Below are 54,493 nucleotides of genomic sequence, written 5' to 3'. Positions count from 1 at the left end.
GCGGCTTGAACGGCGCGGCTGAAGGCGCGCGCGGAAGGGGGCAGGAGGCCTTGGGTTGGCGCCGCGCGTCAGTTCGCGGCCGGCCGCATCCACAGCCAGATCAGCGCCGCCCCCGCCAGCACCAGAAACGGCAGCATCGCCAGATTGACCAGTTGCCAGCCTTGCTCAACCGTTCCGCCCGAGCAGTTCAGCAGCCCGCCCGAGCTGAACGAGGCAAGCGTGACACCGCCAAACACGATCAGGTCGTTCATGCCCTGCACGCGTCCGCGCTCCTGCGGGCTGTGCGCGGTGGACAGCATCGCCGTGGCGCCGATGAAGCCGAAATTCCAGCCGATCCCCAGCAGGATCAGCGCGAGGAAGAAATGCTCCAGCTCGACGCCCATCAGCGCCACACCGCCGGCCGCGGCGAGGATCAGCAGCCCCAGCGCCACGATCCGCTCGACCCCGAAGCGCACGATCAGATGCCCGGTGAAGAACGAGGGCGCATACATCGCCAGCACATGGGCCGAGACAATATCGGCCGCGTGCCCGGTGGTGAATCCGCAGCCCACCACCGCGATCGGCGTTGAGGTCATCACCAGATTCATCAACGCATAGGTGACGGCGGCGCAGATCACCGCCACGGCAATGCGCGGTGTGCGCAGCAACTCGCCCCGGCTGCGCACGTTCGGCGCCTCGGGGGCAGGGGGCGGTGGCTTGGGAATGTCGAGAAACGCAAACAGGAATACTCCGCCCAGATTCAGCGCGATCACCGCCAGATAGGTGCCCAGGAAGGGCACCACCATCGCCTCGGCGGTCAGCTTGACCAGTTGCGGGCCCACCACCGCAGAAAGCAACCCGCCCGCCATGACATAGGAAATCGCCTTCGGCCGGAACGTTTCCGAGGCCGTGTCGGCGGCGGCAAAACGGTAAAACCCCTGCGCTGACATGTAGATGCCGGTCAGGAACGAGCCCACGAGAAACAGCTCGAACGAGCCCGCGTAAAGCCCCCAGGCCGCGATCACCGCGCCCGCCGTGCCGCCGGCCGTGCCCACGACAAAGCCCGCGCGGCGACCATAGCGCTGCATGAAACTGGCCAGCGGCGTGGCTGTGCACATCGAGCCCAGAACGATCAGCGAAATCGGAAGCGTCGCCCAGCAGGCGTTGCTGGCAAGCATCCCGCCGGCCAGGCCGCCGAGGGTGAAGATCATCGGCATCTGCGCGCCAAGGATCGCCTGCGCGGCGACCAGCACGATGACATTGCGCTTTGCACGGGCGTCCGAGACTGGCGCGGCAACAGGGCTTTGGGTGCTCATGGGCCCAACAGGTAACGCTGGCAGCCGGCAAGGGAAAGAGGCAAAAAGCAGCATGCGCGGCGCCGGCGCTCTGGCCGCGCCGGGCCGGTTGCGGTTAGGTTGCGGCGGGCATGGCAACACGGGGGAAGAGAACGGGATGTCTGACGATCACATAGGACGCATCATCCGCAACGAGGCCTGCCTGGCCGAGGGCGCGGCCTGGCTGGCCCGCGCCGAGCCGCGTTTCGATCATGCGCTGCGTCAGACCGGCCCGCTTCCCTTGCGCCGGCGCGAGGACGGCTTTGCCGCACTTTTTGGCGCGATCGTCAGCCAGCAGGTCAGCGTCGCCGCCGCGCGCGCCATCTGGGGCCGGCTCGAGGCCGCGGGGCTGTGCGCGCCGCATGCGCTGGCGCAGGCCGATGACGAGGCGCTGCGCACCGCCGGTCTGTCGCGCCAGAAGATCCGCTACGCCCGCGCGCTGGCCGAGGCCGGCATCGACTACCCCGCCCTGCGCGAAGCGCCCACCGAAGCGGTTGTCGAAAAACTGGTCGCTGTGCCCGGCATTGGCCGCTGGACAGCCGAGATCTACGCCATGTTCAGCCTCGGGCGCGCCGATGTCTTCGCGCCGGGCGACCTGGCATTGCAGGAATCGGCGCGGATGCTTTTCGATCTGCCCGAACGCCCGCGCGAGGCCCCGCTGCGGCGCATGGCGGAAAGCTGGTCGCCCTGGCGGGCGGTTGCGGCGCAGCTGCTCTGGGCCTATTACCGCGTCGAGAAAGACCGGGAAGGGATCACATGACACGCACTCTGGCCGCCGGGCGCCGGGCGCCCGCCTCGGGCACAACCCGCAACATCGTGATCTTCCTGCATGGCTATGGCGCCGATGGCGCCGATCTGCTGGGGCTGGCCGATCCGCTGGCGCAGCACCTGCCCGACACGCTGTTTCTCGCGCCCGACGCACCCGAGCGCTGCACCGGCAACCCGTTCGGCTATCAGTGGTTTCCCATCCCCTGGATCGACGGCTCCTCCGAGGCGCAGGCGGCCGAGGGGCTGGAACGCGCCGCCGCCGATCTCGATGCCTATATCGACACGGTGCTCGAGGCCGAGCGCGTCGCGCCGGCGCAGCTGGCGCTGGTGGGGTTTTCGCAAGGCACGATGATGGCGCTGCATGTCACGCCCCGCCGCGCCGCGCCGCTGGCCGGCGTTGTGGGGTTTTCGGGCCGGCTTCTTGCGCCCGAGCGGCTCGCAGCCGAGGCGCGCGTCAAACCGCCGGTGCTGCTTTTGCATGGCGATGCCGACGAGGTGGTGCCGCCCGCCTCATTGCCCGAAGCCGCCGATGCGCTGACCCGCGCGGGATTCGAAACCTACGCCCATGTCATGAAGGGCACCGGCCACGGCATCGCGCCTGACGGGCTTTCGGTCGCGCTGCGCTTCCTGCTCGACAAGCTGCCCGCCTCCGCCGGCTGAACCACCGGACGCCTTGCCGCCATGGCGCGGCGCTCCCTGATCTTCTTGGCAAAAATATCCGCGCCGCAGGCCCCCGCAGGCCAGGGGGCGCGCGGCCCGTCTGGATGCGCCGCCGTCGGGCGAACCGCCCTTGCTTACTGCCCCTCTGCCTCGCGACGCTGCAACCGGCCGCTGCGCCCGCCCCGGCGCTTTTGCTGGAGCGGTGCGCGCGCGGGCAGGGCGGCGATGATCTCGCGCCGCGCTTGTGCGCTCATCCCCGACCAGGCGGCGATTTCATCCATACTGCGCAGGCAGCCCGTGCAGAGCCGGCTTTCCGGGTGGATGACACAGATTTTCACGCAAGGGCTGTCCACCTCGTCGCGTTTCCAGGTCTCGTCACTCATCGGCTCGGCCTGCCGGAATATGGCGTAACGGGTCTTCAGTCATTGCCCTGCTCCGCCGCCAGGTGGCGCATCCGGTCCAACGCGCCTTGAAGTATGTAGCTTGCCGCCACATGGTCGATCACCTCGGAGCGCCGCCTGCGCGAGGTGTCCGCCTCGAGCAGCGCGCGTTCCGCGGCAACGGTGGAAAGCCGCTCATCCCAGAAGCTGATGGGAATGTCGGTGCTTGCGGCCAGATTGCGCGCGAACGCGCGGGTCGACTGGCAGCGCGGCCCCTCGGAGCCATCCATGTTGCGCGGCAGCCCCAGCACCAGCCCGGCAATCCGGCGCGCCGAGACGATCTCGAGCAGGCGCACCGCGTCGAGCGTGAACTTCTCGCGCCGGATGGTCTCGAGCGGGCTGGCAACGCTGCGCATCACGTCCGACACGGCCACACCGATGGTCTTTTCGCCCAGGTCCAGCCCGGCGATGGCCGCGCGCGGGGGCAGGGCGGCGTGGAATTCCTCGATGGTGTTGCAAACGCTCATTGTGCCACCCCGGCCACCCCGGCCTGCACCGCGCCCTGGCGCACCACGTCCAGCGCCTCGGGCGCGGCGCCGAACACCACCTGTGCCTCGGTCCAGATGTCCTGCGCCTGCTGACGCTCGCCCAGCACCCCGAGCGCCGCGATCAGTCGCGCCCAGTCTTCCGGCGCGCCGCCCTCGCTGGCCAGCCGCGAGGAAAGGCCCTGCACCATGGCGCGGATCATCTGCTCGCGTTCCTCCGGGGGCAGTTCGGCGGCGGCGGCGATATCGGCCTCGCTGGGGCCGGCGGCCATCGGGGCCACCCCGGCCGGCGGCGGGGTGTAGCGCACGCCCGCACGCATCGCCAGATGCTCGATCGCACCGCGGATCGGCGGCACCCAGGGGGCATCAGGCGGGCTTTCCTCGAGCAGTTGCCGCCACAGCCGGAAGGTGATGTCGGGCCGGCCCGTCTGTGCCATCATCAGCCCGGTGAAATAGCGCGCCGTGGGGTGGTCGGGCTGCACTTCGAGCGCGCGCATCAGGGCCCGCTCCGCCTCGGGCGAGACATAGCCGCCGGCGGCCTGGATCATCATCTCGGCCAAGGTCACCAGGTCGCTGGCGCCGGCCTCGTCGCCCAGAATCTCGACCACCCGCGCCTGCGCGGTATAGGCCGCGACATGGTTGCCCAGCCGCATCTCGCTGGCGGCCAGCAGCCGGTGGCCTTCGACATCGTCGGGGCGATGGCGCAGAAGCTCGCGCAATTGCGCCACCAGCGCCTCGCTTTCCGGATCAGCCGCGCCGGGTGCGTCAGGGTCGGCCATCGGCGGCAGGTCAAGCCCATTGGCCTCGGCAAGCCCGCCGGCGGCGGCCGTTTCGGCCTCGCGCATCGCGGCGAATTCGGCCTCTGCCTCGGCCTGGCCGGGGCGGGTCTGGTGAATCTCGCGCGCCTCGGCAATGCGGCTGGCAAGCGGCATGTCAGGATAACCCGGCGCGCCAAGAACCGAATAAACGTAGAAACTGCTCCCGATCAGCGCCACCGCCGCCACGGCGGCCGCCCAGATCGCAGCGGCAGGCGTGGCCTGCGCACGGGCGCGGCGGTTCGGGGTGCGATCGGCCTCCAGGATGCGGCGCGAGATCTCGATGCGCAGCCGCTCGGCCTCGTCAGAGCTGACCAGCCCGCGCCGGGCGTCACGCTCGACCTCGCGCAGCTGGTCGCGATAGACGGTGATATCCTCGTCGCGGTCGGTATCGCCGGCCATATCCTGCGTGGAATCAGCCATGCCGCCGCGCCAGAGCGCGAGCAGGATCAGCACCCCCACCATGACCGAAACGGCCGCTGCGGTGATCCAGAACGTCATGAAACCTCCGTCATGCCTGTCTTTCCCTCTACAGTCTTGCCGGGGCAGGCGAAAGGGCGATCGCCGCGGCAGGGGGTCACATCCCCGCCAGCGCGCGGGGAGGCGACGCCTGCTCTGGAAACAGGCCTGCCGCGTTGATATCCGGGCTGTGCGGCCCGGGCCGGATGCCGGGGCAAGCCTGGCAGGGCACGCCTGGATGCGCATGGCACAAGGCCACAGCCGTTTCGGCAGGCAGAGACCGTGGGGGCGGGCGGCCATGTCGCATTCCACCGTCATTGTGCCGCTTGGGGAGAGGGAGAGAATCGTGCCACAGTCCACATCTGACCCGACGGCGCCCATGGCGCCCGCATTGCCCGAGGCCAAGTGAATGAAGCGTTATTCCGTTTTCGCAATCGTCCGTGAAGCCCTGCGCCAGCATCGCGGCTGGGAACCCGCCTGGGCCAGCCCCGAGCCGCGCGACCGTTATGACGTGGTGATCGTGGGCGCGGGCGGGCACGGGCTGGCCACGGCCTATTACCTGGGTAAGAATTTCGGCATCACCAATGTCGCGGTGCTCGACAAGGGCTGGCTCGGCGGCGGCAATACCGGGCGCAACACCACGATCATCCGCTCGAACTATCTGCAGGACCCTTCCGCCGCGATCTACGAGAAATCCCGCGCGCTCTACGAGACGCTCAGCCAGGAGCTGAACATGAACATCATGTTCTCGCCCCGCGGCGTGATGATGCTGGCCCAGACCGAGCACGAAAAGCGCGGCTACCTGCGCACCGAGCGCGCCAATGCCCTGCAAGGGGTCGAGACCCGCTTCATCCCCCCCGAGGAGGTGAAAAAGCTGGTGCCGATCATCAATATCGACGGCCCGCGCTACCCGGTGCTGGGGGCGCTGTGGCAGGCGCGCGCGGGCACCGCGCGGCACGATGCGGTGGCCTGGGGCTATGCGCGGGCTTGCTCGGCGATGGGGATGCACGTCATCCAGAACTGCGCCGTCACCGGGGTCGAGGCTGTGGGCGGCAAGGTAACCGGCGTGCAGACCACGCGCGGTGCGATCGGCTGCAACAGGCTGGGGCTGGTGGTAGCGGGGCATTCGGGGCATCTGGCCAACATGGCGGGGTTCCGCCTGCCGATCGAGAGCGTGGCGCTGCAGGCGCTGGTCAGCGAACCCATCAAGCCCTGCATGGACGTGGTGGTGATGGCCAATACCGTACATGGCTACATGAGCCAGTCGGACAAGGGCGAGATGGTGATCGGCGGCGGCGCGGACGGCTACAACAACTACACCCAGCGCGGCAGCTGGCACCATATCGAGGAAACCGTGCGCGCGCTCTGCGAGACGTTTCCGGTGATCTCGCGGCTCAAGATGCTGCGCCACTGGGGCGGCATCGTGGACATGACCGGGGATCGCTCGCCCATCATCTCGCGCACGCCGCTTGAGGGCTGTTTCATCAACGCGGGCTGGGGCACCGGCGGGTTCAAGTCGATTCCCGGCTCGGGCTGGGCGATGGCGGAACTGATGGCCAGGGGCGAGTCGTCGCTGGCCGCGGGCTTCGGGCTGGAACGCTTCCGCGAAGGCCGCTTTGTCGATGAAAGCGTGGCGGCGGGGGTGGCGCACTGATGCATGACAGCGCCACGCACACCGAATCGTACGACAAGTGCCGCGTATGCGTATCTGAACGCAACGCGGAGAAAGACAAATGTCGGAACAAAACGCCTCAGGGCGCGGAATGCTCGCCTTCGTTCTCGGAGGGGTCGTCATCGCGATCGCCGGGCTGGTCTGGTATCTGGTGGCCACCGATGGCGCCAGATTCTGGCGCAGCGCGCCGACCGGACCTTCGGTCACCATCGAATTGCCTGCGGCACCAGCACCGGAACCAACCCCGGTACCTGCCGAACCCGCCGCACCCGCTGCCCCGGCCGACTGAAGGCGCACCCCGCGCGCGATCGAAAACCCGGATCGGCCATCGCGCCGCGCCGGGCTTTCGCATGCCGGGCCCCCCGGCCACCGCGGCAGACGACACTCCCGCGCGCGGCCTCCATATCCGGCGCGACCGTGCCGCCTCGCCCCGCATCGCTTTTTCTTCTTGGTCCAAATATCCTCGGGGGGTGCGGGGGGCGGAAAGCCCCCCGCGGCGCGCCCCTGGGCGGTTGATCGCAGGGCTTGGCAAGCCCGGAATCGCTAAAGCAGCACGGGCAGCGGCCGCCCGAGGTGGGCGCGAAAGCGCCCGCCTGGGGGGCGGGCGGGCGCTGCCCGTGCTGCGCACGGGCGGGTTCCAGATAGAACGCTTCCGCGAGGGCTGGTTCGGCGATGAGAGCGTGACGGCGAGGTTGGTGCAGTGAGGCAGTCAAATCCCTTAGATGGCATAAAGAGATCACTCGACGCATTTGTCGGGTTTTGCTTCTTTGCGTTCTTCGTGTCAGTCGTGCTGGTCTGGGTTTGGGGCTCGCCTTCCTGGATGTTGAGGCTGGGTACATTGTGGATAGCGATTGTTGTTTTCTCGTTTGGGTTCATAAGGATCGTGGTCAATCAGATATACCTTGCTTCGCAAGGCAAGGGCGCTGCTGTGCCAATGTTTGAGAAGAAGTTGGGTCCGCTTCTCTATTCTGAAGACAAGGGTTGGTTAAATTTCATGAACAAGGAAGGCATGCCTTACGAGGCTCCATTACGCTCTCGCGAGGAGTTGAGCCAACTATTCCAGGATCTTGAGCTTCATGTATCGCATCGGGTGGTGCCAGCCGATCTCCTTTTGATTGCATTTGCAACACTGCTTACTGGTTTCGGTGATCTAATGTTTTGCGTCTTCAGAGCCGTAGGTGTTCCCGCATGCTCCTCCTGACCTGTCCCCATTGCCACGTCACCGCCGAAGAAACCGAGTTCGCCCCCGGCGGGCAGGCGCATCTCAAGCGTCCGCAGCCGGAGGCCGGCGATGATGCGTTTGAGTCCTACATGTTCACCCGCCCCAACCCGATGGGCGTGCATCTTGAGCGCTGGCGCCACGCCTATGGCTGCGGCAAGTGGCTGATCGCCGCGCGCTGCACCGTTACGCTCGAGGTATTCGGCACCTACCCGGCGCAAACTGCGGCGCCTCCGGCGGAAATCGTCAAGAAGATCAAGAAGAAACGCCCCGAATGGGAGGCCCCCGCATGAGCCACCGTCTGCCCGGTGGCGGCCGCCTGATCGATCGGGGCCGCAGCTGCAACTTCACCTTCGACGGGCACGTGCTGCAAGGTTACGTGGGTGACACTCTGGCCTCGGCGCTCTTGGGTGCGGGGCGCGTGATGGTGGGACGCTCGTTCAAGTATCACCGCCCGCGCGGCATCATCGCCTCGGGTGCCGAGGAGCCCAACGCGCTGGTCAATCTGGGCGAAGGCCCCCGCCACGAGCCCGACCAGCGCGCCACCACGACCGAGCTGTTCGAGGGGCTTGCTGCGCGCAGCCAGAATGTCTGGCCCAGCCTTTCCTTTGACATCGGCGCGGTGAACGGGCTGTTCGCGCGATTCCTGACGGCGGGTTTCTACTACAAGATGTTCATCCACCCGCGCGCCTTCTGGAAACATCTCTACGAGCCCGTCATCCGCCAGAGCGCCGGGCTGGGCCGCGCCCCCCGAGAGGCCGACCCGGACCGCTACGAGCTGCTCTACGCCTTCGCCGATGTCGCGGTGATCGGCGGCGGCATTGCCGGGCTTCAGGCCGCGCGGCAGGCGGCCGAGGCGGGGCTGCGGGTGCTGCTGTTCGAACAGACGCCGCATTGGGGCGGCCGCGCGCCCGTGGATGGCGCGCAGATCGACGGCCAGCCCGCCGGTGAGTGGGTCAACTCCACCGTCGAATGGCTTGAAAAACAGGAAAATGTCACGATGCGCACGCGCTGCATGGGGGCCGGGGTTTATGACCACGGCTACCTGCTGGCGCAGGAGCGGCTGTCCGATCACCAGCCCGGCGCTGAAGGCCCGCGCCACCGGCTGTGGCGGATCCGCGCGCGGCGAATCCTCACCGCCACCGGCGCGATCGAGCGGCCGCTCTCGTTTGCCGGCAATGACGTGCCGGGGGTGATGCTGGCCTCGGCGATGCGCGATTATCTGGTCAATTGGGCAGTGGCGCCGGGACGGCGCGTGGTGATCGTCACCAACAACGACGACGCCTATCGCACCGCAATCGCCCTGCATGAGGCCGGGATCGAGGTGCCCGCCATCGTCGACGCGCGCGCCGAGGTGCGCGGCGCTCTGCCCGATCGCGCCCGCGCGCTGGGGCTGACGATCCGCGAGGGCATGGCCATCGACAAGGTGCAGGGCCGGGCGCAGGTGCGCGGCGTCACGCTGTGCCGCCATGCCGGGGCGGGCGGAGCCGTGGCGGCGCGGATCGAATGCGATGCAGTGGCGATGTCGGGCGGCTGGTCGCCGGTGGTGCATCTGTGGTCGCATTGCGGCGGCAAGCTGACATGGGACGCCGCGCAGGCGCATTTCCGGCCCGACCCGGCGCGCGGCCCCACCGACCATGACGGCGCCGTGTTCGTGCAGGCGGCAGGCGCGGCAAACGGGGCGCTGGCCGCAGATGCGGTGCTGCGCGATGCTGACACCGCCGCGCGGCGCGTGCTGGCCGATCTGGACGCGGATGCCGGCCAACTGCCCGCCGCGCCCCAGGCCGACAGCGCGCCCGAGGCGCCGCTGCTGCCCGTCTGGATGATGCCCGAGGAGGCCGGCTACGCACATCGCAGCAAGATGTGGCTCGATTTCCAAAACGATGTGAAGGTGTCGGATGTGCAACTGGCTGCGCGCGAGGGCTATCGCAGCGTCGAACACACCAAGCGCTACACCACGCTTGGCATGGCGACCGACCAGGGCAAGTTGAGCAATATCAACGGACTCGGCGTGCTTTCTCAGGAATTGGGCGAGAATATTCCTGACGTGGGCACCACCACCTTCCGCCCCCCCTATACGCCGCTCACCTTCGGCGCCATCACGGGCGAGGCCAAGGGCGCGCTGTTCCAGCCGCTGCGCCGCACCCCGATCGATGCCTGGCACGAGGCGCGCGGCGCCTCCTGGGAGCCGGTCGGGCAATGGCGGCGGCCTTATGCCTATCCGCGCGCCGGAGAAAGCCGCGCCTCTGCCGTGACCCGCGAGGTGAACAACACCCGACAACACCTTGGTTTGCTTGATGCATCCACCCTTGGAAAGCTGCTGGTCTCGGGGCCAGATGCGCCGCGTTTTCTCGACATGCTCTATACCGGCATGATGAGCAGCCTCAAGCCGGGGCGCTGCCGCTACGGGCTGATGTGCAATGAAAACGGCTTTCTGATGGATGACGGGGTGGTGGCGCGTCTGGATGCGCAAAGCTTCCTGTGCCACACCACCAGCGGCGGAGCCGAGCACATCCACGGCTGGATGGAAGACTGGCTGCAATGCGAATGGTGGGACTGGAAGGTGCATGTCATCAACCAGACCGAACAGTTCGCGCAGATCGCCGTGGTCGGGCCGAACGCGCGCAAGGTTCTGGAAAAGCTGGGCGGCATGGACCTTTCGGCCGAGGCGCTGCCGTTCATGGGCTGGGCCGAGGGCCGGCTTGGCGGGGTCGACGTGCGGGTTTACCGCATCTCGTTCTCGGGCGAGCTGTCTTACGAGATCGCGGTGCCGGCGGGGCAGGGGCTGGCGCTGTGGGAGGCGATCTTCGAGGCCGGGCAAGCGTTTGACGTTCTGCCTTACGGCACCGAGGCGCTGCATGTGATGCGGGCCGAAAAAGGGTTCATCATGATCGGCGACGAGACCGACGGGACCGTCATTCCGCAGGATCTGGGGCTGGATTGGGCAATCTCGAAGAAGAAGGCCGATTTCCTGGGCAAGCGCGGCATGATGCGCAGCCATCTGCAATCCCCCGAACGCTGGAAGCTGGTCGGGCTTGAAACGCTGGATGGCTCGGTGCTGCCCCATGCGGCGCTGGCGGTGAGACCGGGACAGAACACCAATGGCCAGCGCCTGACGGAGGGGCGCGTGACCTCAAGCTACCACTCGCCCACGCTGGGGCGGGGCATCGCGCTGGGGCTGGTGCATCGTGGCCCCGAGCGCATCGGCGAGGTGCTGAATTTCGCCGGCGACAAGGGGCAGGAGGAGATCAGGGCGCGCATCGTCTCGCCCGTGTTCTTCGACCCGGAAGGGGAGCGGCAGAATGTCTGACACGGCGACCGATCTTTCAACGCATCGCAGCCTGCTGCGGATCGAGCGCGTGGCAAGTCAGGGCATGATCGCCCTGCGCGGCGGCCTCGGGTCAGCGGCGCTCGGGAAGGGGCTGAGAAAGGCCACGGGCCTTGCCGTGCCGGGTCTGCGCGAGATTGCCCATGATGAAACCGGCGCCTTCGGCGTGGCCTGGATGTCGCCGGACGAGCTGATGATCCTCACCCCGCCCGGGGTGGTGCACGAGACCATCGCGCAACTGCACGAGGGGCTGGCCGGGAATCACGCCACGCTGGCCGACATGTCGGATGCGCGCGCGGTCTTCGCACTGGAGGGCGCGCCGGTGCGCGATGTGCTGGCCAAACTCTGCCCGGTCGATTTCGCGCCGGAGGCCTTTCCGGCCGGGGCCTTCCGCCGCACGCGCGCGGCGCAGGTGGCGGTGGCCGTCTGGTTCACCGCGCCGGAGGCCGCGCGGCTGATCTGTTTCCGCTCGGTCGCCGGATATGTGGAAGAACTGCTGTGCACCGCCTCCGCGCCCGGGGGCGAGGTGGGGCTCTATCATCGCTGAAGATGTGCTGGCCAACACACTGACTCCGGGGCATTATGGGGGCATTGGCGCGACAAGGCCCTGATGCTTTTCAGGCCTCACCCTTGACGCTGGGCCGGATAAGTCTCTTATTCGGCACAGCAGAGTCACCATTCAGGAAAGGACGACACATGGCTTTCGAGCTTCCCGATCTCCCCTATGCCCATGATGCCCTGGCAGACCTGGGCATGAGCCGCGAGACGCTGGAGTATCACCACGATATTCACCACAAGGCCTATGTCGACAACGGCAACAAGCTGATTGCCGGCACCGAGTGGGAAGGCAAATCGCTGGAAGATATCATCACCGGCACCTACAAGTCCGGCGCAGTGGCGCAGTCGGGCATCTTCAACAACGCCTCGCAGCACTGGAACCACGTCCAGTTCTGGGAAATGATGGCGCCAGGCAACAAGAAGATGCCGGGCGCGCTGGAAAGCGCGATCAAGGAAAGCTTCGGCTCGGTCGACAAGTTCAAGGAAGAGTTCGCCGCCGCGGGTGCGGGGCAGTTCGGCTCGGGCTGGTGCTGGCTGGTCAAGGACAAGGACGGCAGCCTGAAAGTCACCAAGACGGAAAACGGCGTGAACCCGCTTTGCTTCGGTCAGACCGCGCTTCTGGGCTGCGATGTGTGGGAGCACAGCTATTACATCGACTTCCGCAACAAGCGCCCGGCCTATCTGTCGAACTTCCTCGAAAAGCTGGTGAACTGGGAGAATGTCGCGGCGCGCCTGGGCGGCTGACGGCCCTCCGCGCGATACCAATGGGAAAGGCCTTGCCACAGGTTGGCGGGGCCTTTTTTTCCGCCGCGGCCCTCGCGCATGACCTGACGGCACCGGCGCGGAATTTTCGCTGCCCGCCACTGGCGGTGTGGACGCGCGATGCCCACATGTTTCTGACCGCGCGCCAGAATGCCCGCGGCGCGGCGGAAGACGAAATTTCACAGGAGGAAGGTTTCATGGCATTGCTGTCCAAGGGGATGTGGGTTGTTGTCGCCGATGGCGAGAAGGCGATGATCCTCGAAAATGCCGGTTCGACCGCGGCGCCGCGACTGGTGGTGCTGGACAAGTTCGAACAGGAGCTTGAAGCCAATCGCGACATGGGCACCGACCGCCCCGGTCGCATGCCCGACCCCGGCCAGAGCCAGCTTTCGGCGATGGAGCCGACCGATTACCAGCGCCTCGCCAAGGAGCGTTTCATCGGGCAGCTTGCCGATCGGGTGAACGCGCTGGCCGCGCGCGAAAAGGGCCGGCGCATCGTGCTGGCCGCGCCGCCGCAAAGCCTGGCGGTGCTGCGCGACGGGCTGTCGAAACCTGCGCTGGAGGCGGTGATCGCCGAGCTTCCCAAGACCCTTACCCAGCATCCGCTGGACAAGATCGGCAAGCTTGTGGCGCAGGACATCGACAAGATCTGAACGCCTGTGCCGGTATCGGCCGGAGAATGGATATTTTTGCCAAGAAGAAGGGGCAGGGCGCGCGCGCCGGGGGCTGTGACGGCCCTCAGCCCAGGGCGCGGCGCAAGCCTTCGGTCAGTGCGGGCACGCTGTCGGCCACCTGGACGAAGTCGCGCAGCCCGGGCGCGGCGAAGCCTTCGGCGATCACATGCTCGATCAGCGCGAGGAGCGGGGTCCAGTAGCCATCGGTGTTGAGCAGGAAAAGCGGCCTCGCGTGCAGGCCGAGTTGCCGCCATGTCAGCACCTCGAAGAATTCGTCAAGCGAGCCCGCGCCACCGGGCAGAACCACGATGGCGTCGGAATTGACGAACATGACCTTCTTGCGCTCGTGCATGGTTTCGGTGACGACGAGGCGCGTCAGGTCCTGCCGCCCCTGTTCGAGATCGAGCAGATGGCGGGGAATTACCCCGAAAGTGTCGGCGCCCGCCGCCTGTGCGGCGCGGGCGGTTTCGCCCATCAGCCCGATATCGCCCGCGCCGTAGACGAGCCGCCAGCCCTCAACGGCAAGTGCTGCGCCGAAGTCGCGGGCGGCGGCCCTATGGGCGGGATTGGTGCCGTTGCTTGCGCCGCAGAAGACACAGACCGATCGAAAGCTTTGTTGCATGAAGGCACGCCCTTGTGCAGGAGAGTGTTTTGGTCCCTGTTAACGGGGCTGCTAATGTGGCTCAAGTTGGTATGAGGATTTGCGTGCCGAGGATGCTTGATGGCGCTCTGGAATAATCTGGGGGCGGGGGCCAGGGGGCTGACCGCCGGTATCGGGATCGCGGTGCTGGCCGTGGTCGGCTATGTGATCTTTGAGCGCCTCGCCGCGCCTGAGGCGCCGGGCGTGCCCGACCCTGACCTGATCGTGCTGGCGCCCGATTCGGAGAGCGATGGCGCGCCCGCGCCGCAGGCCGCCCCTCGTGAGGCGGAAACCGCCGAAGTGCCGACTGGGCAAGCCGTGGCGCCGCAGCCGCCGCGTTTCGACCTGGTGCGGGTGGAGCCCGAAGGCGGCGCCGTGGTGGCCGGGCAGGGCGCCCCGCAAAGCGAAATCCGCGTGATGGTCGATGGTGGCGAGGCGGCGCGCGCCGCGGCAGATAATGGCGGCAGTTTCGTGGCGATGTTCGACCTGCCGCCCAGCGCCCAGCCCCGGATGGTAACGCTGGAGATGTATCTGGCCGATGGGTCGGTGCTGGAATCGGGCGAGAGCGTCCTTCTGGGACCGACGCCGGGATACGGGCTGGCCACGGCCGAGGCCGAGCCTTCCGAGGCGCCACCGATTGCGGCCGCCAGCGACCTGCCTGCGGAGCGCGACGAGGCCGTCGCCGCGCTGGCCGAGCCACCACAGGGGCCGCCGCTGACCGTGGGGCGGCTGCCGGTCGCGCCGCGCCCGGATGACCTTTCGCCCGGCACCGGGGAAGGGCGCGCGGCCGACGAGGCTGCCGGCACGCCGCCGCCGGCAACGGGTATTCCTGCCGACACGGCACGCGATGCGGACCCGTCAGGCGAGACCGCAGCGCCCCTGCCGCGCCTGGACCACCAGCCTGCCACCACCCCGCGCGACATGGCGGGGGCCGTGGAAGAGGCGCCGCCGGGGCCAACTGCCGGGCAAGGCACTGCTGGCGGGCTGGCCGATGCCCCTGCCGCCACCGATGCGCCCGTGGCCCCCGGGACGCAGAGCCGCGGCGAAAGCCCCGCGGTCCTGCTGGCCGATCAGGGCGGGGTGCGGGTAATCCAGGCCCCCGGCGGCGGCACAGCACCGCCCGAAGTGCTGGCCAATGTGGTGATCGACACGATTTCCTATTCGCCGGAAGGGGATGTGCAGCTGAGCGGGCGCGCCCGTGGCGACGGCGCTGTCCGGCTTTATCTGGATAACGAGGTACTCGACACGGTGGAGATTGCCGAGGATGGCGGCTGGCGCAGCGCGTTGCCGCAGATCGACACGGGCGTCTATACGCTGCGCGCCGACGAACTGGCCGCGACGGGCGAGGTGGTGTCGCGATTCGAGACCCCCTTCCAGCGCGAAGACCCGGCGCTGCTGGCCGGGCTGGCCGCTGCCGAGAGCGGCGACGACGCCCCGCGCGCCGAGATCGTGACCGTGCAGCCGGGCTTCACGCTTTGGGGGATTTCGCGGCGCACCTATGGGCGCGGCATTTTGTATGTGCAGGTGTTCGAGGCCAATCGCGACCTGATCCGCGACCCCCACCTGATCTATCCCGGCCAGGTCTTCAACCTGCCCGACATTCCCGAAGAAGACATTCGCGCCCTGCCCTGAGAAAAAAGTGCAGGGCGGTCGACACTGCCCGCAAGAAGGGCGCAGGCGGCCCCGGCGGGGCGCGTCATCTTCTCGCGCCCGCAGGGGGCTGACAGCTGCTCTGGTCAATTGGCGCGGGCAGGCTTAAGTCTCGGGCGCGCGCAAGAGGCGCGTGCAGAAGGACCGAAGCCACGATGCCAGCCCCGCCAGACAGCCCCGCCGCCGCGAAACCCCCGTTCGACCCGGAGAACGCCGCGGGACAGCCGCAAGCGGAAGGCCTGAGCGCGGCGGAGGCGGAGGCGGAAGCGCGCATCGACGCGGCGGAACGGCGCAGCGGCCTGCGCACGATTCGCAAGGTGACACCCTATCTCTGGCCCCCAGGCGAGACATGGGTGAAACGCCGCGTGGTCGCCGCACTGTTCGCGCTGGTCCTGGCCAAGCTGATCGCGGTGGCCACGCCGCTTTTCTACAAGGCGGCGGTGGATGCGCTGGCGGGCGAGGGGGTGGAGGCCGCCTGGCATCTGGGCATGGGCGCAATCGGCCTGACCGTGGCCTACGGCATGGCGCGGCTGATGAATGTGGGCTTCCAGCAGTTGCGCGATGTGGTCTTTGCCCGTGTCGGGCAGCGCGCGCTGCGCCGGCTGGCCTTGCAGACCTTCGAGCACATGCACCGGCTCAGCCTGCGCTATCACATCACCCGAAAGACCGGGGGCCTGAGCCGGATCATCGAGCGCGGGGTAAAGGGCGTCGATTTCCTGCTGCGGTTCCTGCTGTTTTCCATCGGGCCGCTGATGCTGGAGCTTCTGCTGGTGGCGGCGGTGCTGTTTTTGCTGTTCGATGTCTGGTACCTGGTCGCCATCGTCGTGACGATCACGCTTTATGTCTGGTTCACCTTCCGGGTGACCGAATGGCGGGTGCGGATCCGCCGCGAGATGAACACCCAGGACACTGATGCCAACCAGAAGGCGATCGACAGCCTGCTGAACTTTGAAACCGTCAAGTATTTCAACAACGAGGACATGGAGGCGCAGCGCTACGACACGGCCATGGCGCGCTATGAAACTGCGGCGATCAAGACCAACTACACGCTTGGGTTTCTGAATTTCGGGCAGTCGCTGATCATCACCACGGGGCTTGTGGTGGTGATGGTGCTGGCCGCGCTGGGGGTGCAGCGGGGCGATCTGACGGTGGGCGATTTCGTCATGGTCAATGCCTACATGATCCAGATCACCATGCCGCTGAATTTCCTGGGCACGGTCTATCGCGAGATACGCCAGGCGCTGGTGGACATGGGCGAGATGTTTGACCTGCTCGAGCAGCCCCCCGATGTTCGCGATGCTCCTGGCGCGCGCCCCCTGAATGTGCGGGGCGGCGAGGTGGAGCTTGACCGGGTCGAGTTCGGCTATGATCCGGCGCGGCCGATCCTCAAGCGCATCAGCCTGCGGGTGGGCGCGGGCGAGACAGTGGCGGTGGTGGGGCCTTCGGGGTCGGGCAAATCGACCATCGGGCGGCTTCTGTTCCGGTTTTACGATGTCACGGGCGGCGCGTTGCGCATCGACGGGCAGGATATCCGCGAGGTCACGCTGGAGTCGCTGCATTCCGCGATCGGGGTGGTGCCGCAGGATACGGTGCTGTTCAACGACACGATCGGCTACAACATCGCCTATGGCCGCCCGGATGCCAGCCGGGCCGAGATCGAGGACGCCGCGCGGGCCGCCGATATCCACGGTTTCGTCATGGGGCTGCCGGAGGGCTACGACACCCAGGTGGGCGAACGCGGGCTGAAGCTTTCGGGGGGCGAGAAACAGCGCGTGGGGATTGCACGCACGCTCTTGAAGAACCCGCCCGTCCTGCTGCTGGACGAGGCCACGAGCGCCCTGGACACCCAGACCGAGCAGCGCATCCAGGGCGCGCTGCGCGCGATGGGCGTGGGGCGCACAGTGATCACCATCGCGCACCGGCTGTCCACGGTGGTGGATGCCGACCGGATCGTGGTGCTGGACCATGGCCGGATCGTCGAGCAAGGGCGGCACGAGGAATTGCTGGAACAAGGTGGGCGCTATGCCGCGATGTGGACCCGCCAGCGCAGCGGGGCTGACGAGGCCGCGGACTGATCCCCAAGACGGGGGGCTGTCTGCCCCCCGCACCCCCCGAGGATATTTTCACCAAGAAGAAGGGGCGGGGTCATTCCCACCAGCGGTCGATTGTGGCGATATCGGCGTCGGACCAGCCCAGGTGATGCGCCAGTTCATGGACATAGACATGGGTGATAAGTTCGCCCAGGGCCACGTCGCCGCGCCCGGCCCATTCATCGAGGATCGGGCGGCGAAAGAGCCAGATCGCATCTGGCCGGTCGGGTTGGTCGAAGACGGATTTCTGCGTGAGCGGAATGCCGTCATAGAGCCCGGTGAGTTCGAACGGGTCGTCGATTTCCATCTCGCGCAGGATGTCGTCGGGCGCGAAATCCTCGATGCGCAGGGCGATGCCTGCGGCCGCTGCGCGGAACTCCTCGGGCAGGGCCGCGATGGCGGCGGCGGCGAGGGTTTCGAAATCTTCCAGCGAGGGCGCCGCGCGCGCGGCCCAGGATTCGTTCATTGATGTGGCCTCCTCACCCCGATATGGACAAAACCGCCCGCCCGTGAAAGAGCAATGCGCGAACAGGAGGCCCCGAATGACCGTTACCCGCTTTGCCCCGTCACCCACCGGATACCTGCATGTTGGCAATCTGCGCACGGCGCTGTTCAATCATCTGATCGCGCGCAAGGCCGGGGGCACGTTCATCCTGCGGCTCGACGATACCGATCCGGAGCGCTCGAAGCCCGAATATGCCGATGCGATCCGCGAGGATCTGGAATGGCTGGGCCTGACCTGGGACCGCGAGGAGCGGCAATCGGCGCGGCTGGAACGCTATGGCGAGGCCGCCGAAAAGCTGCGTGCGGCGGGGCGATTCTATGAATGTTTCGAGACGCCGGAGGAGCTGGAACTGAAGCGGCGCAAGCAGCTCAACATGGGCCGCCCCCCGGTTTACGACCGCTCGGCGCTGAAGCTGGACGAGGGCGAAAGGGCGCGGCTGCGCGAAGAGCGCGGCGCGGGGCACTGGCGTTTTCTGCTGAAGCAGGAGCGGATCGAATGGGAGGATGGCATTCTCGGGCCGCTGTCGATCGATGCGGCCAGCGTGTCGGACCCGGTGCTGATCCGCGGCGACGGGCAGGTGCTGTATACGCTGGCCTCGGTCGTCGATGACATCGAGATGGGTGTGACAGATGTCGTGCGCGGCTCGGACCATGTGACCAACACCGCGACCCAGATCCAGATCATCGGCGCGCTTGGCGGCACGCCGCCGGCATTCGCCCATCACAGCCTGCTGACGGGGCCGCAGGGCGAGGGGTTGTCCAAGCGGCTGGGCGCGCTGAGCCTGCGCGACCTACGCGCGCGGGGGGTGGAGCCGATGGCGCTTCTGTCGCTTCTGGCGCGGCTTGGGTCGAGCCAGCCGGTGGTGCTTTTCCGCAGCATCGACGAGCTTGCCGAGGGGTTCGACATGGCGCAGTTCGGATCGGCGCCGACCAAGTTCGACGAGAACGACCTGTTTCCGCTGACGCGGCAATATGTGCAGGGTCTGGATTTCGAGCAGGTGCGCGGCAAGATCCTGGGTCTGGGCGTGCCCGAGGCGCAGGCTGAGCGTTTCTGGCGGGTGGCGCGTGAAAATATCACGGTGATCGAGGATCTTAAGGGTTGGTGGCGGCTGTGTTCGGAAGGCGCCGCGCCGGAGATTGCCGAGGAGGATGTGGAATTCGTGCAGGCCGCGCTGGCGCTCTTGCCCGAGCCGCCCTTCGATGAAAACACCTGGGCCGACTGGACCGCGCGCGTGAAGGCCGAGACCGGGCGCAAGGGCAAGGCGCTGTTCATGCCGTTGCGCAAGGCGCTGACAGGGCAGGCGCAGGGGCCGGACATGGCCGATCTCATGCCGCTCTTGCAGCGGGTGCCAGGGCGCGACGCCTGAGCCGAAGGGTCAATCCGAAGTGACGAGGCGCAGATAGGGGCGCGCGGCACGCGGCGTGGCGGCGGAGATGGCGGCAGCGGCAGCCGCAGCAGTAGAGCCGGAGGCGGGGCTGGCGGCAGAATGCGCGGCCGCCGCGCCGATCTGGCGGCAGCGCAACGGCGTGAAGGAGAACCGGCGTGGCGTGGGCCCTGGCGCCCCCTCGAGCGCGAGCGCCCCGAGGGCACAGTCGATCTGGCCCTGCGCCCCGCGCAGGGGCAGGAGCAGGAGCCGCCCCCGGAGTGCCGGACGGCGAAACCCCCGCGGGCTGAACAATGCGCATTCGACCAGCGCGGGCGCGGCGAAGACCCGTTCGACCAGTTCGGAAAACTCTGCGCGCTGCGCGCCGGCGATGGGCACGGTAAGCGGCAGACCGCGTGGCTCGGCGCCCAGCAGACCGGCGAGCGCATCCCCCGCCACCCGCAACCGCGCCACGCCCGGCGCAATACGTTCGGCGAGGAAGGCCTGGGAAAGCGCGTTCTCGATACCGCGCGGGTCTATATCGGTGCGGCGCGGAAGGGCGGGCGCGCCCTGGGTGAGGCCACGCAGGGCCTCCCAATAGGCCTCAATCGTGTCGAGGGCGGGCAGCCTGAGCCGTGCGGCGCTGTGCCCGGCAAGTCCGGTATCTGCGCCCGGTGAAATCCTTGGGGGGTCGATGGGTGTGTTATCCGGCATGATCGGCAGCCCCGGGGTTGGGTTTCTGAGGATTGGTTGTGCTGAGGCCCGTTCGCGGTCCGAAAGCGGCGGCGCGGTAGAGAGTGCCGGCCGTGATTGCGAGGGCTGGCAAGCTCTGCTAACCCTTGGCTGGGCTTTCGGCGCGCCCGGCTTCGCCGACCGGCCCTGACGGTAACATGGCATGTTTTCATAAAAATTGGGGAGAATTCGCAGCGGATGGTTAACTCAATGACCGGATATGCCACGCTGCGCGGCGCGGGCGAGGGGGCCGAATGGGTCTGGGAAATGCGCGGCGTGAACGGGCGCGGGCTGGACTTGCGGCTGCGCCTGCCCGACGGGGTCGAGGGGCTGGAGCCGCTGGTGCGGGCCGAGCTTTCCCGGCGGCTGCGGCGCGGCTCGGTCAGCCTGAGCTTGCGGCTTTCCCATGGCACGGGCGGCGCAGCACTGCGGGTTGACGCGGCCGCGCTTGAGGCGGCGCTTGCTGCCCTGCGCCAGGCCGAGGCGGCGGCGGCCCGGCTGGGCCTTGCGTTGGCGCCGGCCACCGGGGCGGCGGTGCTGGGCATACGTGGGGTGCTGGACAGCTCGGCCAACGCCGCGCCCGATGCCGAGGCGTTGCGCGCCGCGCTGATGGCCGATCTGCCCGCGTTGCTGGATGCATTCCTTGAGATGCGCGCGGAGGAAGGCCGGCGGCTGGCCGCGCTGCTGACGGGGCATCTCGACACGGTGGAGGCCCTCACGGCGCAGGCTGCCGAGCGGGCCGAGGCGCGGCGGCCCGCGATGGCGGTGGCGCTGCGCGAGGCGCTGGCGGCAGTGATGGAGGCGGCGCCAACGGCGGATTCGGGCCGGGTGGAGCAGGAGCTTGCGCTGCTGGCCGTCAAGACCGACGTGACCGAGGAAATCGACCGGCTGCGCGCCCATGTCGCCGCCGCGCGCGATCTGCTGGTGGCCGGGCAGGGCGGCGCGCCGGTGGGGCGCAAGCTTGATTTCCTCATGCAGGAGTTCAACCGCGAGGCCAACACCCTGTGCAGCAAGGCGCAGGACAGCGTGCTGACCCGCCTCGGGCTTGACCTGAAGGCGGTGATCGATCAGATGCGCGAGCAGGTTCAGAATGTGGAGTAGGGCGTGAACGCACAGGCGGCCAGCCAGAAAACCGGCAGCTCCGGGCCGGAAACGGGTGCGAGGCGGCGCGGGCTGCTGATCATCCTGTCGTCGCCCTCGGGGGCGGGAAAATCGACGCTGGCGCGGCGGCTCATTGCCTGGGACCCGGCGATCTCCTTTTCGGTGTCGGCCACCACGCGCCCGCCGCGCCCCGGCGAGGTGAACGGCCGCGAGTATCATTTCCGCTGCCGTGAGGAATTTTCCGCGATGGTCGCCGCGGGTGAGATGCTGGAACATGCCGAGGTGTTCGGCAATCTCTACGGCTCGCCGCGCGGGCCGGTCGAGGAGGCTGTCGAGGCCGGGCGCGACACGCTGTTCGACATCGACTGGCAGGGCGGGCAGCAAATTGCCAACTCGCCGCTGAAATCCGACACGATTTCCGTGTTCATCCTGCCGCCCTCGATCGCCGAGTTGCGCCACCGGCTGGAAACCCGCGGACAGGACAGCGCCGAGGTGATCGCCGGGCGCATGGCCAAGGCCCGCGATGAAATCAGCCATTGGGCCGAATATGATTACGTGCTGATCAACCGCGACCTGGAGGACACCGCCGCGCGGCTGATCGCCATTGTCACCGCCGAGCGCCTGCGGCGCGAACGGCAGCCGGGCCTCAGCCCCTTCGTGCTGGGCCTCAACCGCGAATTCGAGGCGCAGCCATGATCTGGACGCTTGACAATGACACCCCTCAACTGCCCGAAAGCGGTGAATACTGGGTCGCGCCCGATGCCAGCCTGATCGGCAAGGTGGTGCTGGGCGAGGGGGCCTCGGTCTGGTTCGGGGCGGTGCTGCGGGGCGATAACGAGCCGATCACCGTCGGGCCGGGCAGCAACATCCAGGAACATTCCGTGCTGCACACCGACATGGGTTATCCGCTGACCATAGGCGCCGATTGCACCATCGGCCACCGCGCGATCCTGCATGGCTGCACCCTGGGCGACAAGACGCTGATCGGCATGGGGGCCACGGTGCTCAACGGAGCCGTGATCGGGCGCAACTGCCTGATCGGGGCTGGCGCGCTGATTACCGAGGGCAAGGAAATCCCCGATGGCAGCCTGGTAATGGGCGCACCGGGGCGTGTTGTGCGTCAGCTTGACGGCGCCGCGATCGAGGGGCTGCGCGCCTCGGCCAGGCGGTATCAGGAGAACATGCGCCGTTATCGCAAGGGGTTGCGCAGCGCGCAGTGAGGGGGGCTGCGGCGATGTGCGATACGGGCACCCTTTATGCCGATAATCAATATTATGTTAAATATTTGTTAACCAGGCGGGCGCCGGCATGAGGAAAATCGCGGCATCCGGCCTTTCCCTTGGCGCCGCGCTCTGTCACAAAAGCGAGCAACCGCGGATGTTAACAGGTCAGTCGTGATGAAAACCGCCTTTCCCATCAAGATCGCCCCGTCGATCCTGTCTGCCGATTTCGCCGATTTCGGCGCCGAGTGCCGCGCGATCGAAGCCCAGGGCGCCGACTGGGTGCATGTCGATGTGATGGACGGCCATTTCGTGCCCAACATCACCTTCGGCCCGGCCACCTGCGCCGCGATCCGCCCGCATATCAAGGGCGTGATGGATGTACATTTGATGATTGCGCCGGTCGATCCCTATATCGAGGCCTTTGCCGAGGCTGGCGCAGATATAATCACTGCCCATCTGGAAGCCGGCCCACACATTCACCGCACGCTGCAAGCCATTCGGAACACGGGAAGAAAAGCCGGCCTCGCGCTCAACCCCGGCACCGGAATTGATGCCGTGGAGCACCTGCTCGACATGATCGACCTGGTCTGCGTGATGACAGTGAACCCCGGCTTCGGCGGGCAGAAGTTCATCCATTCCCAGATCGAGAAAGTGCGCCGCCTGCGCGCGATGATCGGTGACCGGCCCATCCATATCGAGATCGACGGCGGCGTCACGGTCGAGACCGCGCCGCTGGTGGCCGCCGCAGGTGCAGATGTGCTGGTGGCCGGTTCGGCCGTGTTCAAGGGCGGTTCGGCCGCGCAGCCCGGAGTCTACGGAGAAAACATCCGCGCCATACGTGCTGCTGCCGACGCTGCCACCTCTCGAATGGCTTGAAGTTTGCCGCTCAATCTACTGAGAAAAGGAGGATTTGTTCATGCCGCCTGTCAACGCGCCTGTTTGCGATTTCGGCTGGAAAGCCCCCGATTTCACCCTGCCTGCGACCGATGGCAAGACCTATAGCCTGGGAGATGTCAAAGGCCCGCGTGGCACCTTGATCGTGTTCATCTGCAATCACTGCCCCTTCGTTCTGGCCGCGCTTGAGCGGATCATTCGCGACGCGCGCGAGTTGCAATCGCTGGGGGTTGGCGTGGCCGCGATCAGCTCGAACGATGCGGAAGCCTACCCGGATGACAGTTTCGACAACATGAAGAAACTGGCACAAGAGCATGATTTTCCTTTTCCTTACCTGCATGATGAAAGCCAGGACGTGGCCCGTGCCTGGGGTGCGGCCTGCACGCCCGACTTCTTCGGGTTCAACGCGGATGGCGAATTGCAGTATCGCGGGCGGATCGACGCGGCGGGGATGAAGGCCCCTGCCCCCGGCACCCCGCGCGAACTGTTCGAGGCCATGCGCCAGATCGCCGAAACCGGCGAAGGCCCGCGCGAGCAGACGCCCTCGATCGGCTGCTCGATCAAGTGGAAGGCCGCCTGAGATGCGCCCCGCTGTCGTCTTCGACCTGGACGGCACGCTGATCGACAGCGCGCCCGATCTGCACGCCGCGGCCAATGCGGTGCTGAAGGCCGAGGGGCTGGCGCCGCTGACGCTGGCGCAGGCGCGCGGCTTCGTGGGCAATGGCGCGCCGGTATTCGTGCAGCGCATGATGGCCGCGCGGGGGCTGCCCGAGGCCCCCGAGTTGCACGCACGGCTGCTGGCGCGCTTTCTTGAGCATTACGAGGCCGGGGTGCAGTTGACCCGGCCCTATCCTGGGGCGATCGAGGCGCTGCGCAGCTTGCAGGCGGCGGGGTTCCGGCTGGGGCTGTGCACCAACAAGCCCTTCGGGCCGACGCAGGCGGTGCTGGCGCATCTGAAGCTTTCCGGTCTGTTCGGCACGGTGGTGGGCGGCGATTCCCTGCCCCGGCGCAAGCCTGACCCGGCCCCCCTGCACCATGCGCTTGCCGCGCTTGGTGCGGACGGGGGCGCGGCGGCCTTTTTCGTCGGCGACAGCGAGGTCGATGCCGAATGCGCCCATGCCGCCGGGGTGCCCTTCGCGCTGTTCACCGAGGGCTATCGTAAATCCCCGGCGGAAAGTCTGCGCCCGGCGCTGGCCTTCGATGATTACACTGCGCTGGTTTCTTGGCTCTCGCAGCCACGTTGACGGCCCGTCTTACCGTTTCAAGGCGTCGGCGCAACGATATCCTGCATTACAGGCTTGCAATATATTCACATAACAATATATGAGGCGAGGCCGGCATCGGAGCACGTTCATCCCACCCGCCGCGCCGGGCCGACAAGCCATCAGAGGGTAAGCGATGCACAGGTTCTTTCCGATCTTCGACTGGGGGCGCGGTTATGACCGCGAAACCTTCGCCAGCGACCTTGTCGCCGCCATCGTCGTGACGATCATGCTGATCCCGCAGGGCATGGCCTATGCCATGCTGGCGGGGCTGCCGCCCGAGGCCGGGCTCTACGGCGCGATGCTGCCGCTTGTGCTTTATGCGCTGTTCGGCACCTCGCGCGCGCTGGCCGTGGGGCCTGTGGCCGTGGTCGCGCTGATGACCGCGGCGGCGGCAGGCGACATCGCGCAACAGGGCACCCAGGGCTATCACCTGGCCGCGCTGGCGATCGCCTTTCTGTCGGGGGCGCTCATGCTGGGGCTGGGGCTGGCGCGGCTGGGCTTCATCGCCAATTTCCTCAGCCATCCGGTGATTTCGGGTTTCATCACGGCGGCGGGCATCATCATCGCCGGCAGCCAGATCCGCCATCTCACCGGTATCGAGATGGGCGGCAAGACACTGATTGCACTGATCGACTCATTCTTCCGCGGCCTGGGCGGGCTGCACTGGCCGACGCTGGCAATCAGCGTGGTGGTGCTGGGCTTCCTGTTCTGGTCGCGCAAGGGGCTGGCGCCGCTGCTGGCGCGGTTGGGGCTGGGGCAGCGGCTTGCCGGGTTGCTGGCCAAGGGCGCGCTGCTGGCGGCCGTGGCGGGCTCTACCCTCGCGGTGATCTGGCTGGACCTCGAGGCGCGCGGCGTGGCGATCGTGGGCGACATCCCGCGCGGGCTGCCGCAGTTTTCCATGCCGGTGGCCGACACGGCGCTGCTGCAGATCCTGCTGGTGCCCGCGATCATGATTGCCATCGTGGGCTATGTCGAGTCGATCTCCATCGCGCAGACACTGGCCGCGAAACGCCGCCAGAAGATCGACCCGGACAAGGAGCTGGTCGCGCTTGGCATGGCCAATCTCGGGGCCTCGGTCACGTCGGCCATGCCGGTGACGGGCGGGCTTTCGCGCTCCATCGTCAATTTTGACGCGGGCGCACGCACCCCGGCCGCGGGGGCGATGACGGCGCTGGCCATCGGCGTTGCGCTGATGTTCCTCACGCCCCTTCTTTACGCGCTGCCCAATGCCACGCTGGCGGCGATCATCATCGTGGCGGTGGCTTCGCTGCTCGATTTCCGCGCCCTGCCCCGCACCTGGAGCTACTCGAAGATGGACGGCGCCGCGATGGCGGCGACCATTGCCGTGACCCTGCTGGCCGGGGTCGAGAATGGGCTGATGGCCGGTGTCGGCCTTTCGCTGGCGCTGCACCTTTATCGCACCTCGCGGCCGCATGTGGCCATCGTGGGCCAGGTGCCGGGCACCGAGCATTTCCGCAACGTCCAGCGCCACGATGTGGTGACAGCGCCGCATGTGCTGTCGATCCGGGTGGATGAGAGCCTCTACTTCCCCAATGCCCGCTTTCTGGAAGACACGGTGAACGACGCGGTGGCGGTGAACCCCGAGGTCACGGATGTGGTGCTGATGTTCACGGCGGTCAACGCGGTGGATGCCTCTGCACTGGAAAGCCTGGAGATGATCAACGCGCGCCTGCGCGAGGCCGGGATCAGGCTGCACCTGTCCGAAGTGAAAGGCCCGGTGATGGACCGCTTCGGCCGCTGCCATTTCCCCGACGAGTTGAGCGGCAAGGTGTTCCTGACGCAGCATGACGCGATGGCCGCGCTGGCCCCTGAGATCACCGCCGACACCTGCGCGGCGCCTCGGCTGCTTGCGCCCACCACCTGACGTCGCGCCGGGCCGCCGAGCTGCCGTTCACATTTTCGTGGCGTCTTTTGGGGAACGCCGGGCGTGCCTTTCCGGCCGGCCCCTCGACAATCCGCGCCGTGCGTGGCAACCCTGAAACAACGGGTGACAGGGGACAGTCAGTATCCGCCGATGGTGCATGAAATAGATGTCACCGCAGACAGCCGGGACGCGCACGACTGCGGGCAGCGTCCTGTCCGGATGCTCGAGATCGACAGCCAGGCCGAGGCAATCCCGGCCATTTTCGATCATGTCGAGAAGATCCTGCAATCCACAAGCGTCGATGAAATCTGGGCGCTGCATTGCGCGAAGATGGGCCAGTACGGGTTCGACCGGCTGATCTATGCCTTCACCCGCTTTCTGCACCGGCTGGAACTGACCGATCTGAACGATGTTTTGATCCTGTCGAACATGAGCCGCAGCTATCTGGATCAGTATTTCGGCAACCGCTACCACATCACCGGGCCGATGACCCGCTGGGCGATGGCCAATACCGGCGCCTGCAGCTGGCGCATGATCGAAGAGATGGCCCGGCGCGGAGAACTTTCCGAAGAAGAGCGGCGCACCGTGGCCTTCAACCGGTCGATGGGGGTGAGCGCGGGCTATTCGATCAGCTTCGGCGATATCGCCAGCCGGTTTCGCGGCGCGATCGCCCTTTGTGCCGCACCCGGGCTTTCACAGGCCGAGGCCGACGCAACCTGGCAGCGGCACGGGCGCGAAATCCTGATGATCAACCAGATCACCCATCTGCGTATCATCAACCTGCCCTATGTGCTGGAAAACCAGTCGCTGACCCCGCGGCAGCGCGAGGTTCTGGAATTGATCGCCGACGGGCGCTCGAACAGCGAGATCGCCGCCATCCTCGGGGTGATTCCCGCCACGGTTGAAAAGCATCTGCGCCTGGCGCGCGAGGCGCTCTCGGCCGACAGCACAACCCAGGCAGTGCTCAAGGCCTTGTTCAACAATCTTATTTTCAGGAATGAAATGTGAACATGTTTTTGTCCAAAAGGTAAGGAAATCCGGACTTTAATTCCCGCCGCAGTAAGACATACTCATCATGTTCCGTGAGTGGTGGCATTATTGCCTGGGAACACGCGGCGGTGGAAACTGACGATTATCAGATTCCCCCGTCGCACCGGGAAACCGGACAGGCGGCCTGTTTGGGTTATACTCGCCTGTGCAGGCCGCCACTTTCACGGTCGGACATTGGCGAGACGGATCTCACCCTGACTACAGTCCTAGCTGCGCAGCACCCTTTGGCCGATGCGAAACCCCTGACATTCCAGGCACTTACCGGCAGACATTCACTGTGTCCAAATATCCCCGCCGGAGGCTTCGGTGCGGCCTGGCCGCACCGAAAACCGGGCGCTGGCGCGACTGGCGGGATCAGCCCTTGAGGGTCTTTGCGACCTCGGCGGCGAAGTCTTCTTCCTGCTTCTCGATGCCTTCGCCCACGGCCATCCGAACGAAGCCTGTCACCTCGACCCCGGCTTCCTTAGCGGCCTCGGCAACCGTCAGGTCGGGGTTGATGACGAATTTCTGGCCAAGAAGCGTCACTTCCTCGAAGAACTTCTTCATCCGGCCTTCGATCATCTTCTCGATGACCTGCTCGGGTTTGCCGGATTCGCGCGCCTGTTCGGTCAGGACCGATTTTTCACGCTCCACCAGCGCCGGGTCCAGGTCGGCCTCCGACAGCGAAGCCGGGCTGGTCGCCGCTACATGCATGGCGATCTGCTTGCCGATGCCGTTGTCGGCCCCCTTGAGCGCGACCAGAACGCCGATCTTGCCAAGCCCCTCGGCGGCGGCGTTGTGGACATAGGCCGCAACGCTTTCCCCCTCGACCGCGGCCACGCGGCGCAGGGTCATGTTCTCGCCGATCTTGGCGATGGCATCGGTCAGCACGGTCTCGACCGGTTTGCCGTTCAGCTCGGCCGCCTTCAGCGCCTCGAGGTCCGACACCGCCAGCGCGGTCGTGGCGATACCCGTGACCATCTGCTGGAACTCGGCATTCTTGGCGACGAAATCGGTTTCCGAATTCACCTCGACCGCCACGCCGCGGCCGCCTTCGACAGCCACGCCCACCAGCCCCTCGGCCGCGGTGCGGCCCGATTTCTTGGCGGCCTTGGCCAGCCCCTTGGTGCGCAGCCAGTCCTGCGCGGCCTGCATGTCGCCGTCGGTTTCCTGCAGCGCCTTCTTGGCGTCCATCATGCCTGCGCCGGTGCTTTCGCGCAGTTCCTTCACCATGCTCGCGGTGATTGCCATGGCTTGGCTCTCCTCGTCATAGGTCAAATCAATGACCGGGCAGGTCACGCGCCCGCCCGGTGATACCCTTGTGAAACATGCCGGGCCGAGGGGCTCAGCCCTCTTTCTTGGCTTCCTCGGCGGGGGCTTCCTCGCTGGCGGTCCCGGCTTCGGCAAGCAACTGCTCGGCCGGGGCCTCTTCCAGCGCGCCAAGATCGACACCGGCGGCGCCCATCTGGGCGGTCATCCCGTCAAGCGCGGCGCGGCTGACCAGATCGCAATAGAGCGAGATCGCCCGCGCCGCATCGTCATTGCCGGGGATGATGTAATCAACGCCATCGGGCGGGCAGTTGGTATCGACCACCGCGACAACCGGGATGCCCAACTTGCGGGCCTCGGCCACGGCCAGGTCTTCCTTGTTGACGTCGATGACGAACAGCAGGTCCGGCAGTCCGCCCATTTCACGGATGCCGCCAAGGCTGGCCTGCAGCTTGGCCTGCTCGCGCTCCATGCCCAGACGCTCTTTCTTGGTCAGGCCCTCGGCGCCGCCTTCCAGTTGCTCGTCAAGCGCCTTGAGGCGGTTGATCGACTGGCTCACGGTCTTCCAGTTGGTCAGCGTGCCGCCCAGCCAGCGGTGATTCATGTAGTATTGCGCGCAGCGCTCGGCAGCATCGGCAATGGGGCGCGCCGCCTGCCGCTTGGTGCCGACGAACAGCACGCGGCCATTCTTGGCCACGGTTTCACGCACCACATTGAGCGCCGCGTCCAGCATCGGGACGGTCTGCGTCAGGTCGATGATGTGGATGCCGTTGCGTTCACCATAGATGAACGGGCCCATGCGCGGGTTCCAGCGCTGGGTCTGGTGGCCGAAGTGAACGCCAGCCTCGAGCAGCTGACGCAGATTGAAATCGGGAAGCGCCATAACGTCTGTCCTTTTCCGGTTTGCGCCTCGGTGCGGGATTTGAAAGCGCTCGCGCGCCCCAACCGGCGGACCGTTGCAGGGATTTCTCCCCCGCAGGGCCCAGCCCACACCTGTGAAGTGTCGCGGCAATTAGCCGACCCGGAACAGGATTACAAGAGCCCCTGCCCCAGCCGCAGGGGAATCGCGTTTGAGAGATCACTTCATGACAGGGCCTGAGAAGAGATCCGAGGGCTGCGCCTGCCTGGGTAGGCGCTCATGCCTGACGGTGCCACCGGCGCGGCGCTCAAGAAACGATCCACGTTGCAACATGTTGAGGCGCCTGAAGCGCCTGCCGGGGGGCAGGCAGGCGCTGCCCGGCGTTGCCGCCCGGCGGGCCGTTTGGCGAGGGGCCCTGTCATGCAGAAGCCGTTGATCTCCCTTCAAGGTGCTCAGATTCGACATGCGATCCCCTGCCCAGCCCCCGGAACGAGAGACTTCCCGGTCACAGCGTGGAAAACGGCGGCTGTCAGGGCCCCGGCACGGCTAGGGTTTGGTCATCAGCACCCATTCCCGGCTTGCTGTTTGCCATCCGTCGGAGTGCAGCGGGCGGCGGGCGCGCTCGGCATAGCCGAGGCTATGGTAAAGGCGCTGTGCGGCAAGGTTGTCATCGGTGGTGATCAGGCTCATTCCGGCGGGGCCGCGGGCGGCCTCGGCCGCGGTCATCAGGGTGCGCGCCACCCCCTTGCCGCGGGCTTGCGCGAGCACCGCCACGGCATTCACATAGCAGGTCTCGGGCGCCAGGTTTTCGAGTTCGATCAAAGCCCTGACGAGCGGGCCCGCATCCGGCGGAACCGCCTGCGCCGTGCGACCGATGCGATAGCTGATCAGCGCCCCCACCGGCTGGCCGGCCAGTTCCGCCACCAGGCCATTGCGCCAGGAAAACCCGCCTTCGTCACGCGCCGCCCGTGCGCGCCCGATGGCAAGGGCGTCTCCGTCGGGGCCGGCCTCGGCCTGCCAGAAATGCGCGGGCAACCCGTGCCCGGCCATGTTGATCGCGTCAGCCAGCAGCCCCGCATCGTCGCGGCGCGCGGCGCGAATCGTGATACTTTCGCCCTGGGCCATCGGCTTTCCCTCCCTGCTCTGCTCCGCGCGAGTATCTGCCTTGTGATCTTGCCACAGGTGAAGGATCTGCCCAAGCCGCAACGGTCATGCCGCAAAGGCCTGTCGCACAGGGAAGGCACAGGCGGAGTTGCAGCCGCCCACTGCCCCCCTTACATTCCGCGCTGACCCCGCGTTTTGCCGCATTTCCCCGGGACCAGGCCCATGAACGAGCAGACTCCCCAAGATCCGCCGCCCCAGCCCCCGCAGCCACCGCAACGGCGTGGGATACTGCATGGGCTGCGCACCAGCTTTCTGACCGGGGTCGTGGTGATCGTGCCGATCTGGCTCACGCTGTGGCTGATCTGGACAGTGGTGAACTGGATCGACGGCTGGGTGCTGCCCTTCGTGCCATCGCGCTATCGCCCGTCGGAGTTCCTGCTGGCCGATGTGCCGGGGCTGGGGGTGATCCTGTTTCTGGTCTTTGCGGTGCTCGTGGGCTGGATGGCCAAGGGGCTGATCGGGCGCACCTTTCTCGGCTGGGGCGAAAGCATCGTTGACCGGATGCCGATCGTGCGGACGGTCTATAACGGGATCAAGCAGATCGCCGAGACAGTCTTCGCCCAGACCGAATCCAATTTCGACCGGGCCTGCCTTGTGGAATACCCGCGCAAGGGGGTCTGGGCGGTGGCTTTCGTCTCGACCACCGCCAAGGGTGAAGTGGCCCGGTCGCTGGACGGCAACGGCACGATCATCAGCGTCTTTCTGCCCACCACGCCGAACCCGACCTCGGGGTTTTTGCTATTCGTGCCGGCCAAGGATGTGATCCCGCTCGACATGAAGGTCGAGGATGCCGCCAAGCTGGTGATCTCGGCCGGGCTGGTTTATCCGAACCCGAAGAACCCCCAAGTGCCCCCGCCCCGGCATTGAGGCCGCGCCCGACGCCCCGGCGCGGCGCCCGGCATGCGCCGGGGATGCCTCCGGCGGGGATATTTTGCCACAGTGAAGGGCCCCGCGTGGCGACAGGCGGCAAGCGGTGCGCCCGGCTCGGGCAACGGTGGGTGTATCGAGGGGCAGCGTCGGTCTTTCCTTCGCCGCAGCCTCGCGCTAGGACAGGGCCTGAGGAGACTGCCATGCCGACCATTCTCGATCGCATCCGCGACTACAAGCTTGAAGAGATCGCCGCCGCGCGCGCGACGCGCCCGCTGACCGCGGTGGAAGACGCCGCGCGTGCTGCCCCTGCCCCGCGCCCCTTCACTGCTGCGCTGCGTGCAGCCGCGGCCAGCGGCTACGGGCTGATCGCCGAGATCAAGAAGGCCAGCCCCTCGAAGGGGCTGATCCGCGCCGATTTCGACCCGGCCGCGCTGGCGCGCGCCTATGCCGAGGGCGGCGCGACCTGTCTTTCGGTGCTGACCGATGGGCCGTCGTTTCAGGGCGCGCCGGAGTACCTGACGCAGGCGCGCGCGGCCAGCGGGCTGCCGGTGCTGCGCAAGGATTTCCTGTATGACCCCTATCAGGTTGCTGAATCGCGCGCGCTGGGGGCCGATTGCATCCTGGTCATCATGGCCTCGGTCTCGGACGCGCAGGCAGCCGAGCTTGAAGCGACCGCGGGCGATTGGGGCATGGATGTGCTTGTGGAAGTGCATGACGAGGCCGAGCTGGAGCGGGCGCGCGCGTTGAAGTCGCCGCTTCTGGGGATCAACAACCGCGACCTGAATACCTTCGAGGTGTCGCTCGATGTCACGCGGCGGCTGGCGCGGCTGGCCCCGCCCGAGCGGTTGCTGGTGGCCGAAAGCGGATTGTCCGCGCCGGATGATCTGGCCGCGCTTGCCCGCCATGGCGCCCGTTGCTTTCTGATCGGAGAATCGCTGATGCGGCAGGCGGATGTGGCCGAAGCGACCCGCGCGCTGCTGGCCGATCCGCTGGCGCCGGGAAAGGTGGCGTGATGGCGGAGCTGACGCATTTCGACGCCGAGGGCCATGCGCATATGGTCGATGTCTCGGAAAAGGACGTGACCGCCAGGGTAGCGCTGGCCGAGGGCAAGGTGCTGATGCGCCCCGAGACGCTGGCGCTGATCACCGAGGGCCGCGCGAAGAAGGGCGATGTGCTGGGCGTGGCGCGGCTGGCGGGGATCATGGGCGCCAAGCGCACGGCCGATCTGATCCCGCTGTGCCACCCGCTGCCCATCACCAGGGTCGCGCTGGAGCTGACCCCCGATGCGGCCCTGCCCGGCGTGCGGATCACCGCGACCGTGCGCACCACGGGCCAGACCGGTGTCGAGATGGAGGCGCTGACCGCGGTCTCAATCGCGGCGCTCACCGTCTATGACATGCTCAAGGCGGCCGAGAAATCGATGGAGATCACCGATATCCGTCTACTGATGAAGGATGGCGGAAAATCGGGCCGCTATGAGGCCGGGGCGGAGCCGGCGGAATGATTCCGGTCGCCGAGGCGCTGGAGAAGGTTCTCGCGCTGGTTCCCCCGCCGCGGGGCGAGGCGGTGCCGCTGGCCGAGGCTGCGGGCCGGGTTCTGCTGGCCCCTGCGCGGGCGGCGCGCGACCAGCCCCCTTTCGCGGCTTCGGCGATGGATGGCTATGCGGTGGCGGGCGCGGGGCTGAAGCCTGGTGCGCGCCTGCGCGTGGTGGGCGAAGCCGCCGCCGGGCACGGCCATGCGGGCCGGATCAAACCCGGCGAGGCGCTGCGTATCTTTACCGGCGCGCCCCTGCCCGAGGGCAGCGACACTGTCGTGATCCAGGAGGATGTAACGCGCGACGGCGAGATGATCCGTCTTGACGAATGCCCCGAACCCGGTGCGCATGTCCGCCCGCGCGGCGGCGATTTCGCCGCCGGCGACGAGATCGCCGCCCCGCGCCGCCTGCGCCCCGCCGACCTGGCGCTGCTGGCGGCGATGAACGTGCCCGAATTGCAGCTTGCCCGCCGCCCCGAGGTGGCTTTCATCGCCACCGGCGACGAGCTTGTGATGCCCGGAGAGGCGCCGCGCGACGACCAGATCATCGCGTCGAACATCTTCGCGCTGCAGGCCATGGCGCGCGCCGAGGGCGCCGAAACCCGCATTCTGCCGATCGCGCGCGACACCCCCCTCAGCCTGCGCACGGTGCTGGAGCTGGCCGCGGGCGCCGATCTGATCTTGACGATCGGCGGGGCCTCGGTGGGCGATCACGATCTTGTCGGCCAGGTCGCGCAGGAGATCGGCATGGAGCGGGCCTTTTACAAGATCGCCATGCGGCCGGGCAAACCGCTGATGGCCGGACGGCTGGGCGGCGCGATGATGCTGGGGCTGCCGGGCAACCCCGTTTCGGCCATCGTGTGTGGGCAGATCTTCATGCTGCCCGCGCTGAGGGCGATGCAGGGGCTGCCCGAGCCTGTGGTGCCGCCGCGCCGCGCCCGGCTGGGATGCGCGCTGCCGCCGAACGGGCCGCGCACCCATTACATGCGCGCGCGCCTTGCCCCCCCGCGGGATGGGGAGGGGCTGCCCCTCATCACCCCGTTCGCGCGGCAGGACAGTGCGCTGCTGTCGGTGCTGACCGAGGCCGATGCGCTGCTGATCCGCCCCGTGCGCGACCCCGAGCGCAAACCGGGCGATCTGGTGGAGTATCTGCCGATCTGAGCGTGGCCGCACCGGCGGTTGACACAAAACGCGAACATGAGTAGAACATTCTGCATCATCATCATTGCCCGGGAGGATGCCGGATGCTCACGCGAAAGCAGATCGACCTGCTGAAATTCATCCACGAACGCCTGCAGCGCGATGGCGTCCCCCCCTCGTTCGACGAGATGAAGGATGCGCTTGACCTGCGGTCGAAATCGGGGATTCACCGGTTGATCACCGCGCTCGAGGAGCGTGGCTTCATCCGCAGGCTGGCGCATCGCGCGCGGGCGATCGAGATCCTGCGCCTGCCCGAGACGCTTGCGGGCAAAAGCGGCGCACGGGACGGCAAGGTGATCCATGGCAGCTTCGGAGCGAAAGACACCGCCCCCGGCCCGGCAATGCCGGAAAGCGGCGGCGCGCTGGACCTGCCGGTGATGGGCCGCATCGCTGCCGGCACCCCGATCGAGGCGATCAGCACGGCAAGCCATCATGTGGCCGTGCCGGAGGCGATGATCTCGGGACGCGAGGAACATTACGCGCTTGAGGTCAAGGGCGATTCGATGATCGAGGCGGGCATCAACGATGGCGACATCGTGGTGATCCGCCGGCAGGAGACAGCCGATAACGGCGATATCGTCGTCGCCCTGGTCGAGGATCACGAGGCCACGCTCAAACGGTTCCGGCGCAAGGACGGAATGATCGCCCTGGAAGCCGCCAACCCGGCCTATGAAACCCGTACGCTGCGCGACGACCAGGTGCGCGTGCAGGGCCGCCTCGTGGGGCTGATCCGCAGCTATTGAAACGGTTTCATGCGGGCATGGGCGCGCCTGAAATTTTGGCAAGGCAAGGCCTTGTGGCCGCGTCTGCGCGGGGGTGCATGTGCTCTGGGAAAGCCAGACCGCGCGCGCCTGGCCGGCGGGGGCCTGCGGCGCGGATATTTTTTTCACAGTGAAGGACTGAAGCAATTTCAGAAAGAGTTGATAGACTTTTTCGGTTCGAGATTGCGACAAACAGAAGGTTGAAGCATCAGGGCGATTCCTTGAATCGCAGAAATGCTTTGGCGCGCGCCCAGACATGGCACTGTGGGAAAATGCCCGGCCCGTTTTGGATGCGCGATTTGCCTTGCGCGCGGGAATTGCCCGGATGCCTCGGCCTTGCCGGCAGGCCGCAGGGGCAAGCGCGCCGGGAGGTGGTGCAGGGGGCGCAGGCCTCAGCCCAGTGACGTGACCCAGAGAATGGTCGCATCCTCGGGGCTGACCGAGATCACGTTATGGCCCATTGCCGCGTCATAATAGGCGCTGTCGCCGCGCTTCATCTCGATGGGGGCATAGAATTCGGTGTAAAGCCGGATGACGCCCGTGAGCACGTACAGAAACTCTTCGCCATCATGGCGCACCCAGCCGTCGAAGGCCTCCATGGAACGGGCGCGCACGCGGGCGCGGTAGGGCAGCATCTGCTTGCGGGAAAGCGCCCCGGCCAGAAGCTCGTGTTCATAGGTGGCGGTGGCATGGGCCTCGCCTTCATTCGCCCGTGTCAACGCCAGCCGCGCCGTCACCTGCCCGCCGCTGGGCGGCGTGAAAAGCTGGGGGATCGGGATGTCCAGCCCCTCGGCCAGCTTGCGCAGCGCCTCGTAGGTCGGCGACATCTGCCCGTTCTCGATCTTGGAAAGGGTCGAGCGGGCCAGCCCCGCGCGCTTTGCCGCCTGTTCCAGCGTCCAGCCGTGGCGCTTGCGCAGCTCGCGCACCCGCGCGCCCAGGTTGAGCGGCTCGACCGCGGCCGCCGCCCCGTCGGCGCGCGCGATCCGGATGATGCTGGGTTGTTCCTGCGGGTCCATCGCATCCGTTTACGCGGGGATTCGGCCGGGCGCAACTGACGGCGCGACCCCCCCTGCCCTTGCGCCGGGCAGGAGGCGCGGCGCTCAGTCCTCGGCCTGCGCCTCGGCGCGCGACTTGCCGGCCACATCCTTGGCCAGCGTGGCCGCCATGAAGCGGTCGAGATCGCCATCGAGCACCCCCTGGGTGTCGGAGGTTTCCACCCCGGTGCGCAGATCCTTCACCATCTGGTAAGGATGCAGCACATAGGATCGGATCTGGTTGCCCCAGCCGGCATCGCCCTTGGCATCATGCGCGGCCTCGATCGCCTCGGTGCGCTTGCGCAGCTCCATCTCGTAGAGCCGCGACTTCAGCGCGTTCATGGCGATTTCGCGGTTCTGGTGCTGGGATTTCTGGCTCGATGTGGTGACGATGCCGGTGGGAATATGGGTGATCCGCACCGCCGAGTCGGTGGTGTTGACGTGCTGCCCGCCCGCGCCCGACGAACGGTAGGTGTCGATGCGGATATCGGACGGGTTGACCTCGATCTGGATATTGTCATCGACCACCGGATAGACCCAGACCGACGAGAACGATGTGTGCCGCCGCGCCGCGCTGTCATAGGGCGAGATGCGCACCAGCCGGTGCACGCCGCTTTCCGACTTGAGCCAGCCATAGGCGTTCGGCCCGGAAATCCGGTAGGCGGCCGAGCGGATGCCGGCCTCTTCGCCGGCGCTTTCGCTCATCAGTTCGACCTTGTAGCCCTTCTTCTCGGCCCAGCGGACATACATCCGCGCCAGCATCGCCGCCCAGTCGCAGCTTTCGGTTCCGCCGGCGCCCGCGTTGATCTCGAGGAAGGTGTCGTTGCCGTCGGCCTCGCCGTCGAGCAGGGCCTCGAGTTCCTTCTCGGCGGCGCGGGCGGCCAGCGCCTTGAGCGTGGCCTCGGCTTCGGCCACGATCTCGGCATCGCCCTCGGCCTCGCCCATCTCGATCAGTTCGATATTGTCGCTGAGTTCCTGCGAGATGCTTTCGTGGACCGTCAGCGAATCCACCAGCATCTGCCGTTCGCGCATCAGTTTTTGCGCGCGCGCCGGGTCCGACCAGAGGTCGGGATCCTCGATCATCGCGTTGAACTCCTCGAGCCGGTGCTGCGCGGTCTCGGCATCCATCCGCTGTGCCAGCAGGGCAAGCGACTTGCGGATCGCGTCGATCTGATTTTGCGTTTCGGCACGCATCCGGTGACCTCGTGATGATGGCGTTGGGGCTGTCCGGCCTGATAGCGCGATGCGCGCGGCGGGGCAAGGTGGCGGCCCGGCGGCATGAAAGGGCCGCGTCGGCGCGATGGCCGCACTGACGCGACGGGGGCTGCCCCCGATTGCTGGCTGCTGGGGCTAAAGCGTTTCGGCTATTCGTCGTATTGCCGAAACGCCGCAACCTTCTGTCCTGTCGCAATTCCGAACCGAAAAAGTCTATCAACTTTTTCTGAAATTGCTTCAGAACCCCAGTGCCTTGCGCAACATGTTGGCCGCCACGATGATGATGAACACCGCGAACACCCGCTTGAGCGGCTTGGGGTCCATCGCATGGGCCAGCCGCACGCCCCAGGGCGCGGTGACCAGCGTCATCGCGATCACCACCGCAAACGCCACCAGGTTGATTGCGCCGATGGTGAAGGGCGGCCGGTGGGCGGGGTCGATCGCCAGGAACAGGAACCCCAGCACCGAGGGCACCGCGATCAGGATGCCGAAGCCCGCCGCAGTGGCCACCGCGCGGTGAATGGCCACGCCGTAAAGGCTCATCAGCGGCACCCCGAACGAGCCGCCGCCAATCCCCATCAGCACCGACAGGAACCCCACCGAGGGCGACAGCACCGCGCGCGGCACCCCGTGCGGCATCTGCGGCCCCAGCCGCCAGTGCGGCCGCCCGAACGCCAGGTAGAGCCCGACGATGACTCCCAGCCCCCCGAAGATCGCCTGCAACACGCCCGAGCGCAGACTGGCCGCCACCAGCACGCCGAACACCGCGCCCAGGGCGATCCCCGGCGCCCAGCCGCGCAGGATCTCCCAATCAACCGCACCCTTGCGGTTATGGGCCATGACCGAGCGCGCCGAGGTGACGATGATGGTGGCCAGCGATGTGGCCAGGCAGATCTGCATCAGCTGCGGCCCCTCATACCCGAGGACCGAGAAGGCGTAAAAGAAGGCCGGCACCAGCACGATCCCGCCGCCCACGCCGAGCAGCCCCGCGATGATGCCGGCAAAGGCACCGATCGCCAGAAGCAGGGCCAGCATCTGCAACAGCAACGAAAGTTCGGGCAAGGGAAGGGGCGCGGGCACGGCAAGGCTCCTGTTCTTCTCAAACGCTTGGCCTTGCCCCTACCCCAGCCCGGCGGGCAAGGCCAGTGCTCCTGCGAATGCCAGTGCCTCTGGGAATGCGGCTGCCGGCGCTCAGGCTCTTGCGGCCATCAGCGTAGCGCCACCCGCCGCTGCCTCCGCCTGCGCCGCCAGCGCGGCATCGAGCATCTCTAGCCCCGCCCCGGGCTGCACCGCCCCTTCCGAGAGCGCCCGCCGCCAGGCCCGCGCGCCCGGCTGGCCGGCATAAAGCCCCAGCATGTGGCGCGTGACGCTGTGCAGCCGCCCGCCCTGCCCCAGATGCCGCGCGATATAGGGGCGCATGGCCGCGACCACCTCTTCGCGCGACAGCGGGGCGGCGGTATCGCCCCAGATCGCGGCATCGGCGCCGGCCAGCACGTCATAAGGGCGGTGATAGCCGGCGCGCCCCAGCATCACGCCGTCCATGCCGCGCGCCAGATGCGCCTGCGCTTGCTCCAGCGTCTCGATGCCGCCGTTGAGCGAGACATGGAGCTGCGGAAAGGCCGCCTTCATGCCAAGGACCAGATCGTGATCGAGCGGCGGCACCTCGCGGTTTTCCCTGGGGCTGAGCCCCTGAAGCCAGGCCTTGCGCGCGTGAATGATGACACGCCGCACCCCCGCCGCTGCGATCCGTTCCAGGAACTGCGGCAGCACCTCCTGCGGGATCTGGTCATCGACGCCGATGCGGCATTTGACGGTGATCTCGGCCTGCGGCGCCGCGGCCGCCATGGCGGCCACGCAATCGGCCACCAGCTCGGGCCGCTGCATGAGAACCGCGCCGAAACACCCCGATTGCACCCTGTCGGACGGGCAGCCGACGTTCAGGTTGACCTCGGCGAACCCCTCATCCGCCGCGATCCGGGCCGCCTGTGCCAGCTCCGCCGGCTCCGATCCGCCCAGTTGCACCGCCACCGGCGCCTCGGCCGGGTCATGCGCGAGCAGATGCATGGCCCCGCCGCGCACCAGCGCCGCCGATGTGACCATTTCCGTATACAGCAACGCCCGGCGCGACATCAGCCGGTGAAAGTAGCGGCAGTGCCGGTCGGTCCAGTCCATCATCGGGGCGACGGACAGGCGCGCGGCTAATTTCATGTTTTCCTTCATGGCGTTCTGTCGTTTTCTTGATCTTCTTTTACGGGGGGCTTCGACGCGCATCTGCCTGTCTTGCGACGTGTCATGCGCGCCTCTCCTTAGCAGACCCGAACGCCGCCTGCACCCCCGTCGCGCGCGCCGTGCAGCAGATACCGGTCGTCGCGAGAGTGGCCGTCGGCGGGAGCCTCCGGCGGGGATATTTTTTTCACAGTGAAGGGCGGGCCGGGGCGACTCAGGGAAATTCGCTTTTCACGGAAACACCGGATTGATGTAAGATCATGCGGCAGACAGGGAGGTATTCGAGACATGGCATCCGACAAGATTTCGGTTCTCCTCGGCACGACAAAAGGCGCGTTCCTCCTTTCGGGCGCAAGGCAATCCGAAGGCTGGCGGATACGCGGGCCGTTCTGCAATGACTGGCCGATCAATCATGTCATCGGCGACGCCGAGAGCGGAATGATCTGGGCCGGCGGCGGGGGCGAGTGGTTCGGCGCGGGCCTGTGGCGCACGCCGGATATGGGCGAAACCTGGGAAAACATCCGCCTGACCAAAGGCACGATGGACGACTGGGCCGCGAATGATCCTGATTTCGCGCAGATGATCGGCTGGTCGCCGCAGGAGCTTCCCTTCAGGGACGAATTCGCGCAAATCTGGTCGCTCGGGCACGCCCACGGCACGCTTTACGCGGGCACCAGGCCGGCCAATCTGCTGGCCAGCCGCGATGGCGGGCTGACATGGGAGCGGGTGAACGGGCTGACCGACCACCCCTCGGCCGAAAGCTGGAACCCCGGCGCGGCGGGGCTGGTGCTGCATTCCATCGTGCCCTCGCCCAAGGAGCCCGGCAAGCTCTGGGTCGCTATTTCGGCGGCGGGGGTCTTCGCCACCGAGGATGGCGGCGACACATGGGAGCGGCGCAACCGCCTGTCGAACGCCGAATGCGCCGGGCACAGCGACCACCCCGCGGCCCCGGCAGGCGGCGAAACCGGCCATTGCGTGCACAACATGATGCGTGCGCCGGGCGGCGAGGACGTGCTCTATCAGCAGAATCACCACGGTGTCTGGCGCTCGGGCGACGGGGGGCGCAGCTGGGAAGACATCACCGAAGGACTGCCCTCGACCTTCGGCTTTCCGATCCGGGTGCACCCGCGCGACCCTGGCACGATCTGGACCCTGCCGCTCAATGGCGACATGCAGGGCCGCTTTCCACCCGGTGCGGCGGCGGCGGTGTGGCGCTCAACCGATGGCGGGCAGAGCTGGGAGGCGCTGCGCAACGGGCTGCCGCAGGAGGGCTGTTTCTTTACCGTGCTGCGCCAGGCCATGGCCGGCGACGCGCGCGAGCCTGCGGGGATCTATTTCGGCACCAACAGCGGCTCGGTCTTTGCCAGTTTCGATGAAGGTGAGAACTGGCACGAGATCGCCCGGCACCTGCCCACGATCCTGTCGGTCGAGGTGCTGGACCGCGCAAGCGCCTGAGCGCAGGTCCGCGACCGCATCAGGTTGCGAAGGTCACATGCCCGTTCTCGTCGATCGGCCAGGCCGGGTTCCAGGCGATTTCCCAGGCGTGGCCGTCCGGGTCGGCCACGTAGCCGCGAAACCCGCCATGTGGCGGCGCGTCGGCGGCGCGCAACACCTTGCCCCCCACCCCGGCCAGCCGCTGCATGAGCGGCGCGACATCTTCCCGCGCGGGCACGTTATGGGCCAGCGCAAAGGCGCCGGGGCGGGCCGGCGCGCGGGCGCCCATATCGGCTTCAAGCTGGTCGGCAAGCCAGGTGCCGAAGACAAGCCCGTTCATCTGGTAGAAGGCGATCTCATCATTCTCGAACACGGGCGCCCAGCCGAACCCCCGCGCATAGAACCGCCGCGAGCGGGCCAGGTCGACCACGCCGAGGGTAATCACCGCGATCTGTTGCTGCATGGGGCCCCCTGCTGTCGTTCATTGCGTTGCGGGTGATCGGGGTCACAGACCCCCGCGAGAGGCAGGCCAGCGCACCTTACAGCGGCAGGCTGGTGTCGTTCTTGATCTCTTCCATGCCCAGAAGCGCGGTGATGTTGTAGACCTTCACCTCGGAAATCAGCGCCTGATAGAAGGCGTCATAGGCGCGCGCATTGGCCACGCGGACTTTCAACAGATAGTCGATTTCACCGGCCAGGCGATGCGCCTCCTGCACCTCGGGGCGGGCCTTGACGGTTTCCAGAAAGCGGCGCTGCCAGTCGGGGTCATGCTCGGCGGTGCGGATCAGCACGAAGAAACAGGCCTCCAACCCCAGCTTCTGCGGATCGAGGATCACCGTCTGCCGCAGGATCACCCCGGCCTCGCGCAGTTTGCGAATCCGGTTCCACACGGGCGTCTTGGACGAGCCGACCTTGCGCGCGATTTCATCGAGCGACTGCCCCGCGTCGCGTTGCAGCTCATCAAGGATTTTCCGGTCCAGGTCGTCAATGCGGATTGTCATGCCGCGCACCTCGGGTTTTCAGGGTCAGGGTTTCATCGCCGCCCACCGGTTAGAACACACGTTCCTTTTTAGCAAGGGGTGTGGCGCTCATACAGGAAAATTTCCTATATTGCTGCAAGAAGCAAGAGGTGATCTGCGATGCGGCATTTTCCCATATTCCTCGACACGGCGGGACAGCGCGTGATCGTCGCCGGCGGCGGCGAGGCTGCGCTGGCAAAGCTGCGGCTGCTGCTGAAGACCGAGGCGCGGCTGAGCGTCTACGCCGAAAGCCCCGCACCCGAGATCCGCACCTGGGCCGAGAGCGGCAAGCTGCGACTGGTCGAGCGTGCCCTTGCACACGGCGATGCGCTTTGCGCCGCGCTGGTCTATGCCGCCGCCGAAGATGCCGCCGAAGACGCCCGTATCGCCGCCATCGGGCGCGCCGAGGGTGCGCTGGTCAATATCATCGACAACCTTGAGGACAGCGCCTTCATCACCCCCGCCATCGTCGATCGCGACCCTATCACCGTGGCGATCGGCACCGAGGGCGCAGCACCCGTGCTGGCCCGCGCCATCAAGGCCGATCTGGAGGCGCGGCTGTCGCCGGTGCTCGGCGCGCTGGCCCGCGCCGGCAAGGCGTTTCGCGGCTTGGCCGAGGCGTTGCCGATGGGCCGTGCACGGCGCGACTTCTGGGCCGAGTATTACGACGCCGCCGGCCCCCGCGCCCATGAGGCCGGCGGCGAGGCAGCGCTGCGCCCGGCGCTTGACGTCCTGCTTGGGCAGCATCTGGCGCGCAAGCCCGCGCCGGGCCGCGTCGATCTGGTAGGCGCCGGCCCTGGCGACCCGGAGCTTCTGACCCTGCGGGCGCGGCGGCTGCTCGATACCGCTGATGTGGTGATCCACGACCGGCTGGTTTCTCCCGAGATCCTGGAACTCGCCCGGCGCGAGGCACGGCTGATTGCCGTGGGCAAGGAGGGCTTCGGCCCCTCTACCTCGCAACAAGACATCAACGCGCTGATGGTGCGCGAGGCCCGTGCGGGCGCGCAGGTGGTGCGGCTGAAATCGGGCGATCCGGGCGTGTTCGGGCGGCTCGATGACGAGGCCGAGGCGCTGGACGCCGCCGGCCTCGACTGGGGCGTGGTGCCTGGCATCACCGCTGCATCCGCCGCCACCGCCAGCATCCGTCAGAGCCTGACCAAGCGCGGGCGCAATGGCTCGGTCCGGTTGTTGACCGGGCACGATATGAAAGGCTTTGCCGAACAGGACTGGCGCGGGCTGGCCGCCCCCGGCGCAGTGGCTGCGATCTATATGGGCAAGCGCGCCGCGCGGTTCGTGCAGGGTCGCCTGCTGATGCACGGGGCCGCGCCCGACACCCCCGTCACCGTGGTCGAGAACGCCAGCCGGGCCGACCAGCGGGTGATCGCGGCACGGCTTTCTGGTCTGCCGCAGACGCTCGAAGGGGTCACCGGCCCAGCGGTGCTGCTGCTGGGGCTGGCGCCGCGTGCCGCCGAACAAACACTCGAAGACTTGCAGGAGGCGCTTTCATGAGCCGTCGTTTCACCCCCAAGGTTGTCACCGCCAACGCCCTGATCGAAGGCGATGTGATCTATCTCACCGCCGATGACCGTTGGAGCAAGCAGCACCACGAGGCCGAGCTTATCGAGGACGAGGCGCATGCCGAAATCCGCCTGCTGTTTGCGCAGGCGCAGCCCGATCGCGTGGTCGGCCCCTACCTGGCCGAGGCCCGCCCCGGCGCGCACGGCCCCGAGCCGGTGCATTTCCGCGAAGCGTTCCGCACCCGCGGCCCGTCGAACTACGCCCATGGCAAGCAGGAGGCCGAGGCCCACTGAGCCCGCCCTGCCCCGCCAGCCGCAAGGAGTTTACCATGTATCGCTACGATGATTTTGACGAAGCCTTCGTGCGCAACCGGGTCGCGCAGTTCCGCGACCAGGTGGAGCGGCGCCTCTCGGGCGCGCTGACCGAAGAGGAATTTCGCCCCCTGCGCCTGATGAACGGGCTTTACCTGCAACTGCACGCCTACATGCTGCGCGTGGCGATCCCCTATGGCACGCTGGACAGCCGCAAGATGCGCCAGCTCGCCCTGATCGCCGAGCGCTGGGACAAGGGTTACGGCCATTTCACCACGCGCCAGAACATCCAGTTCAACTGGCCCAGGCTGACGGATGTGCCCGCCATCCTGGACGCGCTGGCCGATGTGGAAATGCACGCGATCCAGACCAGCGGCAACACCATCCGCAACGTCACCGCAGACCATTTCGCCGGGGCGGCGGCTGACGAGATTGCCGATCCGCGCCCTGTCGCCGAGCTCTTGCGCCAATGGTCCACCGACCACCCGGAATTCCAGTTCCTGCCGCGCAAGTTCAAGATCGCCATCACCGGCAGCCCCAATGACCGCGCCGTGACCCGCGCCCATGACATCGGGCTGCGCATGGTCACGCAAGACGGCCAGCCGGGGTTCGAGGTGGTTGTGGGCGGGGGGCTGGGCCGCACGCCGATGATCGGCAAGGTGCTGCGCGATTTCCTTCCGCAGGCCGATCTGCTGCCTTATGTCGAGGCGATCCTTGCCACCTACAACCTGCTGGGCCGGCGCGACAACAAGTACAAGGCACGCATCAAGATCACCGTGCACGAGACCGGGCTGGAAGAGTTCCGCGACATGGTCGAGGCCGAGTTTCCCGCCCGCCGCGCGCTCTTTGCCGGGGGCGATCAGGAGCTGCTGGCGCAGATCGAGGCGGCCTTTGCCCCGCCCGCGTTCCGCAACGCGCCTGTTGACGCCTATGAGACCGCGCGCGCCGCTGACCCGGTATTCCGCGCCTGGGCCGATACCAACCTCGCGGCGCACCGCCACCCCGATTACGCCATCGCCACGATCAGCCTCAAGGCCCATGGCGAAACGCCGGGCGACGCCACCGCCGAGCAGATGCGCATCATGGCCGACCTGGCCGCGCGCTACGGCCATGACGAGCTGCGCATCAGCCACGAGCAGAACGTGATCCTGCCGCATGTGCATAAATCCGACCTGCCGGCGGTGCACGCCGCGCTCAAGGCCGTCGGGCTTGCCACCGCGAATCTGGGGCTGGTCTCGGACATCATCGCCTGCCCCGGCATGGATTACTGCGCGCTGGCCACGGCGCGTTCGATCCCGGTGGCGCAAAAGATCGCGCAGCGTTTCGATGAGCTGAAGCTGGAGCACGACATCGGGCCGCTCAAGCTCAAGATCTCGGGCTGCATCAATGCCTGCGGGCACCACCATGTGGGTCATATCGGGATTCTGGGCCTCGACCGCGCGGGGGTCGAGAATTACCAGGTCACCCTTGGCGGCGACGGCACAGAGACCGCGGCGGTGGGCGAACGCGCCGGCCCCGGCTTTGCCTATGACGAGATCGTGCCCGCGATCGAACGGCTGCTGCGCGCCTATCTGGAACAGCGCGAAAGCCGCGAGGAAACCTTCCTGGAGGCCTATCGCCGGCTGGGGCCTGCGCCGTTCAAGGCCGCGCTCTACCCCGAGGAGGGGCGCCGCGATGCCGCGTGACACCAGCCTTGCCCCGGTCGAGGCGCGGGTGGAGGCGCTGAATGCGCGCTATCGCCACCACGCGGCCGCGCCAGTGCTCGAGCATGCCCTGCGTGACCCCGAGGTGGGCCGCGTGGCGCTGGTTTCGAGCTTCGGCGCCGAATCGGTGGTGCTTCTGCATTTGATCTCGGTCATGGCGCCGCAGACGCCGGTGTTGTTCGTTGACACGATGATGCTGTTCCCCGAGACCCTCGAATACCAGCGCGAACTGTCGGCCAGGCTGGGGCTGCGCGACGTGCGGGTAATCCGCGCGGCCGATACGGCACTGGCCGCGCATGACCCCGACGGCCTGCTGCACCAGAGCGACCCTGACGCCTGCTGCGCGTTGCGCAAGACCGCGCCGCTCGAACACGCACTGGGCAAGTTCGACGCCTGGATCAGCGGGCGCAAGCGTTTTCACGGCGCAACCCGCGCGCATCTGGAATTCTTCGAGGCCGAAGAAGGCACTGGCCGCATCAAGATCAACCCGCTCGCGCATTGGGCGCGCGAGGATCTGGCCGAATACATCATCAATAACCGCCTGCCCCGGCACCCGCTGGTGGCGCGCGGCTACCCTTCGATCGGTTGTGCGCCCTGCACTGCGCCCGCCTCGGGCAGCGACGATCCGCGCGCGGGCCGCTGGCCGGGCCGCGAGAAGACCGAATGCGGCATTCATTTTTCGGGTGGCCGGGCCGTGCGCCCCGGCACCCCGGCGACGCAGGAGAAAACACCATGAGCGTCATCGTCACCGACCAGGGGTTCCAGCCCGAACACTGGAAGGCAGGGTTCACCACACCCGATGCCCTGCCCGATGCCAGCAGCGCGGTCGCCCTCGACCTTGCCTCCGACGACGACCCGGCGACGCTGGTCGCACAATTCGACCGCATCGCGCTGATCCGCGTCCATTTCGCGCATTTCGCAGATGGGCGCGGCTTCACCCTGGCGCAGCGGCTGCGTCAGTTGGGTTATACCGGGCGTTTGCGCGCCCATGGCCATGTGCTGGCCGATCAGTACACCATGGCTCGGCGCTGCGGCTTCGACGAGGTCGAGATCAGCGCCGGCCTCGCCCATCGCCAGCCGCAGGAGCACTGGCGTTTTCGCGGCAACTGGCGCCACCATGACTATCAGTCGCGGCTGCGCGCCTGAGCGGGGGCTTTTCTCCGCGCCCGAACACGCCTAGAAACCGACATGAAGAGGGAGGGGGCCGCGCCCGCCCGCGCCCCCGCGACAGAGCAAATGAACCAGCAGAGCACCATCATGAACGCCCCCGCAGCCAAGGCCCTGCCCGATGCCCAGACCGTCACCTCGGTGCGGCACTGGACGGATCGGCTGTTTTCCTTCCGCGTCACCCGCCCGCGCAGCCTGCGCTTCCGCTCGGGCGAGTTCGTGATGATCGGCCTGATGGGCGAGAACGGCAAACCGCTTCTGCGGGCCTATTCCATCGCCTCGCCCAGCTGGGACGAAGAGCTTGAATTCTACTCGATCAAGGTGCCAGATGGCCCGCTGACATCAAGGCTGCAACATATCCAGCCGGGCGACGAGATCATCCTGCGCCCCAAGCCGGTGGGCACGCTTGTGCTGGACGCGCTGCTGCCAGGCAAGCGGCTGTGGCTGTTCGCCACGGGCACGGGCATCGCGCCTTTCGCCTCGATCGTGCGCGATCCCGAGACCTATGAGCGCTATGACGAAGTCATCCTGATGCACACCTGCCGCGACGCGGCCGAGCTGGACTATGGCCGCGAACTGGTGGAAAGCCTGCCCGAGGATCCGCTGATCGGCGAATTTGTCGGCGACAAGCTCAAATACTACCCCACCACCACCCGCGAAGAGAGCCCGCGCATGGGCCGCATCACCGACAACCTGAAATCGGGCAAGGTGTTCGCGGATATCGGCACCCCGCCGATCAGCCCCGAAACCGACCGCGCCATGGTCTGCGGCTCGCTGGCGTTCAACCACGACATGAAGGCCATTCTCGAAGGCTACGGCCTGCGCGAAGGCGCCAACAGCGACCCGGCCGAATACGTGGTCGAGAAGGCCTTCGTGGACTGAGAGGGCAGCGGCCTTGTGCAATCTGCGGCGCGGCTGCCAATCTATTGCGATTGCGCCACCAGCGGTGTTCCAAAATACCCGAATGCCGCCCAGTCTGCCGGATCGGGGTAGTCTTCACGCAGGCGCAAGGCCGCGTGGCGCAACGCCTGCGGCGGCGTATGACGCTCCAGTTCATCGTGAAAGGCCAGCATCAGCGGCACGGCGGATTCGTCCGATACCGGCCAATGGCTGAGTACCGTGCCCAGCGCCCCGGCCTTTTGAAAGGCCCGCGCCAGGCCGATCACGCCAGCGCCCAGGGCCTGCCCGCGCCCGGTATCGCAGGCCGACAGGATCACCAGCGGCGCGGGCAGCATCTGATCCTGAATCTCGCGCGCGGTGAGCGGACCATCGGCCATGACCAGATAGCTGTCATCCAGCGGTGCCTCGGCGCTGGCAACTCCATGGCCAGCAAAATGCACCAGCGACGTGCTTTGCAAGGCCGAAAGCAACCGTCCGCCTGTCGCCGCCTGTCCGATGACCAGCTCTGCATCCAGGCGACCCGCCAGCCACTCGGCCTCCCGCCGCGCCCCGGGCAGCGGCGGAAATATCAGCCCGCCATACGCGTCTGAATCGAAGCCGCCCGGGTCCCCGAATACCGCACGGCCGCGTTCGCCCTGCCCCGACCAAAGCATCAGGCGCAATTCATAATCGGCAAGGGCGCGCGTCACATGATTTCCGCTGCGGTCGATCGCGATGCCCGGCACCGCGTTCAGCCCGGGCAGGGAAAGCAGGGATGTCAATCGGTCCATCCCGGTGACGGAATGTGTCTCGACCAATGGCTGCTGCCCGTCCAGCGGCAAGGCGAGCAATGGCAGCAACGCCAGTTCGCCCGGCAGATGGAGCGTCAGATGCCTGGTCTGCGCCAGGGCACGGGTGATTTCCGGCATTTCGAAATGCGCACCCAGCCGGGCAAGGTGCCCGGTCGCGTCAGGCTCTGCCGGGCCGGCCTGCAGCGCCACGGCCCCGCGCGTGACCTCTTGCGCCGCGGCCTGTTCCGCCGGCAAGCGGCTTGAGCGCGCCTCGCCCAACGGCACCCGCGATGCAAGCGATTCGACCGCAGCGCGTGCATCGGCCAGCAAGTCCGCCCGTTCGACAGGCCGCCGGGCATAGAAGAACCGCACCTCGCCTTCGGGTCGGCCGAACTGCCCGTCCTCTGCGCCGTCCAGCGGGCCGGAAACCCAGCCAAATGCGCAAAGCCAGGCATCCCCGACGTGCTGCACCAGGAACATTGCCTCTCCCTGCAGGCCAACAAGGGTGCTTGCGGCGGTATGAAAGGCGCCGGGTGTAAGATCGCCATAGACCACCGGGTCCAGCGCGCTCGCATCAAAGGACCGCTGAACATAAAGATTGCGCAAATCCTCGACATAGCTGGCCAGAAACCGTTCGAGCGCGACAGTGGCGTCGCCGACGCAGACAGGCGGCTGTGCAGGCCCTGACATCTCCCGCACGGCCCCATGACCTGCGCCTGTGCCGGCTTTCGCCGGACTGGCCTGTCCCGTCATTTCCAAGAGACCGCCACCCAGCAGGGCCGCTGCCACGAGACCGCGCCAGACCTGCCCCATGCCAGCTGCTCGTGGCACGGCTTTTCCAGGCGGGAAGGGGGTTTTCGTTCCAGCGCGCATGGTCAACCGTTTCACGGGCCGTCAACGCCTGTCAATCGTCGCGAAACGCCCGGACTCATCCATGTCGGCGGCGCATCGCCCCCTGTGGCCACCGCATCAGGAGTCGGGATCTGTCCTTTCGCGCGCTTCCTCGATCGCGGGGCGAATGCGCTCTTCCAGCACCCGCCGCGTGATCGGCCCGGCAAAGCGCAGCACGATCCGCCCCTCGCCATCGATCACATAGGTCTCGGGCACGCCGTAAAGCCCCCATTCGATGCCGGTGCGCCCGGCATCGGTGCCATGCCCGGCGAAGGGATCGCCAAGCTCGTCAAGGAAGGCGTTGGCCTGCCGCGCGGTATCCTTGTAGTTGATGCCCCAGATCGGCAACCCCTCGGCCGCGAGTTCCTCCAGCATCGGATGCTCTGCCCGGCAGGGCGCGCACCAGCTGGCCCAGTAATTCACCAGCTTCACGCCATCTTCGCGCAAGGTCTCGTCGGTGAAGGGCGCGCCGCGCCCCTCCAGCGCGCCAAGCTGTAATGGCGGCGCGAATTGCCCCTCGCGCTGGCTGGGCAGGGAATCGCGATCCTCGCGGAAATTGCCCGCGGCAAACAGCGCGGCCACGGCCAGGAACACCAGCGGCGGCAAAACCATCAAGGGCCTAATCCTTGGCATCGGCGCGCCTCCTCCTGGCCTCGATCTCGGCAAGCTGCCGCTTCATCCGTGTGCCGCGCAACCAGATGCCCCCCACCAGCAGCGCCATGATCAGGGCCGAAACCCCATAGGCCGCCAGCACCTCGGCGGCGTATCGTCCCAGATCGGGCATCATCCCATCCGCTCCCGTGCTTCAAGCGCCTTGATCCGCCGCGCGCGGATCTCGGTGCGCGTGCCCGCCAGCACCAGCGCCACGAAGATCAGCACGAATCCCGCCATGCTGACGTAAAGCGGCAGCTTGTAGGTCATGTCCATTCGCTCACCGGCCTGCAGGCTCAGCGACGGCCCCTGATGCAGCCCCTGGCTCCAGAAGAACACCGCATAGCGCGAAAGCAGCGCAAAGATCGACCCCACAAGGCACAGCACCGCCGTCAGATCGGCCGCGGTGTCGGGGTCGTCGATCGCCTGCCAAAGCGCGATATAGCCCAGATAGAACAGAAACAGCACCAGGAACGAAGTCAGCCGCGGGTCCCACACCCACCAGGTGCCCCACATCGGCTGGCCCCAGACCGCGCCGGTAAAGAGCGCCACCGCCGTCATAGCAAGCCCGATGGGCGCCGCCGCCCGCGCCGCCAGCGCGCTCACATGGTGGCGCCGGATCAGCCAGACCAGCGAGGCCACCAGCATCATGATCCAGATATTGATTGCCATCATCGCCGAAGGCACATGCAGAAACAGGATCTTCACGGTCGACCCCTGGCGAAAATCATCCGGTGTGAAGAAATAGCCCCAGATCAGGCCCACCCCGGTCACCACCGCCGCCAGCCCCGCCACCCAGGGCATCAGCGGCCCGGTAGTGTCCATGAACTTCTTCGGATTGGCATATTCCCAGACAGACATGGCGAAATCCTGTAATGCGGGCCCAGTTCTAGTCCGCGCTGCGCCCGGCCTCAATGCACGGGCCCGTGAATCCGGTCAGCGCAGGTTGATACGAATTGCCGCAGCCGAGGCAAAGGGCAGCAGCGCGAAGGCCCCCAGCGTGATCCCGGCCAGCAGCGCCAGCGGTGTGCCCACCGCCAGCCCCTCGGCCCCGCGGCGCACCAGTTCGGCCCCGAAAACCAGCGTCGGCACATAAAGCGGCAACACCAGCAGCGACAGCAGCAACCCGCCGCGCCGTAACCCCACCGTGAGCGCCGCGCCGAAGGTGCCAATGACCGACAGCGCCGGCGTGCCCAGTGCAAGCGACAGAACCAGCCAGCCATAGGCCGGGGCGGGCAGGCTCAGCAGCACACCCAGAAGCGGCGCGATCAGCGTCAGCGGCAGCCCCGTCGTCACCCAATGCGCCAGCGCCTTGACCGTGACCACCCCCTCCATCGGAATCGGCGCCGTCGCCAGCAGGTCGAGCGATCCATCCTCATAATCCAGCGCGAATATCCGGTCGAGCGAGAGCAGGCAGGCCAAGAGCGCGCCGACCCACAGGATACCCGGCGCGATCATCGCCAGCACCGCCCCCTCCGGCCCCACGCCAAGTGGCACCAGCACCACCAGCAGCAGAAAGAACGCAAGCCCCAGGCCGAAGCCGCCACCCGCGCGAACCGCCAGGCGCAGGTCGCGCAGAAACAGCGCTAGCATGATCCGCCCCTTTCCTGGATTGCCCGCCCGCTCATGCGAAGGCCTCGTCAAAGGCGCCGTTCTGGCGCGGTTGCGCGCGGTAGGGGGCAAGCTCCAGCACCTCGGCCTCCTTCAGCCCCAGGTCGATATGTGTGGCCATCAGCGCCGCGCCGCCACCGGCCAGGTGCCGCCGCACCACCGCGACGAACAGCGCCACCGACGCCGCATCCAGCGACACCGTCGGCTCATCCAGAACCCACACCGGGCGCGCCGCCACCACCAGCCGCGCCAGCCCCAGCCGCCGCTTCTGCCCGGCCGAAAGATTCTGCGCCTGCCGCCCCGAAAGTTCGCCCAGGTTCATCGCCTCCAGCGCCGCCCCGATCCCCGGCCCGCCATAGACCTGCGCCCAGAACGCCAGGTTCTCGGCCACGGTGAGCGTGGGCTTCAACCCATCGGCATGGGCGGCATAGGCGATCGCCTCGGGCGCGACCGAGACGCGCCCCGCCAGCGGTGGCTGCAACCCGGCCAGCGTGCGCAAGAGCGTGGTCTTGCCGCAGCCATTGGGCCCGCGCAACACCAGCGCGCGCCCCCCCGCCAGCGAAAACGACACCCCTTCGAGCACCGCCACCCCACCGCGCGCGCAGGCCAGATCCTCGACCACAAGCTCCATGCACCCCGCCCGGCAGACCCCGGCCTGCTCTTCTTCTTGGTCCAAATATCCCCGCCGGAGGCGGAAATCCGGCCGCCGCAGGCGGCCCTTTCGCCTTTCCTAAAGCGTTTCGGCCATTCGTTGAATCGTCGAAACGCTTCAACCTTCTGTTTTGTCGCAATTTCGAACCGAAAAAGTCTATCAGCTTTTTCTGAAATTGCTTTAGCGCAGCACCGCAGCGACGGAAAGGCGCAAGCTCGTCACAGCCGCGCGCGCCCCCCGCCCTGCGCGCGCCGCGTCACTCGCGCAGGCGCACGCGTGCCATGTAATCGGGCGCCTCCACCCGGCCGCCGGCACGCGGATCGCCCCTGGCGATCGCGTGCACATGCGCCATCCCCTCGACCACGCTGCCCAGCACCGTGTATTGCCGGTCCAGTTGCGGATGGCGATCGAGCATGATGAAGAACTGGCTGTTGGCGCTGTCCGGCGCGTCGGCGCGGGCCATGCCGACCGCGCCCGTGTCAAAGGGCAGGTCCGAGGGCTCCAGCGGCAGGTCGGGCAGGTCCGAGCCGCCGCGCCCGGCCATGCCAGGGTCGCCGCCCACCCGGCCAAAGCGCACATCGCCCGTCTGCGCCATGAAACCTTCGATCACACGGTGAAACACCACCCCGTCATAGGCGCCCGCCTCGGCCAGTGTGATGACGCGCTCCACATGCAGGGGCGCCACATCGTCGCGCAGATCGATCACCACCTCGCCCGAAACCTGCCCGCCCAGTTCGATCACCAGATAGGGCCCGCCAGTGTCCACCCCGGCCGAGGGCGGCTGCGGTGCCGGGCGGGTCTGCGCGTAATAGAAGCCCCCCAGCACCGCGAAACCCAGCGCGAACAGCCCGCCGACGATCAGTGCCTCGCGCCGGGTGCCCACGGTTACTGCGCCTGCTCCACATCGGCGGCCACCTGCACCCGGATCATGCGATCAGGGCTGGCGGGGGGCTCACCGCGGGTGATGGCATCGACATGTTCCATCCCCTCGATCACCCGGCCATAGACAGTGTATTGCCCGTTAAGGAAGTGATTGTCGCCGAAATTGATGAAGAACTGGCTGTTGGCGCTGTCGGGATGCTGGCTGCGCGCCGCGGCCAGCGTGCCCCGGTCATGGGGTAGGTCCGAGAACTCGGCCGGCAGTTCGGGCAGATCCGAGCCGCCCCGCCCGGCCATGCGCAGGCTGAATTCGGCGGCCTCGGCATTGCCGAACTCCACATCACCCGTCTGCGCCATGAAGCCCTCGATGACGCGGTGAAACACCACGCCGTCATAGGCCCCGGCGCGGGCCAGTTCGCGCATCCGCTCGGAATGCAGCGGCGCGACCTCGGGCAGAAGCTCGATCACCACCGTGCCCGATTCAAGCTCCATCAGGATGGTGTTTTCCGGAGCCGCCCCGTCTTGCGCCATGGCGGCCGGGGCCGCGGCCAACAGGCTTGCGACCGCAAACGCGCGAAAGATGCCTGGCCTGAACTCAGTCATCGGCGGCCACCTTCACGCTGAGCATACGGTCAGGGCTCGCGGGCGGCTCGCCGCGGGTGATGGCATCGACATGCTCCATCCCGCCAATCACCCGGCCATAGACTGTGTATTGCCCGTTGAGGAAATGATTGTCGCCGAAATTGATGAAGAACTGGCTGTTGGCGCTGTTCGGGTTCGACGAGCGCGCCGCGCCCAGCGTGCCTCGATCATGGGGGATGCGGCTGAACTCGGCGGGAAGGTCGGGCAGGTCCGAGCCGCCGGTACCGGCGCGGCGCAGGTCGAAATCCTTCTCGGTATTGCCATTGGCGACATCGCCGGTCTGGGCCATGAAGCCCTCGATCACCCGATGAAAGACCACGTTGTCATAGGCGCCGGCGCGGGCGAGTTCCTTCATTCGCGCGCAATGCTGGGGCGCGATGTCGGGCATCAGTTCGATGGTGACGGTGCCGTCTTTCAGCTCCATCAGGATGGTGTTCTCCGGGTCCTTGATTTCGGGCATCTGCCTCTCCTTGTCTGCGGTTGCGCGCCACCCTAGTGGGACGGGCGGCAAAGGAAAAGAGGCCCGGCTTCGCGGCTCAGGGCTATCGCATTTGGAATCTGAGCACGTCGAAAGGAGATCAAAGGCTTCTACATGACACAGCCCCTTGCCAGAGGGGCCTCGCCCGGCGGCAACGCCGGGCAGCGCCTGCCATTCCGGGGGCTTACGCCGCCCCACCGGGGCGA

59 protein-coding genes (1 of these 59 cut by a window edge) are annotated in these 54,493 nt (G+C 67.2%); 34 read left to right on the top strand and 25 right to left on the bottom strand.

Translation table 11 applies throughout. From position 1 onward, the window contains the following. Positions 1 to 22: the 3' end of a cytochrome P450 gene (locus DQ229_RS05130; protein WP_114965201.1), read on the top strand. The gene continues 1,358 nt to the left of window position 1, outside the view; the window shows 22 of its 1,380 coding nt (coding positions 1,359–1,380); its start codon lies beyond the left edge, outside the window; the stop codon is at positions 20 to 22. Between the two features lie 46 nt (positions 23 to 68). Here DQ229_RS05130 and DQ229_RS05125 read toward each other — a convergent pair whose 3' ends face one another. Continuing rightward, positions 69 to 1,295 (bottom strand): MFS transporter, encoded by a 1,227-nt coding sequence (locus tag DQ229_RS05125; protein WP_114965200.1) that lies wholly within the window; start codon positions 1,293 to 1,295, stop codon positions 69 to 71. A gap of 136 nt (positions 1,296 to 1,431) precedes the next feature. Here DQ229_RS05125 and DQ229_RS05120 point away from each other — a divergent pair, with 136 nt between their 5' ends. Beyond that, a complete protein-coding gene (locus DQ229_RS05120) occupies positions 1,432 to 2,073 on the top strand; it encodes a DNA-3-methyladenine glycosylase family protein (protein WP_114965199.1) in 642 nt (213 codons plus the stop codon). Then, positions 2,070 to 2,741 carry an alpha/beta hydrolase gene (locus DQ229_RS05115; protein WP_114965198.1) on the top strand — a complete coding sequence of 224 codons (672 nt, stop codon included), beginning with the start codon at positions 2,070 to 2,072 and terminating at the stop codon, positions 2,739 to 2,741. The genes DQ229_RS05120 and DQ229_RS05115 overlap by 4 nt, the downstream gene beginning before the upstream one ends. A 134-nt stretch (positions 2,742 to 2,875) precedes the next feature. Here DQ229_RS05115 and DQ229_RS05110 read toward each other — a convergent pair whose 3' ends face one another. From DQ229_RS05110 to ccmI, 3 genes are read right to left on the bottom strand one after another with little or no spacing between them, the layout of a single operon-like run. Beyond that, positions 2,876 to 3,124, bottom strand: coding sequence for a DUF1289 domain-containing protein (locus DQ229_RS05110; protein ID WP_114965197.1), 249 nt, complete (start codon positions 3,122 to 3,124; stop codon positions 2,876 to 2,878). 35 nt (positions 3,125 to 3,159) lie between these two features. After that, a complete protein-coding gene (gene ruvX / locus DQ229_RS05105) occupies positions 3,160 to 3,648 on the bottom strand; it encodes a Holliday junction resolvase RuvX (protein WP_114965196.1) in 489 nt (162 codons plus the stop codon). After that, the gene (ccmI, locus tag DQ229_RS05100) at positions 3,645 to 4,982 is read right to left on the bottom strand and encodes a c-type cytochrome biogenesis protein CcmI (protein ID WP_114965195.1); all 1,338 of its coding nucleotides are present in this window, start codon (positions 4,980 to 4,982) and stop codon (positions 3,645 to 3,647) included. The genes ruvX and ccmI overlap by 4 nt, the downstream gene beginning before the upstream one ends. A gap of 367 nt (positions 4,983 to 5,349) precedes the next feature. Between ccmI and DQ229_RS05095 the strand changes: the two genes are divergently transcribed. The 8 genes from DQ229_RS05095 to DQ229_RS05060 all read left to right on the top strand — a co-directional run bounded on the left by DQ229_RS05095 (position 5,350) and on the right by DQ229_RS05060 (position 13,132). Then, on the top strand, positions 5,350 to 6,594 hold the full coding sequence (locus DQ229_RS05095) for a sarcosine oxidase subunit beta family protein (protein ID WP_114965194.1): 1,245 nt from the start codon (positions 5,350 to 5,352) through the stop codon (positions 6,592 to 6,594). Between the two features lie 109 nt (positions 6,595 to 6,703). Then, positions 6,704 to 6,901: a hypothetical protein gene (locus DQ229_RS05090; RefSeq protein WP_162300752.1), complete on the top strand. Its 198-nt coding sequence runs from the start codon at positions 6,704 to 6,706 to the stop codon at positions 6,899 to 6,901. 489 nt (positions 6,902 to 7,390) lie between these two features. Further along, positions 7,391 to 7,813: a hypothetical protein gene (locus tag DQ229_RS05085; RefSeq protein ID WP_162300751.1), complete on the top strand. Its 423-nt coding sequence runs from the start codon at positions 7,391 to 7,393 to the stop codon at positions 7,811 to 7,813. After that, a complete protein-coding gene (locus DQ229_RS05080) occupies positions 7,801 to 8,124 on the top strand; it encodes a sarcosine oxidase subunit delta (protein WP_114965191.1) in 324 nt (107 codons plus the stop codon). Before DQ229_RS05085 ends, DQ229_RS05080 begins: the two co-directional genes overlap by 13 nt. Beyond that, positions 8,121 to 11,141 (top strand): sarcosine oxidase subunit alpha family protein, encoded by a 3,021-nt coding sequence (locus DQ229_RS05075; protein WP_114965190.1) that lies wholly within the window; start codon positions 8,121 to 8,123, stop codon positions 11,139 to 11,141. The genes DQ229_RS05080 and DQ229_RS05075 overlap by 4 nt, the downstream gene beginning before the upstream one ends. Continuing rightward, positions 11,134 to 11,706, top strand: a complete 573-nt coding sequence (locus tag DQ229_RS05070; protein ID WP_114965189.1) for a sarcosine oxidase subunit gamma — start codon at positions 11,134 to 11,136, stop codon at positions 11,704 to 11,706. The genes DQ229_RS05075 and DQ229_RS05070 overlap by 8 nt, the downstream gene beginning before the upstream one ends. 149 nt (positions 11,707 to 11,855) lie before the next feature. After that, positions 11,856 to 12,461 (top strand): superoxide dismutase, encoded by a 606-nt coding sequence (locus DQ229_RS05065; RefSeq protein WP_114965188.1) that lies wholly within the window; start codon positions 11,856 to 11,858, stop codon positions 12,459 to 12,461. A gap of 215 nt (positions 12,462 to 12,676) precedes the next feature. Continuing rightward, positions 12,677 to 13,132 carry a host attachment family protein gene (locus DQ229_RS05060; protein WP_162300750.1) on the top strand — a complete coding sequence of 152 codons (456 nt, stop codon included), beginning with the start codon at positions 12,677 to 12,679 and terminating at the stop codon, positions 13,130 to 13,132. A gap of 85 nt (positions 13,133 to 13,217) precedes the next feature. On the opposite strand, the gene DQ229_RS05055 is transcribed toward DQ229_RS05060, so the two are convergent. After that, on the bottom strand, positions 13,218 to 13,775 hold the full coding sequence (locus tag DQ229_RS05055) for an LOG family protein (protein WP_114965186.1): 558 nt from the start codon (positions 13,773 to 13,775) through the stop codon (positions 13,218 to 13,220). A gap of 99 nt (positions 13,776 to 13,874) precedes the next feature. Between DQ229_RS05055 and DQ229_RS05050 the strand changes: the two genes are divergently transcribed. Continuing rightward, a complete protein-coding gene (locus DQ229_RS05050) occupies positions 13,875 to 15,425 on the top strand; it encodes a LysM peptidoglycan-binding domain-containing protein (RefSeq protein WP_114965185.1) in 1,551 nt (516 codons plus the stop codon). 173 nt (positions 15,426 to 15,598) lie between these two features. Further along, on the top strand, positions 15,599 to 17,518 hold the full coding sequence (locus DQ229_RS05045) for an ABCB family ABC transporter ATP-binding protein/permease (protein ID WP_114965184.1): 1,920 nt from the start codon (positions 15,599 to 15,601) through the stop codon (positions 17,516 to 17,518). Between the two features lie 70 nt (positions 17,519 to 17,588). Here DQ229_RS05045 and DQ229_RS05040 read toward each other — a convergent pair whose 3' ends face one another. Next, complete coding sequence (locus tag DQ229_RS05040; RefSeq protein ID WP_114965183.1) at positions 17,589 to 17,999, bottom strand: metallopeptidase family protein; 411 nt, start codon at positions 17,997 to 17,999, stop codon at positions 17,589 to 17,591. Positions 18,000 to 18,075: 76 nt separating this feature from the next. Between DQ229_RS05040 and gltX the strand changes: the two genes are divergently transcribed. Further along, complete coding sequence (gltX, locus tag DQ229_RS05035) at positions 18,076 to 19,404, top strand: glutamate--tRNA ligase (RefSeq protein WP_114965182.1); 1,329 nt, start codon at positions 18,076 to 18,078, stop codon at positions 19,402 to 19,404. 9 nt (positions 19,405 to 19,413) lie between these two features. Here gltX and DQ229_RS05030 read toward each other — a convergent pair whose 3' ends face one another. After that, positions 19,414 to 20,115, bottom strand: a complete 702-nt coding sequence (locus DQ229_RS05030; RefSeq protein ID WP_162300749.1) for a PAS domain-containing protein — start codon at positions 20,113 to 20,115, stop codon at positions 19,414 to 19,416. Positions 20,116 to 20,331: 216 nt separating this feature from the next. On the opposite strand from DQ229_RS05030, the gene DQ229_RS05025 reads away from it, so the two are divergent. The 8 genes from DQ229_RS05025 to DQ229_RS04990 all read left to right on the top strand — a co-directional run bounded on the left by DQ229_RS05025 (position 20,332) and on the right by DQ229_RS04990 (position 27,509). Then, positions 20,332 to 21,234 (top strand): YicC/YloC family endoribonuclease, encoded by a 903-nt coding sequence (locus tag DQ229_RS05025; protein ID WP_114965180.1) that lies wholly within the window; start codon positions 20,332 to 20,334, stop codon positions 21,232 to 21,234. A 3-nt stretch (positions 21,235 to 21,237) separates the two neighbouring features. Further along, positions 21,238 to 21,930 carry a guanylate kinase gene (gmk, locus tag DQ229_RS05020; protein WP_114965179.1) on the top strand — a complete coding sequence of 231 codons (693 nt, stop codon included), beginning with the start codon at positions 21,238 to 21,240 and terminating at the stop codon, positions 21,928 to 21,930. Then, entirely contained in the window at positions 21,927 to 22,454 is a 528-nt protein-coding gene (locus DQ229_RS05015) for a gamma carbonic anhydrase family protein (protein ID WP_114965178.1), read from the top strand. The genes gmk and DQ229_RS05015 overlap by 4 nt, the downstream gene beginning before the upstream one ends. A gap of 177 nt (positions 22,455 to 22,631) precedes the next feature. Further along, entirely contained in the window at positions 22,632 to 23,333 is a 702-nt protein-coding gene (gene rpe / locus DQ229_RS05010) for a ribulose-phosphate 3-epimerase (RefSeq protein WP_114965177.1), read from the top strand. A 40-nt stretch (positions 23,334 to 23,373) separates the two neighbouring features. Further along, on the top strand, positions 23,374 to 23,931 hold the full coding sequence (locus DQ229_RS05005; RefSeq protein WP_114965176.1) for a thioredoxin family protein: 558 nt from the start codon (positions 23,374 to 23,376) through the stop codon (positions 23,929 to 23,931). Position 23,932: 1 nt separating this feature from the next. Continuing rightward, on the top strand, positions 23,933 to 24,595 hold the full coding sequence (gene gph, locus DQ229_RS05000; protein WP_114965175.1) for a phosphoglycolate phosphatase: 663 nt from the start codon (positions 23,933 to 23,935) through the stop codon (positions 24,593 to 24,595). 154 nt (positions 24,596 to 24,749) lie between these two features. Further along, positions 24,750 to 26,501: a SulP family inorganic anion transporter gene (locus DQ229_RS04995; RefSeq protein WP_114965174.1), complete on the top strand. Its 1,752-nt coding sequence runs from the start codon at positions 24,750 to 24,752 to the stop codon at positions 26,499 to 26,501. A gap of 102 nt (positions 26,502 to 26,603) precedes the next feature. Continuing rightward, positions 26,604 to 27,509 carry a helix-turn-helix transcriptional regulator gene (locus DQ229_RS04990; RefSeq protein ID WP_238380962.1) on the top strand — a complete coding sequence of 302 codons (906 nt, stop codon included), beginning with the start codon at positions 26,604 to 26,606 and terminating at the stop codon, positions 27,507 to 27,509. Positions 27,510 to 27,905: 396 nt separating this feature from the next. Here the strand turns inward: DQ229_RS04990 and tsf are convergent, their stop codons facing one another. The 3 genes from tsf to DQ229_RS04975 all read right to left on the bottom strand — a co-directional run bounded on the left by tsf (position 27,906) and on the right by DQ229_RS04975 (position 30,783). Next, entirely contained in the window at positions 27,906 to 28,781 is an 876-nt protein-coding gene (tsf, locus tag DQ229_RS04985; RefSeq protein WP_114965232.1) for a translation elongation factor Ts, read from the bottom strand. Between the two features lie 94 nt (positions 28,782 to 28,875). After that, positions 28,876 to 29,682, bottom strand: a complete 807-nt coding sequence (rpsB, locus tag DQ229_RS04980; protein WP_114965173.1) for a 30S ribosomal protein S2 — start codon at positions 29,680 to 29,682, stop codon at positions 28,876 to 28,878. Between the two features lie 522 nt (positions 29,683 to 30,204). Next, positions 30,205 to 30,783, bottom strand: coding sequence for a GNAT family N-acetyltransferase (locus tag DQ229_RS04975; protein ID WP_114965172.1), 579 nt, complete (start codon positions 30,781 to 30,783; stop codon positions 30,205 to 30,207). A gap of 201 nt (positions 30,784 to 30,984) precedes the next feature. Here DQ229_RS04975 and DQ229_RS04970 point away from each other — a divergent pair, with 201 nt between their 5' ends. The 5 genes from DQ229_RS04970 to lexA all read left to right on the top strand — a co-directional run bounded on the left by DQ229_RS04970 (position 30,985) and on the right by lexA (position 35,168). Continuing rightward, positions 30,985 to 31,689, top strand: a complete 705-nt coding sequence (locus tag DQ229_RS04970) for a DUF502 domain-containing protein (protein WP_114965171.1) — start codon at positions 30,985 to 30,987, stop codon at positions 31,687 to 31,689. A gap of 203 nt (positions 31,690 to 31,892) precedes the next feature. Beyond that, positions 31,893 to 32,705, top strand: a complete 813-nt coding sequence (gene trpC, locus DQ229_RS04965; protein WP_114965170.1) for an indole-3-glycerol phosphate synthase TrpC — start codon at positions 31,893 to 31,895, stop codon at positions 32,703 to 32,705. After that, positions 32,705 to 33,196: a cyclic pyranopterin monophosphate synthase MoaC gene (gene moaC / locus DQ229_RS04960; protein ID WP_114965169.1), complete on the top strand. Its 492-nt coding sequence runs from the start codon at positions 32,705 to 32,707 to the stop codon at positions 33,194 to 33,196. Before trpC ends, moaC begins: the two co-directional genes overlap by 1 nt. Next, positions 33,193 to 34,386 carry a molybdopterin molybdotransferase MoeA gene (locus tag DQ229_RS04955; RefSeq protein WP_114965168.1) on the top strand — a complete coding sequence of 398 codons (1,194 nt, stop codon included), beginning with the start codon at positions 33,193 to 33,195 and terminating at the stop codon, positions 34,384 to 34,386. The genes moaC and DQ229_RS04955 overlap by 4 nt, the downstream gene beginning before the upstream one ends. A gap of 83 nt (positions 34,387 to 34,469) precedes the next feature. Next, a complete protein-coding gene (gene lexA / locus DQ229_RS04950; protein ID WP_114965167.1) occupies positions 34,470 to 35,168 on the top strand; it encodes a transcriptional repressor LexA in 699 nt (232 codons plus the stop codon). 410 nt (positions 35,169 to 35,578) lie between these two features. Here the strand turns inward: lexA and DQ229_RS04945 are convergent, their stop codons facing one another. From DQ229_RS04945 to dusA, 4 genes are all read right to left on the bottom strand, one after another. Further along, positions 35,579 to 36,202, bottom strand: a complete 624-nt coding sequence (locus DQ229_RS04945) for a helix-turn-helix domain-containing protein (RefSeq protein ID WP_114965166.1) — start codon at positions 36,200 to 36,202, stop codon at positions 35,579 to 35,581. A gap of 84 nt (positions 36,203 to 36,286) precedes the next feature. Then, positions 36,287 to 37,414, bottom strand: a complete 1,128-nt coding sequence (gene prfB, locus DQ229_RS04940) for a peptide chain release factor 2 (protein ID WP_114965165.1) — start codon at positions 37,412 to 37,414, stop codon at positions 36,287 to 36,289. A 258-nt stretch (positions 37,415 to 37,672) separates the two neighbouring features. Further along, entirely contained in the window at positions 37,673 to 38,497 is an 825-nt protein-coding gene (locus DQ229_RS04935; RefSeq protein WP_238380965.1) for a sulfite exporter TauE/SafE family protein, read from the bottom strand. Between the two features lie 129 nt (positions 38,498 to 38,626). Then, positions 38,627 to 39,655 (bottom strand): tRNA dihydrouridine(20/20a) synthase DusA, encoded by a 1,029-nt coding sequence (gene dusA / locus DQ229_RS04930; RefSeq protein WP_114965164.1) that lies wholly within the window; start codon positions 39,653 to 39,655, stop codon positions 38,627 to 38,629. Positions 39,656 to 39,949: 294 nt separating this feature from the next. Between dusA and DQ229_RS04925 the strand changes: the two genes are divergently transcribed. Next, positions 39,950 to 41,116 carry a WD40/YVTN/BNR-like repeat-containing protein gene (locus DQ229_RS04925; RefSeq protein ID WP_114965163.1) on the top strand — a complete coding sequence of 389 codons (1,167 nt, stop codon included), beginning with the start codon at positions 39,950 to 39,952 and terminating at the stop codon, positions 41,114 to 41,116. Positions 41,117 to 41,135: 19 nt separating this feature from the next. Here DQ229_RS04925 and DQ229_RS04920 read toward each other — a convergent pair whose 3' ends face one another. Together DQ229_RS04920 and DQ229_RS04915 are read right to left on the bottom strand one after the other, a co-directional pair. Further along, the gene (locus DQ229_RS04920) at positions 41,136 to 41,558 is read right to left on the bottom strand and encodes a VOC family protein (protein ID WP_114965162.1); all 423 of its coding nucleotides are present in this window, start codon (positions 41,556 to 41,558) and stop codon (positions 41,136 to 41,138) included. 76 nt (positions 41,559 to 41,634) lie between these two features. Next, on the bottom strand, positions 41,635 to 42,096 hold the full coding sequence (locus tag DQ229_RS04915; protein ID WP_114965161.1) for an Lrp/AsnC family transcriptional regulator: 462 nt from the start codon (positions 42,094 to 42,096) through the stop codon (positions 41,635 to 41,637). A gap of 138 nt (positions 42,097 to 42,234) precedes the next feature. Here DQ229_RS04915 and cysG point away from each other — a divergent pair, with 138 nt between their 5' ends. From cysG to DQ229_RS04885, 6 genes are all read left to right on the top strand, one after another. Beyond that, entirely contained in the window at positions 42,235 to 43,623 is a 1,389-nt protein-coding gene (cysG, locus tag DQ229_RS04910; RefSeq protein ID WP_114965160.1) for a siroheme synthase CysG, read from the top strand. After that, a complete protein-coding gene (locus DQ229_RS04905) occupies positions 43,620 to 43,925 on the top strand; it encodes a DUF2849 domain-containing protein (protein WP_114965159.1) in 306 nt (101 codons plus the stop codon). The genes cysG and DQ229_RS04905 overlap by 4 nt, the downstream gene beginning before the upstream one ends. 35 nt (positions 43,926 to 43,960) lie before the next feature. Continuing rightward, on the top strand, positions 43,961 to 45,628 hold the full coding sequence (locus tag DQ229_RS04900) for a nitrite/sulfite reductase (RefSeq protein WP_114965158.1): 1,668 nt from the start codon (positions 43,961 to 43,963) through the stop codon (positions 45,626 to 45,628). Beyond that, complete coding sequence (locus DQ229_RS04895) at positions 45,618 to 46,382, top strand: phosphoadenylyl-sulfate reductase (RefSeq protein WP_114965157.1); 765 nt, start codon at positions 45,618 to 45,620, stop codon at positions 46,380 to 46,382. Before DQ229_RS04900 ends, DQ229_RS04895 begins: the two co-directional genes overlap by 11 nt. Continuing rightward, entirely contained in the window at positions 46,379 to 46,792 is a 414-nt protein-coding gene (locus tag DQ229_RS04890) for a DUF934 domain-containing protein (RefSeq protein WP_114965156.1), read from the top strand. The genes DQ229_RS04895 and DQ229_RS04890 overlap by 4 nt, the downstream gene beginning before the upstream one ends. 111 nt (positions 46,793 to 46,903) lie before the next feature. Further along, complete coding sequence (locus tag DQ229_RS04885; protein WP_114965230.1) at positions 46,904 to 47,695, top strand: ferredoxin--NADP reductase; 792 nt, start codon at positions 46,904 to 46,906, stop codon at positions 47,693 to 47,695. Between the two features lie 41 nt (positions 47,696 to 47,736). On the opposite strand, the gene DQ229_RS04880 is transcribed toward DQ229_RS04885, so the two are convergent. From DQ229_RS04880 to DQ229_RS04840, 9 genes are all read right to left on the bottom strand, one after another. Then, positions 47,737 to 49,173: a CHAT domain-containing protein gene (locus DQ229_RS04880; RefSeq protein WP_162300748.1), complete on the bottom strand. Its 1,437-nt coding sequence runs from the start codon at positions 49,171 to 49,173 to the stop codon at positions 47,737 to 47,739. 279 nt (positions 49,174 to 49,452) lie between these two features. Continuing rightward, complete coding sequence (locus DQ229_RS04875) at positions 49,453 to 50,007, bottom strand: DsbE family thiol:disulfide interchange protein (RefSeq protein WP_114965154.1); 555 nt, start codon at positions 50,005 to 50,007, stop codon at positions 49,453 to 49,455. Continuing rightward, complete coding sequence (ccmD, locus tag DQ229_RS04870) at positions 49,994 to 50,158, bottom strand: heme exporter protein CcmD (RefSeq protein WP_420796854.1); 165 nt, start codon at positions 50,156 to 50,158, stop codon at positions 49,994 to 49,996. Before ccmD ends, DQ229_RS04875 begins: the two co-directional genes overlap by 14 nt. Next, entirely contained in the window at positions 50,158 to 50,886 is a 729-nt protein-coding gene (locus tag DQ229_RS04865) for a heme ABC transporter permease (RefSeq protein WP_114965152.1), read from the bottom strand. Before DQ229_RS04865 ends, ccmD begins: the two co-directional genes overlap by 1 nt. Positions 50,887 to 50,961: 75 nt before the next feature. Beyond that, positions 50,962 to 51,618, bottom strand: coding sequence for a heme exporter protein CcmB (gene ccmB / locus DQ229_RS04860; protein WP_114965151.1), 657 nt, complete (start codon positions 51,616 to 51,618; stop codon positions 50,962 to 50,964). 31 nt (positions 51,619 to 51,649) lie between these two features. Beyond that, positions 51,650 to 52,267, bottom strand: a complete 618-nt coding sequence (ccmA, locus tag DQ229_RS04855) for a heme ABC exporter ATP-binding protein CcmA (protein ID WP_114965229.1) — start codon at positions 52,265 to 52,267, stop codon at positions 51,650 to 51,652. 277 nt (positions 52,268 to 52,544) lie between these two features. Beyond that, positions 52,545 to 53,171 carry a peptidylprolyl isomerase gene (locus DQ229_RS04850; RefSeq protein WP_238380960.1) on the bottom strand — a complete coding sequence of 209 codons (627 nt, stop codon included), beginning with the start codon at positions 53,169 to 53,171 and terminating at the stop codon, positions 52,545 to 52,547. Between the two features lie 2 nt (positions 53,172 to 53,173). After that, a complete protein-coding gene (locus DQ229_RS04845) occupies positions 53,174 to 53,698 on the bottom strand; it encodes a peptidylprolyl isomerase (protein ID WP_114965227.1) in 525 nt (174 codons plus the stop codon). Between the two features lie 64 nt (positions 53,699 to 53,762). Continuing rightward, positions 53,763 to 54,269, bottom strand: a complete 507-nt coding sequence (locus DQ229_RS04840; RefSeq protein ID WP_114965150.1) for a peptidylprolyl isomerase — start codon at positions 54,267 to 54,269, stop codon at positions 53,763 to 53,765. Positions 54,270 to 54,493: the final 224 nt, after the last annotated feature.

The sequence above is a fragment of the Alkalilacustris brevis genome (assembly GCF_003350345.1).
GTDB lineage: Bacteria > Pseudomonadota > Alphaproteobacteria > Rhodobacterales > Rhodobacteraceae > Alkalilacustris > Alkalilacustris brevis.
Note: the sequence above shows the minus strand (reverse complement) of the source record. Positions and strands in the feature narration are given on the sequence as shown.

Bases quoted from the DNA above. Each gene is read 5' to 3' on its own strand.
- DQ229_RS05125 (WP_114965200.1), bottom strand. From the start codon at position 1,295: ATGAGCACCCAAAGCCCTGTTGCCGCGCCAGTCTCGGACGCCCGTGCA.
- DQ229_RS05120 (WP_114965199.1), top strand. From the start codon at position 1,432: ATGTCTGACGATCACATAGGACGCATCATCCGCAACGAGGCCTGCCTG.
- DQ229_RS05115 (WP_114965198.1), top strand. From the start codon at position 2,070: ATGACACGCACTCTGGCCGCCGGGCGCCGGGCGCCCGCCTCGGGCACA.
- DQ229_RS05110 (WP_114965197.1), bottom strand. From the start codon at position 3,124: ATGAGTGACGAGACCTGGAAACGCGACGAGGTGGACAGCCCTTGCGTG.
- ruvX (WP_114965196.1), bottom strand. From the start codon at position 3,648: ATGAGCGTTTGCAACACCATCGAGGAATTCCACGCCGCCCTGCCCCCG.
- ccmI (WP_114965195.1), bottom strand. From the start codon at position 4,982: ATGACGTTCTGGATCACCGCAGCGGCCGTTTCGGTCATGGTGGGGGTG.
- DQ229_RS05095 (WP_114965194.1), top strand. From the start codon at position 5,350: ATGAAGCGTTATTCCGTTTTCGCAATCGTCCGTGAAGCCCTGCGCCAG.
- DQ229_RS05090 (WP_162300752.1), top strand. From the start codon at position 6,704: ATGCTCGCCTTCGTTCTCGGAGGGGTCGTCATCGCGATCGCCGGGCTG.
- DQ229_RS05080 (WP_114965191.1), top strand. From the start codon at position 7,801: ATGCTCCTCCTGACCTGTCCCCATTGCCACGTCACCGCCGAAGAAACC.
- DQ229_RS05075 (WP_114965190.1), top strand. From the start codon at position 8,121: ATGAGCCACCGTCTGCCCGGTGGCGGCCGCCTGATCGATCGGGGCCGC.
- DQ229_RS05070 (WP_114965189.1), top strand. From the start codon at position 11,134: ATGTCTGACACGGCGACCGATCTTTCAACGCATCGCAGCCTGCTGCGG.
- DQ229_RS05065 (WP_114965188.1), top strand. From the start codon at position 11,856: ATGGCTTTCGAGCTTCCCGATCTCCCCTATGCCCATGATGCCCTGGCA.
- DQ229_RS05060 (WP_162300750.1), top strand. From the start codon at position 12,677: ATGGCATTGCTGTCCAAGGGGATGTGGGTTGTTGTCGCCGATGGCGAG.
- DQ229_RS05055 (WP_114965186.1), bottom strand. From the start codon at position 13,775: ATGCAACAAAGCTTTCGATCGGTCTGTGTCTTCTGCGGCGCAAGCAAC.
- DQ229_RS05050 (WP_114965185.1), top strand. From the start codon at position 13,875: ATGGCGCTCTGGAATAATCTGGGGGCGGGGGCCAGGGGGCTGACCGCC.
- DQ229_RS05045 (WP_114965184.1), top strand. From the start codon at position 15,599: ATGCCAGCCCCGCCAGACAGCCCCGCCGCCGCGAAACCCCCGTTCGAC.
- DQ229_RS05040 (WP_114965183.1), bottom strand. From the start codon at position 17,999: ATGAACGAATCCTGGGCCGCGCGCGCGGCGCCCTCGCTGGAAGATTTC.
- gltX (WP_114965182.1), top strand. From the start codon at position 18,076: ATGACCGTTACCCGCTTTGCCCCGTCACCCACCGGATACCTGCATGTT.
- DQ229_RS05030 (WP_162300749.1), bottom strand. From the start codon at position 20,115: ATGCCGGATAACACACCCATCGACCCCCCAAGGATTTCACCGGGCGCA.
- DQ229_RS05025 (WP_114965180.1), top strand. From the start codon at position 20,332: ATGGTTAACTCAATGACCGGATATGCCACGCTGCGCGGCGCGGGCGAG.
- DQ229_RS05015 (WP_114965178.1), top strand. From the start codon at position 21,927: ATGATCTGGACGCTTGACAATGACACCCCTCAACTGCCCGAAAGCGGT.
- rpe (WP_114965177.1), top strand. From the start codon at position 22,632: ATGAAAACCGCCTTTCCCATCAAGATCGCCCCGTCGATCCTGTCTGCC.
- DQ229_RS05005 (WP_114965176.1), top strand. From the start codon at position 23,374: ATGCCGCCTGTCAACGCGCCTGTTTGCGATTTCGGCTGGAAAGCCCCC.
- gph (WP_114965175.1), top strand. From the start codon at position 23,933: ATGCGCCCCGCTGTCGTCTTCGACCTGGACGGCACGCTGATCGACAGC.
- DQ229_RS04995 (WP_114965174.1), top strand. From the start codon at position 24,750: ATGCACAGGTTCTTTCCGATCTTCGACTGGGGGCGCGGTTATGACCGC.
- tsf (WP_114965232.1), bottom strand. From the start codon at position 28,781: ATGGCAATCACCGCGAGCATGGTGAAGGAACTGCGCGAAAGCACCGGC.
- rpsB (WP_114965173.1), bottom strand. From the start codon at position 29,682: ATGGCGCTTCCCGATTTCAATCTGCGTCAGCTGCTCGAGGCTGGCGTT.
- DQ229_RS04975 (WP_114965172.1), bottom strand. From the start codon at position 30,783: ATGGCCCAGGGCGAAAGTATCACGATTCGCGCCGCGCGCCGCGACGAT.
- DQ229_RS04970 (WP_114965171.1), top strand. From the start codon at position 30,985: ATGAACGAGCAGACTCCCCAAGATCCGCCGCCCCAGCCCCCGCAGCCA.
- trpC (WP_114965170.1), top strand. From the start codon at position 31,893: ATGCCGACCATTCTCGATCGCATCCGCGACTACAAGCTTGAAGAGATC.
- moaC (WP_114965169.1), top strand. From the start codon at position 32,705: ATGGCGGAGCTGACGCATTTCGACGCCGAGGGCCATGCGCATATGGTC.
- DQ229_RS04955 (WP_114965168.1), top strand. From the start codon at position 33,193: ATGATTCCGGTCGCCGAGGCGCTGGAGAAGGTTCTCGCGCTGGTTCCC.
- lexA (WP_114965167.1), top strand. From the start codon at position 34,470: ATGCTCACGCGAAAGCAGATCGACCTGCTGAAATTCATCCACGAACGC.
- DQ229_RS04945 (WP_114965166.1), bottom strand. From the start codon at position 36,202: ATGGACCCGCAGGAACAACCCAGCATCATCCGGATCGCGCGCGCCGAC.
- prfB (WP_114965165.1), bottom strand. From the start codon at position 37,414: ATGCGTGCCGAAACGCAAAATCAGATCGACGCGATCCGCAAGTCGCTT.
- dusA (WP_114965164.1), bottom strand. From the start codon at position 39,655: ATGAAGGAAAACATGAAATTAGCCGCGCGCCTGTCCGTCGCCCCGATG.
- DQ229_RS04925 (WP_114965163.1), top strand. From the start codon at position 39,950: ATGGCATCCGACAAGATTTCGGTTCTCCTCGGCACGACAAAAGGCGCG.
- DQ229_RS04920 (WP_114965162.1), bottom strand. From the start codon at position 41,558: ATGCAGCAACAGATCGCGGTGATTACCCTCGGCGTGGTCGACCTGGCC.
- DQ229_RS04915 (WP_114965161.1), bottom strand. From the start codon at position 42,096: ATGACAATCCGCATTGACGACCTGGACCGGAAAATCCTTGATGAGCTG.
- cysG (WP_114965160.1), top strand. From the start codon at position 42,235: ATGCGGCATTTTCCCATATTCCTCGACACGGCGGGACAGCGCGTGATC.
- DQ229_RS04905 (WP_114965159.1), top strand. From the start codon at position 43,620: ATGAGCCGTCGTTTCACCCCCAAGGTTGTCACCGCCAACGCCCTGATC.
- DQ229_RS04900 (WP_114965158.1), top strand. From the start codon at position 43,961: ATGTATCGCTACGATGATTTTGACGAAGCCTTCGTGCGCAACCGGGTC.
- DQ229_RS04895 (WP_114965157.1), top strand. From the start codon at position 45,618: ATGCCGCGTGACACCAGCCTTGCCCCGGTCGAGGCGCGGGTGGAGGCG.
- DQ229_RS04890 (WP_114965156.1), top strand. From the start codon at position 46,379: ATGAGCGTCATCGTCACCGACCAGGGGTTCCAGCCCGAACACTGGAAG.
- DQ229_RS04885 (WP_114965230.1), top strand. From the start codon at position 46,904: ATGAACGCCCCCGCAGCCAAGGCCCTGCCCGATGCCCAGACCGTCACC.
- DQ229_RS04880 (WP_162300748.1), bottom strand. From the start codon at position 49,173: ATGTCAGGGCCTGCACAGCCGCCTGTCTGCGTCGGCGACGCCACTGTC.
- DQ229_RS04875 (WP_114965154.1), bottom strand. From the start codon at position 50,007: ATGCCAAGGATTAGGCCCTTGATGGTTTTGCCGCCGCTGGTGTTCCTG.
- ccmD (WP_420796854.1), bottom strand. From the start codon at position 50,158: ATGCCCGATCTGGGACGATACGCCGCCGAGGTGCTGGCGGCCTATGGG.
- DQ229_RS04865 (WP_114965152.1), bottom strand. From the start codon at position 50,886: ATGTCTGTCTGGGAATATGCCAATCCGAAGAAGTTCATGGACACTACC.
- ccmB (WP_114965151.1), bottom strand. From the start codon at position 51,618: ATGCTAGCGCTGTTTCTGCGCGACCTGCGCCTGGCGGTTCGCGCGGGT.
- ccmA (WP_114965229.1), bottom strand. From the start codon at position 52,267: ATGGAGCTTGTGGTCGAGGATCTGGCCTGCGCGCGCGGTGGGGTGGCG.
- DQ229_RS04845 (WP_114965227.1), bottom strand. From the start codon at position 53,698: ATGGCGCAAGACGGGGCGGCTCCGGAAAACACCATCCTGATGGAGCTT.
- DQ229_RS04840 (WP_114965150.1), bottom strand. From the start codon at position 54,269: ATGCCCGAAATCAAGGACCCGGAGAACACCATCCTGATGGAGCTGAAA.